Here is a 57,671-nt window from a genome sequence, read left to right as displayed (position 1 = left end):
TCAGCTTCAGGAATAACTTTCTCATTCATAAATGGATCATCTTTCGCGTGGATAATTAAGGTGGGAATGCTAATTGATTTCAAAAACTGGCGACTGGAAGCTTTCGAATAATAATCTGAAGCACCATTAAACCCGTGCAACGGTGCCGTGACCTTATGGTCAAATTCCCAAAATGAATTCAGTTTTTTTATTTCATTCATATCCAGAGAAACAGCACCATTAAAAACCTGCTTTTTCTGCCGAGTTTTCTCTTTTAGTGTTTTAAGCAGTCGTCCTGAGTAAACCTTGGAAAATCCCTGATCAATCGCATTTGCACACTCATTAAGTAACATCGGTACCGAGACCGCCGCTGCAGCCCTCACTGAGTGTTTTTGGTGGTTTTCTCCGAGCCACTTCAGTAGCACATTTCCACCCAACGAGAAGCCAACCAGGTAATCTACCGAAATTTTTCTATCAGTGAGAAGTTCGATGACTAACTGAAGATCATCACTAATACCACTGTGATAGCTACTTAGTAAGCGGTTACTTTCGCCACTACATCCCCGAAAGTGCATAACTGCGACTTGTTTACCCGATTTTGCCAATGTTGACACTATCCCCCTCATGTAATGAGAATCAATCGATCCTTCTAAACCATGGAGTATTAATACTGACTCGGCACCGGCTCTTTCATGGATGTCAACATCAATAAAATCACCATCATTCAGTTCCAACCGCATACGCCGCATTTGCGGTAACCGGGGCAGACTTCTAAACACGGCTCCCCAAATTGTCTGCATATGTCTGTTTTTAATCCACCAGCCGGGTCTAAACGGGGAATCGAACATCATTGTTAACTAAATCAACCTCTTTGAGTAAAAACTACTGACAAAACCTTGAGTTACCATTTATCGCTTTTTGTTGAATTTTGTCGAATTTATCCAACAGATTTCCTGAAAAATGCATACAATTAGTATCGAATAGGAGGCACTTTAGCAAGACAAAAAGTTACGATCACAATTCTAACCCCTATGAAATGAGAACCAGTTACTTGGTTTTTTCTAGAAATTAGACTAACTTTGTTTGAGAACTCCTTGTTTTTAGTATGTTTTTAATCAAATATCATTGTAAAATGAGCTCTGATTAGGTAGGCTCTTTACATCAACATGAATACCAGTTTTTTTCAGTTTAATTTAAAGCTTAGCGCTTCCTGCGTCGTCAGGTAACAGGAGACCCAAGTGATGGATTGGTTACAAATGGCATCCTCACCGCTTAAAAAGTTATATTTATTAGCAACTTTCACCATTTTGGCAACAATTACAGCCTGTGGTGGTGGCGGTGGTTTTAACGAAACAACCGATACTGGAACCGGAACGGGGACAGGAACAACAAACACAACGACGGTTACTTTGTCGATTTCTAACACTAATGTAACTGCTGCAAATCCAGCTACCGTTACAGCAACTGTCACTAATAGTTCCACTGGTGCAGTGCAAGGCACAGTAGTGACTTTCACTTCGACTCTTGGTGCATTTAATCCAGCTTCTGGAACAGCGATAACAGACGCTAGTGGACAGGCCTCGGTTGAAGTATTAGCAGGAACAACTGCTGGTGCATCAGAGATACGCGCTTCAATATCAAGCGGCGAAAGCGGCACCATAGCTTTCGAAACTGCTGGAGATGGTTCAACTGGCGGTGGTAGCGGCTCAAATATTTCCATCGCTCTTAATTTAGTTTCAGCGTCTTCCGGGCAAGATACAACCACAATTACTTCGACTAATCCAGGCAGAATTGTGGCGACATTGACCGGAAACACATCTCCTCAAATCGTAACATTTGCAACCACCATAGGTTCAATTCCAGTTCCAACCGCTATTACCGATGGTAACAATCAGGCAACCGTCGATATTGTTGCAGATACCGACCTTGGTGCCGGTACAATTACGGCAAGCGTATCGAGTGGAGAAACTGCCCAATTTGTATTCGCTGTTGGTGCGACCAACCTGAGAATGGGTAGCGGAACACCATTTGTTGAGAATGTAGCGGAGATCGGCACAGCGCAAATTTCAGCAGGTGGAACCACAACCGTATCAGTTTCTATTGTTGATGAAAATGGCCAGCCTTTTACCGAGCCTGTTGATGTTAATTTCTCGTCACCTTGCACAGGTTCTACACCTGCTACAGCAACATTAAGTTCTCCTATCACAACAGTAAACGGTGTTGCATCAAGTACATACCTGGCTCAAGGTTGTGTTGGTAACGATGCCATTAGTGTGACTGCTAATGCAGGCGGAATAAACTTAACTGCGTCAGGCACAGTGAATGTTCTGGCAGCAGATGTTGGTAGTATCGAATTTGTTTCTGCCACACCTGAAAATATTGCTATCTTAGGCGCAGGTGGACTTGGTGGATCAGAGAGTTCAACCGTTGTATTTAGAGTCAGAGACACTAACGGTAACCCAGTTAACGGGCAACTTGTTAATTTCGCATTAAATACCAACGTTGGCGGGCTCAATATCAATCCAGCTTCTGCGACAACAAATGCTCAAGGCTTAGCGCAGACAGTTATCAACTCAGGTACAGTGGCAACAACTGTGAGAGTTACAGCTTCTATTGATAGTAGCTCGCCACTAATCTCGACTCAATCGAGTAATTTGGTTGTTTCTACAGGCATTCCAGATCAAGATAGCTTCAGCCTTTCAGCTGCAACACTAAATGCGGAAGGATGGGATATTGACGGGACAGAAGTTGATATCACCGCACGATTGTCAGACGCGTTTAATAACCCAGTTCCAGATGGAACCGCAGTCTCTTTCACTACTGAAGGAGGTTCAATCGAATCTTCATGTACAACAACCAATGGTGCGTGCTCTGTGAAGTGGACAAGTCAAAACCCACGCCCAGAGGGACAAACTCTCGCAGCTAATGGAATTACTCCAACACTTGTCAATAATATGGGCCAGAAATTCGGTGGACGTGCGACAATAATCGCGACCGCAATTGGTGAAGAATCATTCCCAGACTTAAACGGAAACGGCCGATTTGACGCTAATGAGATGACAGCCTTCGGCGGAACCAACATTAGCGGCCTTCCATATGATTTGGATGAAGCTTTCGTTGACCATAACGAGGATTCTGTATATAACCCCGCAGGTGGAGGTCAGACTGGTGGTGAATTAGAGACCTTTGTTGATTTTAATAATGATAGTGCTTTTACTCAAAAAGATGGCTTGTATAACGGCGTACTCTGCTCTATTCCAGCTCACGCTGGCTGTTCAAGCGAAAAATCTCTCAATGTCAGAGCATCACTTGTTTTGGTTATGTCTGGCAGCGGCGCTAACTTTACTATTGATAAGACCATCGACTTCCCGGTTGATGACAATGGCGCAACCAATACTAATGACAGCGATGATAGCATCATCAATTTACAAGGAGACAGTTCAGGCTCTGCAACCATAATCGTCGGTGACTTGCACAACCAACCGATGCCGGCTGGAACTACAGTAAAATTTACTGCAACTAAAGGTTCAGTTCAGGGAACTAACACTTTTACCTGGCCTAATGATAACCACAACGGTAGCGCATCGTTTTCAGTGACAGTCAAAGGGGAAACTCAACCTGGTAATGGTACTTTATTAGTTGAAGTCACTACACCTAGCGGACTGATTACAACGAACAATAGCATTAGCATTGTTGTTCAATAAAGTTTAATCCCACAAAATGGAAAACGGCCACTTTGAAAGTGGCCGTTTTTGTTTTAAGAGTTCAATTAATTAGCTTCTAGTCCTTTGAAATCTCCATTACTCAACTCAAAGTTCAATCGTGATATTGTTCACTTAGCTGATGGACAGCATCAACATACGCTTTCACGTTTTCAGGTTCAATTGTCGGATGTATTCCGTGTCCCAAGTTGAAAACATGACCACAGCCATTGCCAAATTTAGCCAAAATATCAGCAACTTCTTCTTTTATTCGTTGTGGATTCGAATAAAGCACACAAGGATCCATATTACCCTGTAGCGCGACTTTATCGCCGACCCTGGCCCTGGCCTGGTCAATATCGACAGTCCAATCTAACCCGAGACAATCTGCTCCACTCTCAACCATCTGCTCAAGCCACCCAGCACCGCCTTTCGTAAACATAGTGACCGGGATCTGGTTTCCATCGTGAGTACGCTTAAGACCACTGATAATTTGCTGCATGTAGTTAAGTGAAAAACCTTGATAGTTCTGAGTTGATAAAACACCGCCCCAGGTATCAAAAATCATGACGGCTTGCGCACCTGATTCTATTTGGGCATTTAGATAGGCTGTAACCGACTGCGCGAGCGTCTCAAGCAACTGATGCATGAGTTGTGGTTGCTCAAACATCATTCCCTTAATCAGTCCAAAGTTCTTAGTCGTTCCACCTTCTACCATATATGTAGCCAGGGTCCACGGGCTGCCCGAAAAACCAATGAGCGGCACCTTTCCATCAAGCTCTTTGCGAATTAAGCTCACAGCATCGGTGACATAACCCAGCTCTTTGAAAATGTCAGGAACAAAAAGGTTCTCCACATCTGACTTTGACCTGACAGGCTTTTGAAATGCAGGACCCTCACCAGTTTTGAAGTACAACCCTAACCCCATTGCATCGGGAATAGTGAGGATGTCGGAAAACAAAATTGCGGCATCCAGTTCATATCTTCTCAATGGTTGTAGCGTCACTTCACAAGCAAGTTCGGGATTTGTACACAAACTCATAAAATCACCCGCTTTCGCCCGAATTTCTCGATACTCAGGTAAATACCTGCCTGCCTGGCGCATCATCCATACGGGAGTTTTATCAACAGGCTGAGACAAAGCCGCTCTTAAATAACGATCATTCTTTAACATTGAGTAATGCCGGATATAGGATTAATGCGCGCAATTTTACCTTAGCGGCCGGAAATTTAAAATGATTGAGGTTAACAGGAGCTGGAATATCTCTATGAAATCGTACTTTTGATTATTGGTATCACCTAAAAAACTTAACCTTTTGCGGCTATTTCCTGCTTAACGGCTTTCAATGATTTAACCCAGGGTTTACCAGAATAGCCTCGCTTGAGGTAAACAGCTTTTGCGTTATCAGCATCGATTCGAGAGTTAAACTGCCCGCTAACAATCAGGTAGAGGATTCCCGTCGATTGATTTCTTCTAAAAATGAGCATGCTTTCTTTAAGCGGGTGTTGTTGTCTGAAATTCTCTGCAGCTTCTAACTTGCTGACGCCAATCCATTGTAAGGTAAATCGAGCATCATCCATCCCCATCAACTTTCGCTCATCATCACTTATGGAAGATGCAGGTAGTGATTTTTTCTTTTCAACCTCGGCAACACCAGCTTGATTTTCAGATTTATTTTGAGAAACTTCAGACTTTGAAGTATCTGTCCCCGACGACTCATCTTTACTACCGATTTTCGTGGTATTAACCACAGATGTCTTTTTCGCAATTTCGCCAGATTCAGTTTCCTTAGCTGGCTCTTGTTTCGGATCAGGGTTTCTCAACAAACCTTCTTCCTCTGTTGGAAGTTTACTTTTTCTATTTTGAGACTTATCTTCAGTACTATCAGCCAAATCCCCTTGTTGTGACTCAGACTTATTAGTTGCTGCTTGCTCTATTCCACCATATTCCTTATCGGACTGAGGCTCCTTTGAATTCGAGTTAAGTGCCTGTTCAGACTTACTCGAAGCTGTTTTTTGATTCGCCGTGTCAGGCGTTATCATCTGATTTATTTCATCCTGGTAAATAAGCGCAAAAACTAGCGTTACCGCCAACACAACATAAACTGCTGAAAGTGAATATTTCTTAATAGACGACAGCTCTTTTTCTGGCTTCGTCTTAACTTCAGTCTGTTCTAACCAGCGGGTAAGTTGATACTTTAAATCCCCGGGAATACCTTTGCTTAATTGCCAGAAATACTGCAATTTCTGCTCATCATATAAAGCCTCTGCGGTGCCAGGATCAATAGACTGAAATTGCGCGATCAAAAACTTGGTTTCCTGCTCTTCAATCGGCTTTAACTCAAATACAACGCAAATATTCGGATCGTACTTTAAACTTGGCGTATCGTTTAGCTTTTCAGCTAAATCAGATTCTCCGGTAAGCACCATATATAGAAGTGTTTGTTTTGCAGCTAATTGGCGAGTTGCAAGCCCCATCAAAAAATCTAAACATGATTGGTCTAACAAATGTGCATTATCAATGGTGAGAAGAACACGTTGCTCAAGACTAGCTGCGATTTTATCGAGCAATGACTCTTCAGATTCTTGCCAGCTCAAACCTAATTGAAGGCTAATGGATTTCTCTAACTGCGCCTGAGTCATCACTGACTCGGCTTCGATTTGGGAAAGAGAAACCTGTCCGGAAACTCTCGAATGAATTTGTTCTAGAAAAAATGATTTGCCAATTCCTTTTTGGCCAATGATGACGCAAGCCAAATCAGCGTAAAGGATCTGGTTTTCCAGGGAGTCTAACAGCTGACTCTTATGTATAGTTACATAACTCAATGTTGCCCACCTGTTGTTATTATTTTAGTTTATTTTTTGCAATCTCCGGCGACTTCTACCATTTTAAATAACAGCACCTTAACTTAAATAGACCTGCTGTAAACACAATACGATTAGCTGCATGGTATCTCTAAATACCGCTAATTATGAGTTCGTTAAGTTCGGAGTTAAACTTACTTTTAAATACAACAAATGCAGTGACGCACTGAATTTAATTAGGCTGCCACTAATTGTTGAGTAATTGCCCGTCCCATCATCTCAATATCATCTTCCTCAACAATAACACATGCGCTATCGGTGGGTAAAACTAATCGATATTTGTCACTAACATTCTTTTTATCGAGCTTCATTGCTTCCAGAAAATCGCCAGTGTTCGCTACAATCTCAGCTTTGTCAGGCAATCCAAGCTTATTAAGCAAGTTTCTATAAAGTTCTGCAGTTTTTGGCGCAATCAATGTTTTTTCAAGTGATAAGTTGATCGCTATGTGTATGCCAATTGCGACCGCTTCGCCGTGTAAATAGCGTTTATAATCTGTCAATCGCTCTAACGCGTGACCGAATGTATGTCCCAAATTTAACAGCGCTCGATTTCCTTTCTCTTCTTCATCTTCTGCAACTACTTGAGCCTTTTTCGCACAACTATAGTAAATCAAATCTGCTAGTTTCGTTTTGTCTCTCGCCAAGACCGCAGCGGTATCTTCCGTTAATAGCTTGTTGACTTCATTAGCACCGAGCATTGCATATTTTGCGACTTCTGCGAGACCCGAAACGAATTCTTTTTCTGGTAATGAGTCGAGTGTATTCGTATCAATGATGACAGCTAGCGGTTGATAAAAAGCCCCTATCATATTTTTACCAAGTGGATGGTTAACTGCCGTTTTTCCTCCAACAGATGAATCAACCTGAGCCAGTAAACTCGTTGGAACCTGAATAAATCCCATACCACGCTGATAACTAGCGGCAACAAATCCGCCCAAATCACCAACGACCCCGCCACCAAGCGCTATCAGTGTATCGTTCCGTCGGAAACCTTGTGTTACCAAGTAATCAAGCACTTCGGAGTAATGAGATAGGTTCTTATAAATTTCACCGTCAGGCAAAATAAATTGATGGATTGTTTTATCTGGTAAGGAAGTTTTGAGTTGCTCAAAATACAGCGGCGCAACCATATCATTGGATAGTATGAGTATGTTTTCACCACGACAAAACTGACTAAAAAGTTGCGAATCAGTCAGCAATCCCTCTTTTATATAGATGCCGTAACTTCGCTCACCTAAATCTAATGCTAACTGACGCATATTCAACTAATTATCCTTCACCGATTTGAGATACGATTTTATTAGCAACCGATTTGATTGAATTTTCGTTAGTCGCTACTACAATATCGGCAATTTCACGGTATAACTTATCCCGCTCCGTATGAAGTTGCACTAGTGTCGCTTCAGGATCTTCCGAACTTTGCAACAATGGGCGACGCTTGTCTCTTCGAGTACGTTCTACCTGCTGCTCGATTGACGTTTCCAAGTAGACGACGATGCCTCGACCAGCCAGAAAAGTGCGGTTCTCAGATTCAATGACCGCACCTCCACCAGTGGCAAGAACAATTCCCTGACGCTGAGTGAGTTCTGAAATAATCGATTTTTCTCGCTTTCTGAATCCGTCTTCACCTTCAATATCAAATATCCAGTCGATAGGTGCGCCGGTGCGGGCTTCGATTTCCTGATCCGAATCTACAAATTCCAGGTGTAAATTCTGGGCTAATTGTTTACCGATTGTGGTCTTTCCGGCACCCATTGGCCCAATTAAGAATATGTTTCTTTTACCTTTCATCATATGCTTTTACTACTAAAATCCCCACATTAGAAACGCAAGAACCCGCCTAGGCGGGTCTTACCACGCTATTAATAGTGTTCAGTTACCTAATAGATTCTTTAACAATTTTCGGCGTAACAAACATTAGCAATTCTTGTTTAGCCGAAGAATCTTTAGTTGAGCGAAATAATGCCCCAATTCCAGGTAAGTCGCCAAGAAATGGAACCTTGGAAACATCCCGATTGGTACGCTGCTGGTAAACACCACCTAATACTACGGTCTCACCATTCTCAACAAGAACCTGAGTACCGACTTCGCGGGTATTGATCGCAGGCCCGATGTTAAGCACATCTTCACCTCGCGTATCTTGATTTACCTGCAAGTCTAGGATTATACGATCATCTGGGGTGATTTGTGGAGTCACCTTTAGACTTAATACTGCTTTTCTCCAGGTAACGGTCGTATTTCCTGCACTACTTGCTGTTAAATAGGGAATTTCTTCACCTGATTCTATGTATGCCTCCTTTTGATTGGCAGTAATAACTCGCGGCGAAGCAATAACTTCACCTCGGTTTTCGGTTTCTAGAGCTGACAATTCAAGGTCAAGAATTGTGCCTTCAGATAATCTCGCCACAGTTAACCCAAAACTTGCCGCGTTTTCAGCACTCGCAGGTAAATCAACAGCGAATGTTCGATCTGAAGGATCATTATCGAAAAATACACCACTTGATCCCGCAGCAGTACCAGAGATAGCACCATCAGATCCTCTGTCCGTAACACCAACCCTGACACCTAGTTCATGGTCAAAACCGTCATCAGCAACCACAACACGTGATTCGATTAATACCTGCCGAACCGGAACATCAAGAGTACGAACCATTAATCGAATTTGTTCTAATTTCTTTGCAGTATCCTGAACTAGCAAATGATTCGTTCTCTCATCGACCGAAACACTACCTCGGTTAGAAAGGTAATTGGCACCCTTAGTTTTAATCAAATCGGACAATGATTCTGCTTTGGCATAGTTAACTTGTATAAATTCTGATCTAAGCGGTGCTAATTGCTCGATTTGTTTTTCGGTTTGAAGCTCTAATGTTTCGCGCGCGGCAATTTCTTCAGCTGGTGCGACGAGCATCACATTGCCATTTTGCCGCTTATCTAATCCTTTGGTTTTCAAAACGATATCAAGCGCTTGATCCCAGGGAACAGTTTGTAGTCTTAAGGTAATGGTTCCTGAGACTGTGTCGCTGGTTACCAGATTAAGACCGGTAAATTCAGCGATAATCGCTAATACTGCCCTAACAGGTATATCCTGGAAATTAAGGGAAAGTCTCTCACCTGTGTAAACTGGCTCATCAAGTTTTTTGCGCTCAATCTCTTCCGGTGTTAAAGGCTTAAGCTCAATAACATAGGTATTGTCAGCCTGATACGCCAAGTATTCAAACTCATCAAGCGTATCGATTGCTATTCTTGTATTTCCACCAACCCGGCTGGTTGATATGAGCTTTGCAGGGGTTGCAAAATCAATAACGTCTAATTTTCGAATCAAATCATTAGAGATTTTAGCGTTAACAAAATCTGCCAGGATAGTACGGCCTTCCTGACGCAAATCGATTCCAAGGTTTGAATTGGCAAGTTCGATGACTACTCTACCCTCACCAAGCTCACCTCTTCTGAAATCAATACTTACAATGTCATCACCACTTGGGGCAGCCGACGTTTGCGCAGTGGTTTGAGAACTATTGAAACCCCCTTTTGCCGCGACCTCTTCTCCATATCCAACGGTCAAAACCAGATCATTGCCATCAACTCTGGAAGTATAAGGAGCCATTTCCACTAAATTAACAACCAGTCGAGTCTTTCCACCAGCTTCAACAGCCGTTACTGAGCGAGTAACACCGATGCCAATACTTTGGGTTTTACGAGAGAGTGCGCTAGAGACACCATCGAGATCCATCCAGATCCGCGCCGGATTAACCGTTGTGATTTCATTAAAACTAGGTGGCGGCGAATCCATTTTCACACGAATCTCCACTCTATCACCAGGCATCACATTAAAACTAATATCCTGGATTTCAGTGGCAAACAAATTCACACTTGAAAAAGCAGCGATGATCATCAAGAGATACTTAAACTGGCCAGTAAACATTGCCCATGCTCCTTGAATAACTTTATTTATTTTGCCCCAATAAAACATAATCACTCCTAATGCTCGCTACTGAGCAAGCGCCATATATACAGTACGTTTTTCCCAACAGCCTTTGCTATCAGGAACTAAAGTCGTAATTTCAATTTGTTGTTCGTCAATATTCAGAATTCGACCGTGATTAATCCCGAGATAATTGCCGACACTAACATGAAAAACATTGCCTTCCGCAGGACCTGCAGTCATGCGAACTAACCCCCAGCTCCGTTCATTGTTATTAACTAATCCCACCATTTCCATTGAATCGAGCGAATAGCGCTCTAGATCCTCTTTGCGTCGAGTGGTATCAGGTCTGACAGACTCATCGCAACCATCGTGTAACGCTTGAAGTTGAGTCTCCAACTCTGGTTCCAATTCAGAAAACGGGCTTTTTAGATGAGCCGAAGCATAATCGTGAGGTTTATATTCCCGAACTTCCGGCATCGGCTCAATTCTACCGGGCGGTCTTGCCTTTATGGTTTCTACCCAGGAACGCAAATCATCAGTATTACCAGAACATGCAGATAGCGTAAGTGCGCCGATAATTATCGCCAGCTTCTTATTGATTGATGCGAACTCAAATCTAAACACAGACTTCATCTTATTATTCCTCCGTGTCCGATCGATAGGTCTTGGCTGTTATCGACATCAACAATAACTTCTCCCCGGGTGAAGAAGGAACATCGCCATCACCAAGTGTTATGTTGAAATTGTGCAAAGTTACAATACGCGGCAACCTGGACACTCTACTAATGAAATCAGCGAGCTGATGATATCCTCCAGATACTTGGATTTGAATCGGCTTTTCAGCATAAAACTCCGAATCAACTTCTGGCAAAAATTTCACATCGATAATTTCACAACCAGCACCTGTCGCAGCATAGGAAAACTCGTCAACCAACCCTGCCATTTCACTTGATTTGGGGAGTTGTTGTAGCAGAGTTTTAAAGCTATCCTGGATAGTTTTCATCTGACGCTTATAATCTTCTAAGTTGACTGCTTTTGCCTGCTTTCTCTCAAACTCTTTTTTAAAGTCAACTTCTTTCCTTTCAATATCAACTAATCGCTGTGTCTGGTCACCAACGAATAAATAGTAACCAACGCCAATAACAACACCGAATACCAATGCGGCCATTATCGCCTTAGCAGGCATCGGCCATGACCCCATATTATTAAAATCGATATCGCTGATATCTAAATTTTTTAAATCATCTAATTCCATTATTGTTTTACCTCTTCATCTTGCGAAGGAGAGCTAATCTTTGTTTTTAAAACAAAATTCTTTCGATTTGCACCAGAATTCTTATCACCACTAATTTCTTCCAGAGGGCCCAACTCAAGCCATTTAGACGTGGAGATATTACGCATAAACTTAGAAATTCGAGGACCGGATTCCGCCACTCCATTTAAAATCAAATCTTTATCTTTACGTTCAATCGAGGCCAGATTAACTCCTTCAGGCATAGTTCCCACAATTTCATCAAATACGTGAACGACCTGAGGGCGACTTTTTTGTAAATCCTGAATTAAATTCATCCTCTCAACCAGTTGTTGTCTTTCTTTTTCCAGAGTTTGAATTTCTTTGATTTTTGAATCGAGTTTGCGAATTTCTGATTGAAGATAGTTATTTCTTTGTCGTTGATTATCGAGCTGGGTGCTGTAATAGGTATATACCGCCCACATAAAAGCCACGCCTAAAATTGCCACAAGTCCCAAGATACTTAGGAATTGTCTCTGCTTTTCCTGACGTAGCTCTTCTCGCCAAGGGAGTAAGTTAATATTTGCCATCAGTCAAAACTCCTCAATGCCAGGCCACAACAAATCACCAGGGATGGTGCGTCTGAGCTTAATGCTTGCGCGTTTACCTTCGACGATAAAGACATATCAGCAAATGGATTGGCAATAGATGCTGTAGTTCCCAACCTTTCTTCTATCATTTCTTCAAGTCCATCGATGATTGAACAACCACCGGCAAGCACAATATGGTCAACTTCACCATACTGACTGGAACCATAGAAAAATTGCAGCGAACGGCTGACTTGCTGAATGATAGCTTCTTTAAAAGGCTCAAGTACCTCTGGCTCATAGTCATCAGGTAGACCGCCTTGCTTTTTCGCCATGCCAGCTTCTTCAAACGATAATCCATAACGACGCTGAATTTCTTCAGTTAATTGAGAACCGCCGAAAGTCTGCTCACGAGTATAGATAGTATTAAAATCTTCCATCACGCTAAGACTGGTATTGGTTGCGCCGATGTCTGCAACTGCAATGATTTGCCCTTCCCCCTGATCAGGTAACTGATTAGCGAGCAGTTTAAAAGAGCGCTCAATGGAATAAGCTTCAACATCGACAACTTTAGCAGTGAGTCCAGCTAATTCCAGCGCATCAACACGGCTATAAACATTTTCTGATCGCGATGCCGCTAACAACACGTCAACTTTATCAGGCACTTTTTCGGATTCGCCCAGCACCTGAAAGTCCAAGGCAACCTCTTCTAAGGGGTAGGGAATATATTGATCAGCTTCAACTTCGATTTGCTGCTCCATTTCATCTTCACTCAATCCCTTATCCATCTGAATAGTTTTGGTGATTACAGAAGAACCAGCAACGGCAACAGCCGCATGCTTTAAACTCGTACCAGAACGGCTTATTACCCGCTTCAGGGCTTCCCCAATCACCTCGGGATCACGGATATCCCTATCGGCCATTGCATCTTGAGGTAGCGGTTCAACAGCATAACTTTCTACACGATAACGAGAGCCGACCTTACCCAATTCAAGCAATTTACAAGCTGTCGAGCTAATATCTATACCGACCAGGGAGGTCTTTTTTGCGCCGAATAAATTAGCCAGCATAATTATAGTTTTCCTATCAGTTTTATCCAGTTACAGGCAGAAACTGCGTATTTACTTTAAATAATAGCGCTAACTATAAGAAAATTCACCTGTTTTTTGTTTTTATGTACTCAATTTGGCGCTATTTCACATTCTTGTCAAGGGTTATCGTTTACGGAAGCGCGATCAACAACAATCTAACCGAAGTCAAAATTGCTCTAATTATCTAATAAATGCGATGTAAAAAGCCGTGACCGATTAACCAAAACTTAATTATAAATCCAGAAGAATGAACTTTCGGGTTAAAGCGGCGAACAAATAGCGATATACTTTGTCGACATCATTATGACCTGAAAATTATTCCATACCCGTATGAAGCGCTTATCTAATCTCGCACCCAAATTTGCCTATATTGCAACGCTGATTGTGCTCATGGCCTCGATGTGTTTTATCGGCTTGTACTTGGCAGTAGGACCCGGGCTTCCAGAAGTCGAATCAATTCGAAAAATACGCCTGCAAACGCCCATGCGAGTCTATTCCAGTGACCATCAACTCATCGCCGAATTTGGTGAAAAAAGACGAATACCTATTACTTTAGACCAAGTTCCCAGAGATTTCATAAATGCTTTATTATCCACTGAAGACCAACGCTTTTACGAGCATTCCGGTGTCGACTTATACGGCGTGCTGCGGGCAATTGTGAACTTGGCTTTAACGGGCAGCAAAAGCCAGGGAGGAAGTACCATTACGATGCAGGTTGCTCGAAACTATTATTTGAGCAGAGAAAGGCGTTTTTCCAGAAAATTTACTGAAATGTTCCTCGCCTGGAAAATCGAGTCAGAACTGTCAAAAAATGAAATTCTAGAACTTTATCTAAATAAAATTCACTTTGGCCATCGCGCCTACGGTTTAGGTGCGGCCGCTCAAGTGTATTATGGCTCGACGCTTGACCAGCTAACACTACCGCAACTTGCAACATTAGCCGGAATTCCCAAAGGCGAATCAAAATATAATCCAGTTTCCAATCCTGATCACGCTCTGACTCGGCGTTCTCACGTATTACGACGAATGCTAACCGAAAATCATATTACAAAAGAACGATTTGATAACGCGATGAACGCGCCTATCGCAGCGGTCAAACATGGCGCAAGAGTGACTGTAGATGCGCCTTATTTAGCTGAAATGGTCAGGCGTTACGCTGTAGAACGGTTTGGGCAGGAAGTCGCTTATAGTGATGGCCTTAAAGTGTACACCAGTTTAGACGCCGAACTTCAAGCTCATGCCCAACAAGCTTTGGTAGACGGACTCGAAGAATATGACCAGAGGCACGGGTACCGAGGCCCTGAACATACTTTTGAGCTAACCGAGCAAACACCGCCGGAAGAAATGCTTCAGTGGCTGGAGGATGTCCCCAAAGTAGGGTCGTTAGAGCCCGCTCTAGTGCTAGAGGTTGATGAAGAGTCTGCAGCAATACTTCTGAAAAATAATGAAGTCGCGAAACTAACCTTGGCAGATGTGAAATGGGCCCGTGCCTACGTTGACGAAAATCATTTGGGAAAGAGAGTTAAAACGGTGGATCAGGTCTTAAATAAAGGCGAGCTTATTCGAGTCAGATGGGTTCCTGAGCAAGCGCCCAAAAAGGAAGAAACACCTGCAGAAGATACGCCAACTAATATTACCACAACAAAGCGCTACCGTTTGTCGCAGATCCCGGATGTGAGCGGTGGCTTTGTTTCGCTAAATCCAGATAACGGTGCAATCGAAGTATTAGTCGGCGGATACGACTACGGATTAAGCAAATTTAACATGGTGACACAAGCGCGCCGCCAACCCGGCAGTAATATAAAGCCTTTCGTATATTCTGCAGCCTTTGAAAAGCGCTTTACGCCCGCGTCTATGATAAACGATATGCCAATTGTCGAAGCTGACATCACCGCAGAAAATTTCTGGCGTCCCAAAAACGATAGCGACAACTACCGCGGTCCAACGAGTTTACGCGTTGGTCTAAGGCATTCGAAGAATACTGTATCAGTCAGGCTGATCAGAGAAATTGGCGCTGTTTTCGCTAAAAAATACCTGACTCAATTAGGTTTTCCGGCAGAGCATATGCCACCTTATCTATCGTTAGCGCTTGGTTCAGCTTCTTTTACACCACTTGAAGTGGCCACAGGCTATGCGACATTGGCAAATGGCGGATACAAAGTCGACTCCTGGTTTATTAAGCGAGTAGAAGACGCGAATGGCCAAATCATATTCGACCATCAACCGATCCAGGTGTGCCAAACATGCGAAACGATTATTGCACAACAAAATGCGCAAGCTCAGGAAATCGCAGAGCAAACTATGCAACAGGAGGCTAATGACAGGACGAATATTGCGAGCTCAAATGCAGCACTACCTGACGGCTCGGCAGAATCAGAAAGAACGACTCCAGAGGTTGATGTCAACGAAAAGCCAGGGGAGAGCTTCTCCAATCTTCCTGTTTTACCTGTACCAGAAGAATTTATTGCCCCCAGAGTCATTGAAGCAAGAAATCATTTTTTAATAAACGATATTTTGAAAGACGTTATTCACCGCGGAACTGCGATGCCGACATTAACGAGGACAAAAAGCCCGCTGCTAAAGCGTAACGATTTAGCAGGAAAAACCGGAACAACGAATGACGCGAAAGATGCCTGGTTTAGCGGCTACAATACCAGACATGTCGCCACTGCGTGGGTAGGTTTTAAAGATCACTCGAAAAAGCTCGGCGTCAGAGAGTTTGGTGGTAAAGCAGCTTTGCCTGTTTGGCAAAAATTTATGGAAAAAGCACTGCATGGCATTTCAGAAACTAATCATTCACGGCCAGAAGGCATCGTTACGGTGAGAATAGACCCTAAAACAGGTCTACTTGCCAGTAACTTAACCGAAAATCCGGTGTTCGAAATGTTTCGAGCTGAAAATGCGCCAACAGAGTACGCAGATAAACCCATTGAAAATATCTTTAATCAGGAAGAAAACAAGGTAGAAGATGAAAGTATCTTCTAGTCCTATTGGAAGTTAGCCCTGTTAAAACCAGGCCGTAGCTAAATTAATATAATTATTCACATAAGACCTTGAGGTACTCATCAAAAAGCAGGCTAACATTCAGGGGCTTAATTCTAGATAGGACAAAGACAAAAAAGGCTGAAAACTCAGCCTTTTTATTTAAATCTAATTTGCAACGAAGTATTTAGTCAGTTTAGCGGGTTCCGTAAATCACCATCGTCTTGCCTTTTACAGATATATGTTCCTGCTCTTCCAGTACTTTTAAAACTCGCCCAACCATTTCTCGAGAACATCCAACAATTCTACCTAACTCTTGCCTGGTCACTTTAATCTGCATTCCGTCAGGGTGGGTCATTGCATCTGGCTCTTTTGCCAAATCGAGTAAGGCGCGCGCAACACGGCCAGTGACATCCATAAATGCCAAATCGCCAACCTTGCGGCTAGTTTTCCTCAATCGCAATGCCATTTGCTCTGCAAGCCGAAACATAATTTCTGGTTGTTCTTTGACTAATGCCTGAAACCTGGCATAACTGATTTCAGCTACATCGGTTTCAGTTTTCGCTCTAACCCAGGCACTTCGATCGCTCAGACTATCAAACAGCCCCATTTCACCAAAAAAATCGCCTGAGTTTAAGTAAGCTAGAACCAGCTCTCTACCATCATCGTCTTCGATTAGAACACTGACGGAACCTTTAATGAGAAAATATAAGGTTTCTGGCTTATCTCCTGCAAATATTATGGTAGTTTTGGGTGCGTAACGTCGTTTGTGACATTGAGAAACAAACCACTCTAACGTGGGATCACTTTTAATATTATGAGGTAAAACCAATGGTTCTTTTATTAACGCCATGCCAGAATCCGCCATCTGTTGCCGATTTATGATCTTCTTTTAACTTCTTTTTAACTGATACCGATTCACTTTTGACTCAACATAAAAGCTAATAATCAAGCACAGAGTCCACGTAACAGTCTTTAGGTATAGTCACTAATAAGTTTTAATTTTAGCACGTTTTCGTAAACGTCCATTACATTAAATTATTGTTATTTAACCGGGAAAAACGAGTCGAACCTCAAATATACCTGCAACGTGAGAATCTGACAGGGGCAATGAAAAACACACAATCACTATTATTGGTAGTAAGTCTATTTCTTCGATAGCCGCATGAGACATGACGTTGCGCTATATTTTTCTTCACTGATTTTACTTGGTTTTAACATCATTAACGCGTAAGCAATAATAACTGCCCACTCGACAGCATTCAACTGAGTTGTCTGAGCAGCATGACGTGCGTCAAAAAAATAACATTTAAGTCTGGACCTGTCAGTAATTAACCCAAAGTTTGATTAAGGAAATTCACAAAGCCACTATTTCGTTAACTAATTTTAGATAATTGATTTTAACTGATTGAAATAACAGTCAATTTAAATGGTCAGTTGAATTCCTTATACCCGAATTTAATATTAGCCGTGGAAAAACAATTATTCTTTGTGACATTCAACAACTATTTTTGATAAATTCCCAATCCTAAGCAATTAGCCTTAACGCAGAACAACGCATCGACCATCTCAATTGGAGAAAAAAATGAAAGTAGTCACCCAATGGCAACAGGGTTTAACCTTTAAAGGTACTAACGAAGCAAACCAGACAATAACAATGGACGGAGAAGGTGAAGCTCCCTCTCCTATGCATATGATTTTGATGGCTGTTGGCGGTTGTTCCTCTATTGATGTGGTGATGATTTTACAAAAATCTCGTCAGGAAATTGATGATTGTATTTGTGAGTTAACCGCTGAAAGAGCCGAAACAGACCCAAAAGTATTCACTAAAATTCACGCCCACTACAAAGTGCAAGGTAAAAACCTGAAACAACCTCAAGTTGAACGGGCCTGTAACCTTTCAATGGAAAAATATTGCTCTGTATCGCTAATGTTGCAAAAATCGGTCGAGATTAGCCATAGCTTTGAGATCATAGAGACCACAAGTTAGCAGCAACAATTGCCGCTAACTCCGAGCCAACTCTACGAATTACGTTAAAGTGTTGGCGCTCTATTCAGTGATAGTTTGCTTAATTTCTTCAATGCTGGTGTGTCTGACATCTTTGCCTTTCACCAGATAAACAATGTATTCACAGATGTTTTTGGTATGATCGCCGATTCTTTCTAGAGCTCTGGCACACCAGGAAATACGCAGTGCACTTTTAATTTCCCGTGGATCTTCCATCATTTTTGTAATCAATAAACGAGAAATATTATCAAACTCTTCATCAATGAATCGGTCATTTTGTATGATCTCCAATGCCTCATTGACATCCAGGCGAGCATAAGCGGTCAGCGCTTTGTTCAAAGTCGCACTAACATGTTCCCCTAAATGGCGGAGTTCGATAAATTGCCGTGCGATTTTACCGTCGTCATGCAATTTTAATGCGTTTTTTCCGAGCTTTGCGGCTTCGTCGCCAATTCTTTCTAAATCTGTAATCGTTTTAATAATGCTAATCATCAACCGCAAATCACTTGCTGCCGGTTGACGTCTTGCCAGTATTTTCGTGCAGTTTTCGTCAATTTCTACTTCCAATGTATTGACTTCAATATCTGTATCCACAACTCTCTGCGCTAAGCCCTGATCAGCATCCAGCAGTGACTTAAGGCCCTCACGAACTTGCTGCTCAACCACCCCACCCATTTTTAGTACTTGATTACGAACTTCTTCCAGCTCTTCGTTAAAACGCTTGGAAATGTGGTGAGATAAATTTAGATCATTTTCCATTTCGCCCTCCCTAACCAAACCGGCCAGTAATATAGTTTTCGGTTAATTCGTGAACAGGGTTAGTAAAAATCTGTTCCGTTTTTCCCATTTCAACCAGTTTTCCCATATGGAAATAGGCTGTAGTTTGCGATACGCGTGCAGCCTGTTGCATGGAATGGGTCACAATGGCAATAGTGTACTTTTCTCGCAACTCGTCAATTAACTCTTCAATAACAGCTGTTGCAATGGGGTCTAATGCAGATGCAGGCTCATCCATTAAAATAACTTCTGGACTGACAGCAATCGTTCGCGCAATGCATAAGCGCTGTTGTTGTCCTCCTGAAAGCCCAGTTCCTGGTGCGTCAAGCCGATCTTTAACTTCATTAAATAGACCAGCCCTCTGCAAACTTGAAACAACAATTTCATCCAACTCTGCTTTGTTAGTCGCTAATCCATGTATTTTGGGTCCATACGCGACGTTGTCGTAAATTGATTTGGGAAAAGGGTTTGGTTTTTGAAAAACCATGCCTACACGAGCCCGAAGCAAAACTGGATCGAGTTTTTTTGCATAAATATCTTCGTCTTCAAGACGCAAATCGCCTTCAACCCGACAAATTGGAATTGTATCGTTCATACGATTAAGACAACGTAAAAATGTCGACTTTCCGCAACCGGATGGCCCAATTAATGCCGTCACCTGATTACGTGCCAAGTCTAAACTAACATTATCTATTGCTTGTTTTTCATCATAAAAAACATTGACATTACGCATCGACATTTTTGCGTCGTCAGCATAAATTTCACCAACGGTTTTGGAGAGATCGATATCGTCCGAAACAAGACTTTCTGATGAGGATAAATCAATCATTATTGTTACCTACTTACTTAGTTTTTTTCAAACTTCTTGCGCAAAATTGCCGCAACAGAATTCATAATTAATAAAAAGCTTAATAGCACAAGTATTGCCGCAGAAGTTTTGGCCAAAAAAGCCCGCTCAGGACTATCAGCCCATAAATAAATTTGCACCGGCAAAACTGTCGCTGCATCGGTTACACCTGCAGGAACGTCGACAATAAAAGCGACCATACCAATCATTAGTAATGGTGCGGTTTCTCCAAGCGCCTGCGCCATACCAATAATTGTACCGGTTAATATTCCCGGCATTGCCATTGGTAAAACATGACCAAAAGCAGTTTGCATTTTCGAAGCTCCTAAACCTAAAGCAGCTTCTCTAATCGAAGGCGGTACAGCTTTAATCGAAGCTCGGCTTGCGATAATAATAGTTGGTAGTGTCATCAATGTCAGTACAATCCCCCCGACGAGAGGGGCAGATCTCGGCAACCCGAAAATATTGATGATGACAGCTAATCCGAGTAGTCCGAATATAATAGAAGGTACTGCAGCTAAGTTATTAATATTAACTTCAATAATATCTGTCCATCGATTTTTTGGTGCAAACTCCTCCAGGTAAATCGCCGCGGCGACACCTAAAGGAAACGACAAAAGTAAAGTCACTAACATCGTCAGCAAGGTACCGGTTAACGCTCCTCTAACACCAGCAAGCTCGGGCTCACGAGAATCTCCGCTAGTAAAAAATTCACTATTCCAACGCTTATCAACAATCTCTTTATTTAAAAATTGTTGTAGCCATTGTGCTTGTTGCTTGCTTACTCTTGGACCAGCTTCTCCGGGGGTGTAATCATCTTTCAGATAACTGTCAATATCATCATCAAATCTGACCCAAACTTCTGCTGTTTTGCCTAACTTCGTCGGTGTATCTAGCAAATACTGTTTAATTGTAAACTCAGCATTAGTACTTATCATCTTAAACAGGCTACGCTTGTCCCGACGTCCTTTGACATCAGGGAACATTCCATATAATGACCGTCTTAGCACTGAGCGATAATTGGCTTTCTTCAACTCAGCAAGATCCGACGACGTTACTCCCAACCAGTCTTGTCGAAACTCAACTTCCAATTTCACCCAATGTTGGTGAAACGCCGGGCGCGCCTTTAGCACAATATCAGAAATTAATATCACAACCAGCAAAAAACCTAATCCAACAGCCATTAGTCCAGCCCACTGGAAGCGTTTTTCCTTTCGGTGACGTTTGCGTAAACTTAGAGCAACTTTTTCGGTCGTTGAAAGTTGCTCAGCTAAATTTGAATCAGCGGGATTTTTATCAGTCATATTGCTCTCGATACTTTCTTACAACTTTCAGGGCAAATACATTAAGGGCTAAAGTTGTTACGAACAACATCAGACCTAAAGCAAACGCAGCCAAAGTTTTAGGACTATCAAATTCCTGATCACCAGTTAACAAGGTGACAATTTGTACGGTAACTGTCGTCACTGACTCCAGTGGGTTCGCCGTCAAATTAGCAGCCATTCCTGCCGCCATTACAACAATCATGGTTTCGCCGATAGCCCTCGAAACAGCGAGTAATATCGCGCCGACAATTCCAGGGATTGCAGCAGGCAATAACACTAGTTTGATCGTTTCCGACAAAGTTGCCCCCATTCCTAATGAGCCTTCCTTCAATGCTTTAGGGACCGCGTTGATAGCATCATCAGAAAGCGAGGAAACAAAAGGAATAATCATAATGCCCATCACTATCCCAGCCGCTAAAGCACTTTCTGAAGCGACACTAAGTCCCATCAAATCGCCAGTATCACGAATGAACGGGGCCACAGTTAATGCGGCGAAGAATCCGTAAACAACGGTTGGTACGCCAGCCAATATTTCTAACATTGGTTTAGCAATTGAACGTAATCTAGGAGAAGCGTACTGAGAAAGATAAATCGCAGTCATTAATCCAACCGGCACCGAAAAAACCATGGCAATGGCAGTAATTAACAGCGTCCCGGCGAACAACGGAATAGCGCCAAAAGCGCCTGAACCGGCCACTTGATCAGTTCGCATTGCCGTTTGTGGACTCCACTCAGTTCCGAACAGAAATTCCCATGGGGGAACCGCGCTAAAGAACTGAATAGACTCGAATAGTACCGAAAGAATTATTCCCAGAGTAGTTAAAACCGCTATTCCAGAACATGCCATCAGTACCACTCGAACAATATTTTCGAGCTTAACTCTAGCCCCAAACTCAGTGCTAAACCGGCTAATAATAAAACCAACGCTAGTCAAGGCAACCACAACAATAAGAGCGCTTTTTAGCCAAGCGGCATTGGCGGTAATATTTTGAAGATAATTCGCAGCCTGATACTTTTCCAATGCTTCGTTTTGAGAAGACAGGTCGAGAATAGGTTCAGCTGCAATAATTTTGATGTCATTGAGGTAAAGGCCCAACTCTGCGCTCGGCAGGGCCTGTATTTCAGCTGGTAATACTCCAATTAACAGAGACTCTAATACGCTGGATTCAAAGGCAGACCATATAAATAAAACAATGAGTGCAGGCAAACCACACCAAAGCGCCGTCAACAAACCATATTGTCGCGGAAGTGAAGCCAGGTATTTTACTTTGGTAATCCCTCCAGCCATTTTGACTGATCGCTGAATACCAAACCAATAGCTAAATAATGCTAAAAAAAGAATAACAAAAATGAGCGTTGAGGAGTTCATCTACGCATCCCTAAAAAAAGGAGGCAGCATTTCAATGCTGCCTCTCAAAACTACAATAATCTCAAAGTATAATCTAAAGCTTTAGAGATTTTAAAGATAATACGTCCTTGCGAATAGAATTTAACTTTTCTTCTCCAAGTGGAATCAAACCTTTATCAGTTAAATAGCCTTCGTCTCCCATTGATGCTTCACTAGTATACTCCTTCAAGAACTCTTTAATACCAGGTACTTTACCAACATGAGCGTTTTTAACGTAGAAGTATAATGGGCGCGATACAGGGTAAGAACCATCAGCAATCGCCTCAAAGCTAGGCTCTTTACCATCAACCATCGATCCTTGAAGCTTGTCAGAGTTCTGATCAAGGAAACTAAAACCGAAAATTCCAAGTGCATCAGGATTGTTCGTTAATTTTTGAACAATCAAGTTGTCGTTTTCACCAGCTTCAATATAGACGTGATCTTCACGAACAGCGTGACAAATAGTTTTGTACTTCTTTTTGTTCTTCTTTTTCATGGCTTTAATCCATGGGAATTTCTTACAACCACCTTCAAGAACTAATTCAGCAAACGCATCACGTGTACCAGATGTTGGCGGAGGCCCTAAAACTTCAATTTTGGTCGCAGGAAGGTCAGGATTAATTTCGTTCCATTTTTTGTACGGGTTTGCGATCAAAGTTTCGCTGCCATCCTTTGCTGGAATTTCCTTAGCCAAAGCAAGGAAAAGCTCCTTGCGTGAAATAGAAAATTGCTTTGATGCTTTTGAATTAGAGATAACAATTCCATCATAACCGACTAAAACTTCGGTGATACTTTTAACACCATTTTTCTGACACATCTCAAGTTCGCTTTTTTTCATACGACGCGACGCGTTTGACATATCAGGCGTATCAACACCAGTCCCAGCGCAGAATAGCTTCATGCCGCCGCCAGTACCAGTTGACTCAATTTTAGGTGTTTTGAAGTCAGTGTTCTTGCCAAAACGCTCAGCAACAACAGTTGAAAAAGGATAAACAGTTGATGACCCTACAACATTGATGGTGTCACGACCTGCAGCCATTAGATTGCTAGACGCAGCAACCATAGACAAAATGATAAGTGATTTTTTCATTACTTTCCCCATATTGGTTGAAAGATGTCATTTAACTCAAGCAAATACACGATAAATGCATCATAAATTTTCAATGTGGGCAGTATATGAACCTTTTGTGACGAAAATATTACAAATACAGCAAAATAACTGAGATTATTACACTATCACCCATTAAGCAGTCTTTCTTCCATGACCATGATGGGCATTAATATTCATATATATCAACTTATTAACATTACCTGTATATCTCAAAACAGATAACATTCTATTTTACGCTTTTTTGACAGGACCTGTTGAATCCCTAACAACTAGCTCAGGACTGAAGCTCCTGATCATGTGTTTCTCTTCAATCTGCTGTTTCGATTGTCCCTGAACTTTAGAAATGAGTAAATTTGCCGCTTGTTGCGCAATAAACTGGTTTGGCTGATGAGCCGTCGTGAGCTTAGGCCAGGTTTGGCGGGAAAAAGGGCTGTCTTCAAATCCAACAATCGAAAGTTCTTCTGGAATAGAAACCCCCATTAATCTTGCAGCAAATAATGCTCCGGCTGCCATTTCATCATTGCTGGCAAATATCGCGGTCGGCCGATTTTTTCGATTCAGTAGCTTTTTAGCCCCTTTTACACCGGAATTAAATGAATATTCTCCTTCAATCACCATTTGCTTACTGGGTCGAATACTATTATCTCTTAACGCTTTTTGATATCCATCGAGCCTTTCAGTACTCGAGTGATGCTCTTTTCCTCCGCAGAGAAAACCAATTTTCTTGTGCCCTAGCTCCAACAAATGTTGCGTAATCGAATATGCCGCTTCATGGTCATTAATAAAAATACATGACGCAGCCTGCTTTCCTTTTCCTGAACCAGAAATAATTCGTACAAACGGTAGCTGCATATTATCGAGTATTTTGGCGACATTTGGCATTTCTGAGAACGGCGGTGTCAGAACGACACCTGCGATTCTTGAGTGGTTAATCAGATTAATTAGCTCTTCTTCCAAGTCAGAAGACTGGTGGTTGCATGGGTGAATCAACAACTCATAGTTGCGATTGCGACACTCAGACAAAATACCGTTTTGCATGTCGATGACATAATAAGCGTTCGGATTATCATAGATAAAGCCAATTGTATAAGAGCGCGTACCAGCCAGGCTTCTCGCCGAGTTGTTCGGGCGATAGTTCAACGCTTTCACTGAAGCCATGACTTTATCGTGCGTTGCCTGCCTTACTGATGTCTCGTTGTTAATCACACGAGACACAGTTTTCATAGAAACGCCCGCATGCTTGGCGACATCATTAATAGTTACGCTCATAAATGCAACTTTCCTTTAATAATCAATAACTGATCGAGTAAAGCAAGGGGATTTGTCCGCAAAGTCATATAGTTTTATTAATCGAAAGCTATAACTATTAGAAATACACCCCATTAAACTGCGAAACTATATCATCAAAATATATTACGCACCAATTGACAGCGCTGTCATTTTTAAGGTAACTTAGTCACTAGATAAGGTTGGGTAGAGTTTGTTTACCAAATGACACCAATATCCCCTGATGGGGAATCGATATTCACTAATTCCAAAGGTTAAATGTATGGCGAGTCGAACTTCACTAAATAGCTGGAAAGAGCTGGAAACCCACGCTAAACAGATAAAAGACCGCCATATGCGCGATTTGTTTGCCGAAGATAAACAACGATTTGAACATTTTTCTGTCAAGCTCAACCGCTTTTTAATCGACTACTCAAAAAATCTTATCACTCAGGAAACCATGGATAAGTTACTGGCACTAGCGCAGGAAACCGAAGTAGAGTCTTGGCGTGATGCTATGTTCAGTGGTGACAGGATTAATAAAACTGAAAATAGAGCGGTATTACATGCCTCGCTGAGAAATCGCTCTAAAACCCCGGTCTACCTGGACGGAGAAAATGTAACAGAACAGGTTGAACAAGAACTTACCAGAATGGAAGCTTTTGTCAGTCAGGTTAGACGCGGCGACTGGCGAGGTTATACAGGAAAACCGATAAGAGATATTGTCAACCTCGGTGTCGGTGGTTCAAACCTGGGTCCACAAATGGTCACTGAAGCACTTAAAAACTTAAGTGATCATAGCGTGCGCACGCACTATGTTTCTAATGTTGACGGCACACAAATAGCAGAAGTACTAAGGCCGCTCAATCCAGAAACGGTTCTTTTCATCGTTTCTTCAAAATCCTTTTCAACCACAGAAACACTGACTAATGCACAAACTGCCATGCGCTGGTTAGTTTCTGCGGCTTTCGATGACAAAGCGATTAGTAAACATTTTGTCGCAGTAACGGCAAAACCAGACAAAGCTCAGGAATATGGATTTCATCCCGATAATATTTTCAGAATGTGGAACTGGGTAGGCGGTAGGTTTTCATTATGGTCAGCAATCGGTTTGCCGATCGCATTAGAATTTGGCTTTGAAAAATTTATTGAGCTCCTGGAGGGGGCTCATGAAATGGATAAGCATTTTCAGTCAGCACCATTAGATAAAAACGCGCCAGTCTTGATGGCACTAATCGCCGTATGGAATACAACTTTTCTTGGCTGTCAGTCACACGCTATTTTGCCCTATGATCAAACACTCCATATGCTCGCGGCATACCTCCAACAAGCTGAAATGGAAAGTAATGGAAAGTCGGTTACCTGGAATGGTGAAGCTGTCACCTACCCGACCGTCGCTTCGATTTGGGGCGGTTTAGGTATCAACGGGCAACACGCTTTTTATCAATACCTTCATCAAAGTAAAAATATTGTTCCTGCTGACTTTATTGGTTCAATTGAAAGTGCTACCCCAGTAAAAGGTCACCACGAAACGCTGATGGCAAACTTCTTCGCACAAACGCAGGCGTTAATGTGTGGTGTTAATGAAGAACAAGTAAGAGCTGACCTAACTGTAAAAGGAAGGCAACCGGGATTTATCGATCAACTTGCTCCTCATAAAGTTCATTCAGGAAATCGTCCCACAAATACCATCTTATTAAAAAAGCTCGACTCCTGGACTCTCGGCGCACTAATCGCAATGTACGAGCATAAAATTTTTGTTCAAGGCATTTTATTACAAATATGTTCTTTTGATCAGTGGGGCGTTGAACTTGGAAAAGGACTTGCCGAAAAGATTCAGGTTGAATTGACCGAAGGGCAAGCGAACGTAGAGCATGATTCTTCAACGCTGCATTTAATGGAATACTACAAGAGAAACAAACAAGATTAAAAATGCCAGACAAAATAACTCGAGATTATCAGAGAAAAAATATTGACTGATTTAAACATTGAAAAAATAACTCAACGCATCGTTGATCGCAGCAAAAAAAGCAGAAGTGCCTATTTGCAAAAAATAGAGCAACAGCGTCAAAGTCGATCCTATCGACGCAATCTAAGTTGCGGAAATTTGGCCCACGGATTTGCCGCATGCGACTCAAGCGATAAAGACAAGTTAGCAAACTCAAATGCTCCTAACATAGGTATTGTCAGCGCTTATAATGATATGTTATCGGCTCATCAGCCCTACCAAAGTTATCCAGAAATTATTAAACAAATTGCAAACTCAAACGGCGCAAGCGCGCAATTTGCCGGTGGTGTTCCTGCGATGTGTGATGGTGTGACTCAAGGACTACCCGGAATGGAACTCTCGCTGTTTAGCCGTGACAACATTGCCATGTCAACAGCCATTGCACTCTCTCATCAAATGTTTGATGGCGCAATTTATCTAGGTATTTGCGATAAAATTGTTCCCGGCCTTTTAATCGGGGCTCTGTCTTTTGGTTTCCTGCCTGGAATATTTATTCCGGCGGGCCCAATGAAATCAGGTATCTCTAACAAAGAGAAAGCCAAAGTTCGTCAACAATTCGCCAATGGTGAAGTCGATGAGCAGACACTGTTAGAAACAGAAAGCGCCTCTTACCACAGTCCCGGCACTTGCACTTTTTATGGAACCGCAAACAGCAATCAAATGTTGATGGAAATCATGGGGCTGCAACTTCCGGGAAGTTCTTTTGAGAATCCTGAGAGCGAACTTAGAACGCCTCTTACTCAACACGCAGTTCTTCAACTCCTGAATAATATCGAGCAAACTCGCAATAATTCCATTTTCGATCTCAGTGAAATTGTTACGGAAAAAAGTATCGTTAACGGAACAGTTGGATTACTCGCAACCGGCGGGTCAACCAATCATACCATTCACCTGATTGCTATCGCTCGTGCTGCAGGTATTCAATTGACCTGGGAAGACATGTCCGATCTGTCAAAAATCGTGCCGCTGCTCTGTCGAGTTTACCCTAATGGCCAGGCGGATGTTAATCATTTCCATCAGGCCGGTGGAATGCCCTACTTAATTTCTGAACTGCTCGATGCTGGGTTATTAAATGACGATGTAAAAACGATAATGGGCGAAACAGGACTCTCTGCATATTGTAAAAACCCTCAACTCGCAACATCATCAGTTATCGCTCAAACAGCAGATACCTCTGGTGCGAATCCTGCCACTAAACCAACCGAAAAGCTTCAATGGAAAACAGCTTCTCGGTTGTCCAAAAATTTCGATATTTTACGATCAGTCAACGCCCCCTTTTTGCCAAATGGTGGCTTAACATTGCTCGAAGGTAATATCGGACAATCGGTGATAAAGACTTCAGCAATTGAGGAAAAACATCAATTTGTTCAAGCACCAGCTAAAGTGTTTGAGTCTCAGGAAGCCATGATAGAAGCTTTTAATGCGGGTGAACTCGAGCAAGATTTTGTCGCAGTCATTATATTTCAGGGACCAAAAGCCAATGGTATGCCCGAGTTGCACAAACTCACGCCTATATTAGGTTCACTGCAAGACAGAGGATTTAAAGTCGCTCTGGTCACAGACGGGAGAATGTCAGGTGCTTCGGGTAAGGTTCCTGCCGCAATCCATCTAACACCCGAAGCAGTTGATGGCGGGCCAATTGGCCAAATCAGAGATGATGATCAGATTACACTCGACTGCCAATCACAGAAACTTTCCGTCGCATTAACTGATGTAGAACTTCAATCAAGGGGCGCAGTGAAAAAAAGTCATACGAATGATCAATATGGCATTGGGCGAGAATTATTTGATGTTTTTCGAAAAAACGTCAATTCAGCAGATAAGGGTGCATGTGTTTTTAACTACCACGATGAACAAAATAGAGAAAATTTAAATGAGTGAAGCAACAGATTTAGTCATTTTTGGCGGAACCGGAGACCTGGCGCTACGTAAGTTGCTACCGGCATTGTACCGTGCATTCGTGGAAAAGAATTTAGCAGATAACACGCGAATTTTTCCGAGCTGTCGCAGTGAGAAACAACTCAATGATTATATGGCAACTTGCGAGGGCGCGCTAAAAAAACACCTCAATGAAGGTGAATATAGTGAGGAAAACTGGGCGAGCTTTAGACAACTCATTAATCCGACATTACTCGATATCAGCGATGCCAACTCTGGATGGAGTGATTTACGAAATACTTTAAGCGATGCACAACGGATCTTTTACATGGCTATCGCGCCAGCTTTTTTTGCCAAGTGTTGCGAGCAATTATCCCACCACGAAATCATCAATGAAAACAGTCGAGTCGTACTGGAAAAACCGATCGGTTATGACCGAGACTCTGCAGAAAAAATTAATTCGCAGGTCGCTAACTATTTTGAAGAGTCGCAAGTATTTCGAATCGATCATTACCTCGGAAAAGAAACAGTCCAAAACTTGATGGTATTAAGATTCTCAAACTTGTTATTTGAAAACATGTGGGATAGAAAATCCATTGATCACATTCAAATTTCAATCAGCGAAACCGTTGGACTAGAAGGTCGAGCTGGCTTCTATGACGATGCAGGCGCATTACGAGATATGGTTCAAAATCACTTATTGCAGTTATTATGCCTCGTTGCAATGGAACCACCGAATGAATTAGGTAGCCAAAGCATCCGAACAGAAAAGGTTAAGGTGCTAAAAGCACTTCAGAAGATAGACAAAGATAATGTGCGTGAACACACCATTCGAGGTCAGTATGTCACCGGAGAGTCTCAACAACAACTGGTGCCGGGCTATCTTGAAGAATTAGGTAAAGCGGAGAGTTTCTGCGAAACATTTGTTGCTATCAGAACGTTTGTCGATAACTGGCGCTGGTCAGGTGTGCCTTTCTACTTACGAACAGGTAAAAGACTCAAACAAAGAAGTGCAGAAATTGTTGTTCAATTTAAACCTGTTTCTCACCCTATTTATAAAAATCAGTCGAGCCTTGTTGAGCCTAACAAGCTAACAATTAAGTTACAACCAGATGAGAAAATTCAACTTGAGCTAGCGTCAAAGCAGCTAGGCCAAACCGAAACAAAACTACAGCCCGCAGTATTAGATTTAAATCTGACCCAAGATTGTGAAAACTTTTATAGCGACGCCTACAAAAGACTTTTGTTAGATGTTATTGCAAACGACGCGAGCTTATTCATCCATCGCGACGAAATTGATAATGCGTGGGCATGGATCGATCCGATCATTCAAGGTTGGGCGGAAACTGATTATCAACCTGAACTTTATCGTTCAGGAAGTTGGGGGCCTCACACAGCTGATCAACTTTTACAAAAAGACGGGCGACACTGGCACAACCCTTCCCAAGGAGATGTTAATGACTAAGTTAATTGAGCGCTTCTTTGACGATCAACAAACGATGCAAAAATCGTTGCTCGCTAATACAGAATACCAACTAGAAAAAGCGATTCAACAAAGAAGCGAAGCAACACTAATGGTCTCCGGCGGCTCAACCCCGAAACCATTATACCAATCGCTATCCAACACCAATGTCGCCTGGAATAAAGTGACAGTTGCAATGGTTGATGAGCGATGGGTCGCAGAAGATAGTGAGGCAAGCAATGAACGCTTCATCCGATTAAATTTATTACGTAACCGAGCTCGAAATTCTCGCCTGGTAAAAATGAAACTACCGAAAGAACAGGCGACTCTCGCAGAAGAAGTTGTCAATCGTCAGTACCAAGCAATAAAAGCTCCCTATGACGTGACCATTCTCGGTATGGGCAATGATGGTCACACCGCCTCGCTTTTTCCTGATGCTCAAGGTATAGAAGAAGCCCTTACCAGTAAAGAGCGACTATGTAGTGCAATTAACGCCAAAGCGAGTGACGTTACTGGCGAGTTCACGGAAAGAATGACTTTAACACTCAATGCGATCAGCAACAGTCGTTTAATCAAATTACTGATTACCGGCCAGGATAAGTTGAACACTTACAAAAAGGCGATAGCAGGCCAGGATATTTTCGAGATGCCAATCAGAGCTGTTCTACAGCAGTCGCAAACTCCCGTCATTGTTTATTGGGCGCCCTAATCACTCGGTGTAGCAAATATGAATTTAGATGAATTAGAAAATTACTTGTCATTATCAGCGGTTATTCCTGTCATCGTTATTGAAGATGCCGAAAACGCGGTGCCGCTTGCTGCGGCTTTAATTGAAGGTGGGATATCAATTATTGAAATAACCTTGCGTAGTGACTGTGCACTCAACGCGATTGAGCAAATTAGAAAGAATATTCCCAATATGTGTGTCGGAGCCGGTACCGTCAACAATGTCGATGCAATAGAAAAATCTGTAGCTGCAGGTGCACAATTTTTAGTGTGCCCAGGTGTCACCAAACCGTTACTGGACGCAGCTAAATATCACTCCATTCCACTATTACCTGGCGCAGCAACACCTACCGAGGCAATGCAACTTCAGTTACAAGGATACAACTTGATTAAGTTTTTCCCCGCCGAAGCCGCTGGTGGTGTGGATATGCTAAAAAGTCTCGCAGGTCCATTACCCGATATAAAATTTTGCCCGACCGGTGGAATCAACAACTCGAATTTTAATCAATACCTAACAATAAAAAACGTCATCTGCGTGGGTAGTTCATGGGTGGCAGATAAAGACCTGATCAATACAAAAAATTGGCCAGAAGTTACACGAAGAGCACGGGAAGTATCAAACCTAACCACTCACCGAGGACCAAAAAATGAAACTTAGAATAGCGATTAACGGGTTTGGCCGAATTGGCCGAAACATTCTTAGAGCTTTATACGAAAACGAATTTAATGGTCAGATTGAAATTGTTGCAATCAATGATTTAAGCAAAATTGAATCCGCGGCTCACCTATTGAAATATGACTCTATTCACGGTCGATTTTCAGTCCCTGTCACGACAGATCAAAACAACCTGGTGGTAGCAACCGATAACATTAGCTATCACAGTCAGCCGGATCCTAAGCTCCTTCCTTGGGCCGATCTCAAAGTCGATTACGTTTTTGAATGTACGGGCCGATTCACAACTAAACAAGCCGCAGCTCAACATATCGAAGCAGGGGCGAGAAAAGTAATTGTATCAGCACCAACTAAGGAAGCCGACGCCACTATTGTTCACGGTGTCAACCATCAAGTGCTATCAGCCGATATGCAGGTAATCTCAAATGCATCTTGTACAACCAACTGTTTAGCGCCGGTTGCTAAAGTCCTTAACGATGCGATAGGTATTGAACAAGGCTCGATGACGACTATTCATGCAGTGACTAATGATCAAAATCTTCTTGATTTTGATCATAAAGATATTTACCGAGCGAGAAGCAGCACTCAATCAATGATCCCAACCAAAACTGGGGCGGCAGGTGCAGTTGGACTAGTGCTACCAGAATTATCAGGAAAGCTTGATGGTATGTCCGTCCGGGTTCCGACATTAAATGTATCTTTGGTCGACTTTAACTTTCTAGCGAGTAAAGAAACAACTGAAGAGGAAGTTAATTCAGCAATTGAAAATGCTTGTCAGGATTATATTGGGAAAGTCCTTCAATACAATACAGAACCACTAGTTTCAATTGACTTCAATCATCAGCCAGCATCATCAATTTTTGATGCAACCCAAACGCGTGTTAGCGGACGCTGGGTAAAAGTAATGGCCTGGTATGATAACGAGTGGGGATTCTCGAACAGGATGCTCGATAATGCACTGGCGCTATATGCAACCGAAAAAGCAGATGTGGAGTTTGCTGCATAGCCTGATAAAATCAAAAATACCTGAATCGGCAGTTCCAGTTAAAACCTCGGTGAATTTGAGCTGGAACTGCCACATTTTTCTTGAATATGTCATACATTATTTTTAGTTGTGAGCAAACCTAAAAATTAATCAATTGAAGCGTTGCTTACTTTTCCAAGCTTCCTGCAGAAATAATGACTGATAGATAACAACCTTGAATGTTATTGTTTTATCACCTATGTCAAACCTAAAATAAATCTCAAAAAAGAATAGCTAAACGCCATATATTTCGACGCACATGACAATTTAATTATATCTATCCCTTATTCCAATATTATTTTTGACAACGCTGTCAAATATCAATTATCGTAACCCTGCTACAAGGATAAAGAAGTACCAGTAGTTTTACATAAAACACTTTTCTATCAGGAAGGAAATATAAAATGAAAAAAACATTAATCTCGATGGTATTTACAGTAACAGCAGCTTTCGCAGCTTCTTCATTTTCATTTCAGGCTCAAGCGGCAGGTTCTCCAGTCACCCATTGTTACTACAGTTTACTGGGTGGGGCACCTTGGGCACCAAAACAAAAATTGATAGTTCATAATGGCCATGTTCAATGCGCGGCGACAGCGCATGACGCAATTGGTGGTTATGCTCTCTCAAGCCAAATTCACACTTATCGATAAAAGAAAAAACCGATCTTCGGATCGGTTTTTTTCAATGCAAAATGGCTGTTATTTTATCAAATAGCAGGAAAGCCATACTGATAAACTTTTTCTACTAACTCACGTTGTTTTGGCAACTCCCTCGACAAAAACTGCGTAAGCTTTGTAACTTCTTCAAATCGTTTTCGCGCCTCCGCGTGACGATCATAAACTGCTTTGATGCTTTTAATATCTGTTTCGAAATTCATTCCATAAAGTACGAAAAGATAGCTATCTAATACAAACGGCTCGAATGCATTGTCAAATTCATACTTCCCAGGTGGATGCTTTTTCCAAAAAGATAGTTTTTCTTTTAAACTATCGGGGATCGTTTCTTCTCTACAATTATCTACCCAGAACTCAGTATCTCTTCGGTTAGTGATACAATAATGTAATTTTATGAAATCTAGAGTTTTATTCCATCGTAAAGAAAAAGTTTTATTGTATTGCTTTTCTACGAATGCGATTTCATTTTTCGTTCGTGGAAATTGCGCCGCCAACATCGTTGCCCCAGCATCAATCAAAAAAATAGCAGACGCCTCTAGTGGCTCAATGAAAGCAGCAGACATTCCCAAAGCCAGGCAATTACTTTTCCAAAATTGAGTTCGATAACCCAAATTAAGTTTAATTTTTCTAGCTTCGAGCTGGTCGGCACTTTCTCCAACATAACGACGCAAAGTCTCTTCAGCTTTCTCGTCAGTGGTATGCTGGCTGGAATAAACATAGCCGACTCCACGACGATTACTTAATCCAATATCCCAAGTCCAACCGGCGTCATGTGCTGTCGCTATTGTATGGGTTGCAATTGGAGCATCTGAAGTTTGGTAGGGAACCTGCATCGCTAATGCTGTGTCGTTAAAAATTACATCGTCAATTTTTTTCCAGGGAACCCCTAAGGCACCGCCTAGTAAAATTGAACGTCCTCCAGTGCAATCAACAAAAAAATCTGCGCTAATACTTTCGATAGTATGATTATCTGTATTTACTGCCCGGATAAACCCTGCTTCATCTAGCTCAACATCCGTTACATTAGCGACCAAATGTTCAACACCTAACTTTTCAACACAATGACGCGTTAAAAAAGCGGCAAACTTATTCGCATTTAAGTGATAAGAATAATTCTGAATTGCTTCATACGCAGGCGTTGTTATCTTTTTCGGTGCAAGACCCATTTTGCAAATCGCAGTCTGACTGGCAACAGCAATATCATAAGGTAAATCGTTTGCACTACCAGATAACCAGTAAGGGGCCAGGCTAAAATCATAAGCAGAGTGAAAAACAGCACTTAAAGGATGAAAATATCGGTGAGTAGTATAATCATCAGTCGCCATCCAATTAACAAATTCAGATCCCTGTTTAAAAGTGGCGTCGCACTCTTTCATAAACTCACTTTCATCAACTCCAATTTTCTTTAATGTCGCTCGAATCGTCGGCCAGGTACCCTCTCCAACACCTAAAATAGGAATATCAGGTGACTCAACCAAGGTCACTTTTACTGCGCCGGGCAAATGGCTGTTGAATGAACGAGCCAATATAGCGGCGCTTAGCCAACCGGCAGTTCCGCCGCCGACAACTAACACTCGATCAATAGATTCAGTCATTACTTTCACCCATTTTTTAAATCTGACTAGCTTTCATAGAAATTTAAAGAAAAACAACTAATTTAATTTGATTGAGATGACAAGTTAATTAACTTATCAATCCGTGACATTGACAGTAAAACTGCGTAAATTAGTGGCAAATACCCTTTGTTTTTCAGATCGAGAAACTTTTCGTCAGAGAGTTCATTGAGCTTTTCTTCGTCGATAACATAGAGACCCGAAAGGTTATAACCACCTTCCTGCGGCAATTCTAATTCCAATGTACGCGCGACCAAAAGAGAATTGTCTAACAAACACTGAATGACGTTTTGAGTTATCTGTAACTTAGAATTATAAGCCGCTAAAAAGTCGCCAGTGTCGTTTGTATATTTCGTTTGAGAAGCATCTTCGTTAAATAATGCTGTGCCAGTATCGACTCCCACTAAATCAGAATCTTCGTCCATACAAAGAATGCCCTGATCCGGATTATTTTCGTCAGGACTTAGTAAAAACGGATAAGCTCTTAGCGATTCAGGGACATAGCGACTTCGCCACCCTTGCTCATGATAAAAAAGATTTTGCTTCGGTTTTAAACCCAATAATACAATCGAGCGAAATTGCCCAGTATCCGAATCTTTAGCGAATAAAATTGGGTACTCATGACAGGCCACAATATATTCATGAACATTCAAAGGACAAACGTGGCTGTTTTTCGCGTGAGTAAAACTTAAATCCTGCTTTACTCTAATATTCTTATGAGTATCTTTGTTGATAGGAACAAACTTTGTCATAGAAAATCACTCTTTTATATTTAATATAATCGCTAAGCAGTATCCCTCGTACAAATTAGGTGCATAGCTGCTAATCACAGAGTTTGAAAACCATACTGATAGGCTTTTTTCAGTAGTTCCCTGTGTTGTGGTAAATCTTTGTTAATGAGTTCTGTCGCCTGTCGAACTCGCTTAAAATACTCCATGGCTTTGTTTTGATCCGATAAGTGCTGTCGTGAAAACCGACCATTTTCGTGAATACCCATGCCATAAATAACATATTGGTAACTTTCATGAGGGAAAGGCTCAAACACATTATCAAATTCATATTTACTGACCGGATGCGTTCTCCAATGTGCGACTCTTTCTCGCAAAACCTCAGGTACAGTTTCGTCAGCTTTGTTGTCTTGCCAAAATTTAGATTCTCTTTGTGATAGATAGTAATGGAGCTTTATAAACTCGATTGTTTTTTCCCATCGATATAGAAAAGACTGGTTATACCTTTGGGCCGCATAGTCCATTGCATCGCGCGTTTTCGGAAACATATCAACTAACATATTGCCCGCAGCTTCAATAAGGAAAATCGCTGAAGCTTCAAGAGGTTCTACAAAGGCAGCAGATAAACCAACGGCAACACAGTTTTTCTCCCAAAACTTTTCTCGATAACCAATATTCATTTTGATGGTCCGAGATTCTAACTCTTTAGCAACGGGACCAATGTGTTTTCTTAAAACAGATTCAGCTTCATCAGGGTGCATATGATTAGATGAGAAAACATGACCAGTCCCCCTACGATTAAATAGTGAGATATCCCAAATCCAACCAGATTCTTGTGCAATCGAATTGGTTTGGCAGGGAATAGGTGCATCTTCTGATTCGTAAGGAACTTGAATGGCAATCGCAGTATCAGTTAGTAAGGTGTCTGCAACACTTTTAAACGAGACATTCAATGATTCCCCCAATAAAAGGCTACGAAAACCAGTACAATCAACAAAAAGATCGGCTTCTAAAACCATGTTCTCAGAAGACTCTCTTTCCCCTTGTTCGTTTCGGTCAACTGAGATCCCTTTAATGTCACCGTTTTCGGTTAAGTGGACCTGCGTAGCATTCGCTTTAATTAACTTAACACCTAACTTCTCCGTGGCAAATTGCGTTAAAAACTCCGCAAACTTTCCCGCATCGAGGTGATAGGCATAGCTAAGCACACCGTCAAAAGGACGATCAGTAATTTTCTTGGGAGCACATCCCAAATCGCAAGTATTCCCCTGGGCACTGACCGCAGTGGCAAATGTTGTATTTTCTCCGGCTATTCCAGCTAACCAGTATGGCGCTAAATTGAAATCGGACGGATCGAAAATAGAACTGAACATATGATAATAAGTGTGAGCCGCCTTATCTCCAGGTTCTTTTTTCCAATTGACAAACTTTGTCCCCTGTTTGAAAGTAGCCTGGCAATAAGCCATAAACTCACCTTCATTAATACCAAGTTCAAGTAGCGTCTTACGCATCGTCGGCCAGGTGCCTTCGCCGACGCCAATGGTTGGAATATCTGGAGATTCGACTAAAGTAACCTCTACGCCATCGGAAGAATCAGCTTGCAAGTTTTTTGCTAACTTTGCAGCCGTTATCCATCCCGCCGTTCCGCCGCCAACAATAAGTACTTTATTAACTTTTTTCATCAAGTGTCATTCATGTTTATTATTGTTAATAATATTAGTCTTTTCTGAGCTCACCCAATTTAAATATTGATCACACCGTTAAGTTATTAATGAGTAGCCAGACGTGTCAATTTATTAATTTATTCTAATTATCAAGAAACATTTAAACTTAATAGCGTCCGTTGATTAAGGTATCAAGAGCTTCGAATACAATCAAATTCATTTACAATATGGAGAATCATTTTGCAGGTTATTGTTTCGAGAACTAACGACTTTTACAACAAATAAAGGGCGGCAAAAAATAACCCAATATTGATAGCAGGTAATATTTGAAGAGTTAAAAAAGGCCAGAATTTTCCGGCCTTAATAAGCAGGTTAAAAGCGTATTGCTGCTTTTATATAGTAACGAGCGCCATTTTCGGTTGTCACCCGATTAGTTCCAAGCGTTCCTGTTCCATGTCTCTGAATTGTGGTTTCTTCGAGTAAATTAATACCTTCCAAACTCAAGTCAAGATAGTCATTAACATGCCAGGTTACGCCGCCATCGAGATATCCTTGCTCTTCGAATACATCCAAAGAACCCGATATTGCTGTACCTTCAGCCAGATATTCATCACGGAAAGTATAAGTCAGCCGTGCTTCGAAGTCGTCTACCTGGTAAAACCCAGTTAAGTTATAGGAAAGTTCAGAATTACCCGGTAAATCAAATTTACTACCGTCATCTGTTTCACCTTCACTATCAGAAATGGTCACATTCCCAATAAAGCCAAAGTTGCCAAACAACTGTTGATAATTTAACTCGATTCCCTGTACATGTCCGCCCTTTCCTTGAATTGGAACTGTTAACGTATAAAGCTCTAGATCATTAGGTGCGCCTTGATCACCATTCGGCTCAAAAACTAAATCTTGAATCGTTCCGCTGGTCACAAATGACTCTATATCTTTATAAAATATCGCGGCGCCAATAAAATTGTTATCGCCGAAATACCACTCAATTCCCGCGTCAAATTGATTGGCACGGAATGGGTCAATTGCAACGTTTCCTGACGAGGCAACATTACTGGTGGGGTTGATACCACCTAGAGCGGGATTGAGCGTTCCATACGCTGGACGGCTCATCACTTCCGCGGCAGAAAATCTTAAAATAGTGTCTTCAGCTAAATCATAGGCCAAGTTAAAACTTGGCAATACATCGGAATAATTCGATGTACGGCTGAATCGAGAAGTTGGATCATTTCCATCAGCGAAAGTCGATCCCGTCACGTCTGTTTCTACATAGCGAATGCCAAAGTTTCCGCGGTAATAGTCACCGGCAAAATCGGCCTGAACATAAAATGCACTGATCTCCTCTTCAACATCACCGAAGGCAGCATAAAGCGGAGTTGCCCCTGTTATATTCGACCTGACAGCAGAATCAAACCCTGAACCAACACCGGCAATAACCATATCGGAACCACTGGCCATTACGCCAGAAACGTTAATCCCGCCACTGTAAAAACCGGAACTACCTAGCGTCGAGTTAGCCCCCAAAATAGCGTTCGTATCAACAGTAAAATTGGTCTGAGACTTACCAAACTTGTGGTCACGAGCTTTCATCCCAACCTTAATTGTTTCAACGACCTCCCACTCCATATCAAATTCAAGGTCTACCTGTAGCCAGTCTTCTTCATCATATAAGGTAGTTTCGGAGAGTGACGCAGCAAGGTTTCCCTGCCAATTTGGGTCGTTGAGATCTAAGCCATTCACATTAACAAACATCCCTGATGCTAAAGTCATATCAAAGTCGACACTGACATTTCCCCCATTACCTAACCAACGTGTGTCAGTCCCGGTAATGCCCCAAAGGGAATTAACATTTCCACCATTACCACCTGACGCTGTTGTTGAGCCGACAGACCCATGAAATTTATATGAGTCTCCTTCATAATCAACAGTGAAATCTACCAAATCACTTTTCAGCTCTGGACGTCGACTATTAACATCTTGCGCTAGCACCCAATTGCTACCACCGCCAATCAGTGTACCCGCCATTGGTATTCCAGTCGTCGGAGAAACCGTAGAGCTAGAGCCAGCAGCGAAAGTTGATAACCCACCAGTAGGACTACAACAGCCGCCAAAAAGCAAAAAGTTTTGATTGGTGTTATCGGCTTCTAAGGTGCTCTCAAAATAGTGTAAATCAAAACTCAAACGCTCATTAACTGCATACTGCACATTAATATCAAAGGTGTCTCGAACTCGTTCCTGGCGAAATTGAGAAATCCCGGAAGCCGACCAGGCTTCTTCCCAGTAGTTCTCTGCCTTATTTCCAAAACCAATTGTTTCGGCTCGCGAGTATGCTGCCAAAATACCAAAATTATCTTGTTCATTCTTCCAGCTGTACATACCATTCACTGTTGGCGCGGTATCGCTTTCAAATGAGTTTTTCATTACTTCTGCTGAAGCAAAAAACTTATTGGCTTCTATCTCTAAAGGCTTGCGAGTTTTTAAAATAACTGTACCGCCCACACCACCTTCATCAAGTGAAGCGGTTGGGGATTTATGTACTTCAATGCCAGAAACTATTTCCGATGGCATTAAATCCATGTTAAAACTTCGCCGGTTGAAAGCGAGGGAAAACCAGCTAGTTGACGCAACAAACTGTCCATTAACCAGCGTTTGGGTAAGCTGAGGGTCAACACCACGAATGGTAACTTCGTTACCTTCACCTGCAAAACCACGGTTAATAGTAACCCCAGGAACACGCTGTAACGACTCGGCCAAGTTTTTATCAGGAAACTTTCCGATGTCTTCTGCTGTTATGGCTTCTATGACAGAATTCGCATGTCTTTTTTGAGATAAATTTGCTTTTAAACTGTCGCGAATTCCGGTGATAACAATGACGGTTTCTTCTTCCGAATCATCCGAGTCTTGTTGAGATTGCTCTGCTTCAGCAGCAAGTAAAGATGTGGCGAAGCTACCGCTCAAAGCCATCGCAATGCTACTTACCAATAGCCTTTTCTTAAATTGACAAGATGACATCCTATTTCCCCTTCAAAATGTTTTTCTATATTGAGGCTTATAACATCAGCTCTTAATTAGGAACAAGCATAGACACAACTGCTACAAATTCAAACACAAAGTTCCCAAAAAACTATGTTTCGAGTTCGTCTCAATTCAAATTATCTCAATTCGATAATTTTTATTTTTCTAGACTCAATTGACAACGCTGTCAATCATTTGAATATAAACCATACACTGATTTTAATTTGATTGCTAGTGAAAAATTTCGTCGAAAAAAGGTTCGCTATTTGAATGTAATTTTTTTTAATCACTTCACATTTTTTAATTTTGAATAATGAGATTTGTTCGGATAAAAACTTAATTTTCATGAAGTTACATAAGATATTTAATGTGAGCTCAGCAATAATTACTCCATTAAATTATCACTAAATTAAAGTCACTTATTGCGTATTACTTTTTTGAGATTTTTTAACACGCGTAAAACTATTATAAATAGTCCAATTTTCTTATTGTAAGTAACAAAATTTTCTAGTGAGCGCCGATTTTTATAACTTTTTCTAGATATTTTTAGATACTAAAACTAAGAAGGTTAGCTGAAATTTCCAAATAGATTAAGTGTTAAGAAGTACGAAAAGAATTGTGCTCAAATAGCTTAATATTAACTTCGGATAATTTTTTTACGTAGCAAAAAATAAATGATATGCAATCACTATTTTGTTTATTAACAAGTTTGCAATCCATACTTTTTGATTCGACCGAGCAATTTTCGATTAGGTTCCAATTGCGTTTTTAACTCGTCAAATTGTTGGCTAAATCGCCGGTAAAACTCTTGGCTTTTTTCAGCTTGAGTATAGCGCCCGGCAATTCCGCTCATATTAGTTTGAAATTCCATACCGTAAAGTACATACAGATAATTATCTAAGTTAAATGCCTCAAACCGTGAGAAAAAATCATATTCACTTGGAGGTCGATTATGCCATAAATCCAACGCCTCAAGTAATGACTGCGGTGCAGAACTTGCTTTACGATTATCGATCCAAAATTCTGAGTCATCTCTCTGAGATAAATAATAGTGCATCTTGATAAAATCAATAACTCGTTTCCAGGTGTAAGTGGATCTTTGATTAAATAACCTGGACGTTTTAGCCATATCTTGTTTGTGACCTGGTAGCAACTCAGCCAACATTTTTGCTGCGGCGTCAAATAATAATAGTCCGGTTGCTTCAAGCGGTTCTACAAAGCCTTGTGACAATCCGATGCTCACGCAATTATTCACCCAGAATTTTTCGCGATAACCTATTTTCATGGATATTTTACGGCATTGTAATTCGGAAGCAGCACCACCGACATAATTTCTCAAGGTCTCTTCAGCACTCGTATCATCGGTATATTGACTAGAGTATACGTAACCAACACCACGCCGACTCGATAGACCAATATCCCAAATCCACCCAGATTGTTTCGCCGTCGCAATAGTGTGAGAGGCAATAGGATCATCAGGATTTTGATAGGGAACTTGCATTGCTAAAGCCGTGTCGACAAATAAATGTTGGCTTTGATCAATAAATTTAACCTTATATTTCTTGTCAATCAAGAGTGCATTAAAGCCGCTACAATCAACAAAAAGATCTCCCTTCAAATCACCAGCTCTGTCTGTTTTAACAAACTGAATGTCACCGCTTTCATCGATATCAACGTCAGTTAAATTCGCTTTAACATGTTTTACACCAAGCTTGTTAACTGCGTTGTTTGCCAGCAATTGTGAAAACTTACCTGCATCCAGGTGATAGGCATACTCTGTAACCCCTTGAAACTCAGGATGAGTAATCATCTTGGGCGCTAACCCTGCGTCGCAAACTTTACCTTGTAATGAAACCGCATCAGCAAACTTCAAATTATTGGGCTCAAGAAGCCAATATGGAACCGTATTTAATGGGTAAATAGCCGGATAATCAAATACGTGGTGATAAAAATTATTCACGCTAGCACCAGGATTATGTACCCAATCAACGAACTTAATGCTTTGTTTGAATGTTGCATCACACTCGCGCAAAAAGTCAGTTTCTCGTATACCAAAATGGGCTAGCGTGTTGCGCATTGCCGGAACTGTGCCTTCTCCCACCCCAACCGTTGGAATATCGGGAGACTCTAAAAGTGTAATTTGCACCGAAGATTTTCCAGCACCACCTAACGCGACCGCCAAGTGATTTGCCGTTATCCAACCTGCAGTTCCACCGCCAACAATAACAATGCTTTTAATCATAATGCTTTGCTTAAGCTGCTCCTTGCCTTTCACTCAATCTATTTAGCAACGACTTGAAATTATGGAGAGAAGAAAAGTGGTGATAAATTGCTCCTAAAACTCCTTTCTTCTGAAGAAGAAGTATCTTCTCGTCTGGCAATTTGTTGAGTTTTTCTTCTGAGATTAAGTACATTCCACCGAGGTTTTTCTTATCCCCGCCAATTTCAAATGAAAACTCTTTTGATTCCAATAAATCCAGCTCTACAATTAATTGTATAAGTTCTTTGGTTACTTTTGCGTGGTGTTGATAAGTAAGCATCGCTTGAATGCGTTTTTTCAAAAATTCAGTTTCATCGCCATTCTCATTGAATAGTGCTTCACCTTCATCTTTGCTCACCAAATGGCTTAAAGTATCAATTACAACCAACAATTTATCGTTGTCTTCTGGTAGTGTGGTCATGCCTAATGGCACGTGAGTCATAATCGCGGGGATCTCTTTTCCGGTCCACTTTTCGTTTTCAACAAATAAGTTTTGCTTAGACTCAAGTCCGAATAATGCAACCCAGTTAAACTCACCGGTATTGCTATTCTTAATAAATATCAGTGGGAACTGAGTCGAAAGCTGAGGGATTTCATGAACTATAACCGGCGACATATTACCTGAACCCGCCCGTTTTAAATCTAAACTGTTTTTGAGCTTAATATCAGAATGCTCGACTTTATCTAACTGAACAATATTTTCTTGCATGAATTCTCCAATGGAAATTTGACTAAAGACTAGGCTTTTTATACTAACGAATGCTTGAGTTCAATGTTTCTATTAACTCTCTGTGGTCGGGCAAATCCTTTAAAGCAACGCTCCCTTGCTCATGTATCTTAGAAAATACCATTTCAGCCACTTCCTTTCTAGTGCCCGAGAGATAGGCGCTTTGTAACTCGGTTTTAAACTCCATACCATATAGAATATATTGGTAACTAGCTAGCGTAAACATTTCAAAACGACTTGCAAAGTCATTTTCAACCGGTGGAAAATAACGCCAGAGGTTTATTTTTTCTAATAAAGCCTTCGGTATGCTCGTTGATTTTACATTGTCGATCCAGAATTGGCTATCAGTCCGCTGGCTTAGGCAATAGTGTAACTTTATGAATTCAACTATTTTTTCCCAGCGTAACTTGAATATCTGGTTATACTTAGTAGCAATCGCGGGAATGGCATTTTCGTCTTCAGGAAACTGATCCGCTAACAGGGTTGCCCCAGTTTCCACCATTGAGATCGCAGTTGCTTCTAACGGCTCAACGAACCCGCCGGAAAAACCAATCGCCACACAATTGTTACGCCAACATTCTTCCCTGTAGCCGACACGCATCGATATTTTTTTTACATCCAGGTTATCTGCCTGGCTACCAACATAGTTTCTTAATACCTGTTCAGCACGTTCACCCGAGGTATAATTGCTCGCATACACATATCCGATACCCCGCCTGTTTTTAAGACCTATATCCCAACTCCAGCCGGCCTCATGAGCGGTAGAAATTGTGTGGCTGGCAATTGCTTGCTTTTCATCAAGGTAAGGTACTTGCATAGCGATTGCTTTATCAACAAACAACACATCACTTTTGTCCACAAAGGGAGAATCTAGGGTTTTGCCAATTAGCAACGAGGCAAACCCTGTACAGTCCACAAAAAAATCAGCTTCCCGACGAATTCCCTGTTCACAAACAACCGCAGAAATATTTCCGGTCTCTGGCTCTTGTTCAACCTGACCAACAGTGGCAATGACGTGTTTTACATTAAGATTTTCTGTTGCAAACCGTTTTAACAGCTCAACAAACTTGCCGGCGTCCAAATGGTAAGCGTATTTAGTTTTCCAGCGGTAATCTCCCGTATCAACTCGCTTAGGCGCTAAATTTTGATCACAAATATAAGCTTGTGGGGATACAGCATAAGAATAACCTGGTTTATCTTTTTCATACGCTAGCCATTCTCGAGTAACGTCGACGCCATTAGCAAGCACTGGTGGGTTAAATAGGTGGTAATAGTGAGAATGCTGATCGCCAGATGGCGGCTTTAGCCAATCAACAAACTTGATGCCCTGTTTAAAAGTCGCCTGGCAACTCTTTAAAAATTCCGACTCTTCAATACCTATGTATTGCAATGTATTAAGCATCGTCGGAAAAGTGCCTTCTCCAACGCCAATTGTCGGGATATCAGAAGACTCCAACAAAGTCACCTGGATATTTCTATTGGGATTCTGGTGAAATTTCCTGGCTAAGATAGCAGCAGTCAACCAACCGGAAGTACCCCCGCCGACAACCATGATATTTTCGATATGTGCCATGATACTCCTCTAAATACGACTCAAGCTCAGAGTACAAAAAGATCACATTAAATAGAAGAATTAATTTCTTTGGTTTGTTTTTATTGTCTTAAAAATTGAACTGAGCAAAAACAAATAGGCCCAACATTAAAAATGCTGGGCCTAATTAAGCAATACCTTTACATATCAATTAAAAGCTATAGTTGATACCCAAGGATATTAGCGTGTCTCTTTGGTAAGACGATACTGGATAGCCATTAGTAAATCTTGGCGCTCCACTATTTCCATTCAATGCTGGGTTATCGTTACCTGTCTCAATGTCATCTTCACCTGTTGCATTAACAACTGCGAACACTGCTTTTAGATTATCATTGATTTGATAGTCAAAGTTCAAATCTAAAGTCCCGATTGAGTCATGAAGACGGTTAGCATAGAAACCAGTTTCTCTAACCATGAACTCACTACGCCAATTATAAGCCGCTCTGGCGCTGAAGTTTTCGCCTTCATAAAACGCGACTAAATTAACATAATTTTCTGAACTATCACTAAATGCAGGATTTCTATCTGCATAGTTACCAGGATCAGTTTCTGCATCGCTATAAGTGTAGTTGATCACAGTTCCCCAACCATTACCGAAGTCATGGATAAGTTGAAGCTCAACCCCAGAAATACTGCCGCCTTTTCCGTTGCCATAACGTTCAATATCCCAACAGTCAGTTGACGAACAACCAAGCGCAGCTAATTCTGCTGCAGTCAACCCAACTAAGTCAGGAGCAACAATACCAATTGACTGGTTTAATTCAACAACAGGGCGAACAAAATCGCTAACTTCTTTGTGGAAAAGTGTCACGCCGAGCAAAGAAGAATCATCGAAGTAGTACTCGTACGAAATGTCATACTGGTCGGCAGAATATGGTAATAACGAAACATTTCCTTTATTCAATGCTTCATTACCTGGAACATTATCATCAGGTCTACCACTAACTTCCAAATTAGCAAACAAATCATCGTAATTCGGACGCGAAACTACCGTTGCAGCAGTGAATCTTAAATTTGAATCATCTGACAATTGATAAACGAGGTTCATGCTAGGAAGTACATCATCATAGCTTGCTTTATCAGTTTGAGTGCTACTACTGAAAACAACATTTCCACCAGTAAATGTTTGTCCATAATATTCACTGCTAATTTCAGTATCGATAAAACGGAAACCAAAATTACCACGCCAGTAATCACCTTCAAATGAAGCCATTGCGTAAGCGGAGAAGTTCTCTTCATTGACAGTTGCGAAACCAGATAAATCCTCATCTAGACTAGTCATATTGGCACGAGTATGAGCTAGCATTGCAGCAACATTTGGCGCGGGGATATATCTACCATCATAGCCAGCTTCCAATGTTCCACTTGCCCAGGTTGAAGCATCAGGGAAGGTCACACCGTTAGCAAACTGGCCTCGGAATGTTCTAATTTCAACATCATGTTCAGTTGAGCGAATACCAAACTCCAATTTATTAATCGCCCCAAAATCAACATCTAGATCGAGATCAACTTGCATATATTGTTCTTCGTCTAGATTGGGTTGGCTAACTACCTGACTAGTCTGTAACCCTTCCCAAGTTGCATAGTCTCCAGCACCAGGTAAATCACTTGGGCCATAGCCAGGAACGTCCATGATTACTCTGTCGCCACGTGCATCAATTGTGCCTGCTGCAAATTGTGGATCAATACTTAAAATACCATAGTTGGTTTCAAAGTTGGTTCCACCTTTCGCTTCAGTTTTTCCGATTTGCCCTGAAAGTTCATAGGTATCGCCAGCATAGGTTGCTTTAAAATCGATAGTCTCTGATGTCATTGTTGCGTTACGTGGGCGCACATCCCAGAAAGGCTGTTGCCCATCTGCAGCTGTAGTAGTACGTAAAACACAAACTGGTGCACCGTCATTACCAGGGATAGTCGCTTGACAACCATCAGTATCTGCTCTTCCACCAATTTGAGGTACCCAGTTCGCCGTATTAACACTATCCGCACCTAATTCTAAATCAAGGTAATGCAAGGCCATATCAAACCTGTCATTTGGTGCAAACTGCAACGTTAAATCATAGGCAGATCGTTCACGCGCCTGCTGGAAATTAACATCAGCAACACGCCCGCCCCAAGAAATAAGTGCTTCAGTACCCTTTCTCTCAAGGTTATATTCTTGACTAGCTGCAGCAAATAAAAATCCGAAAGTTTCTTCGTCATTTTTCCAGCTGTATAATCCCGATATTTGCGGATCGGTTTCACCTGAGCCATCAGAGTATTGAGCTTTAACAGAACCAAAAACGGTATTCGCTTTCAGATTTAACGGCTTGTGAGTTTTAACTTCAACAGTTCCACCAACGCCACCTTCAACGATATTAGCTTGAGAACTCTTATATACGTCGATTCCTGCAATTAGCTCAGATGGTAACAATGAGAAATTGAATGAACGGTCAATCGCTTGTTGTGAATACCAACCGGTTGAGGCGATATTTTGACCATTAAGATTGGTCAAGGTAAATTGGTTACTTGCGCCACGAATAGAAACCGTTGCGCCTTCACCGAACTGCTTTGAAACAGCAATACCCGGAATACGGCTTAAAGTGTCAGCAATATTCGCGTCAGGTAATTTACCGATATCTTCAAGAGTAACCGAGTCCATAACAACATTAGATGCTCGCTTATTGTTAATGCTCGTTTTCAAGCTTCCTCGAATACCGGTAATTAAGATGACGTTTTCTGTCTCTTCGTTTTCTTCGGTTTTATTTGCTTCCTCTGCTGCAAGCACCGATGCTGAAAGGCTAGTGCCTAACACCACCGCGATGCTACTCGCAAGCAAGCGCTTTCTAAATTGATAAGATGACATCTTCTCCCCCTTCTTTAGTACCTTAATTAAATGATTTAAAAAAAAGCTAACTTTCACATTGAAGCCAACAAAAATTAGCCTTAACTTAAATCATTTCAGTTTGATTAAAATCTTTATTTTATTGATCTTTTTGACAACGCTGTCATTTTTAGTCTCTTAGACAATACATGGATTTTAATTTCAAAGCTAGTGAAAAATGTAACTTTTTTGTACAGTTTAAGAATAAGGACAGATAACTTAGCGTTTAAATTTTACGTCACTATTAACTTTCTGCGTAAATGCGTTCAACTACACACGCATAAAGATCTTTTTTTCATAAAGCCATTTTGCCAATAACCATTGCGTTAAAACCAAGGCAACAATGGCTAATAAAGGACCAACAGAATTGTCAAATCGCGACACTAGTCCTCCCAATAAACTATTTATAAAATATTGCCAATTAAACAGGCTTGATAACAGGTATAACAAAATGGCGTTTGCACCAATAACAGCGAAAAACATTCCAACTCTCCGCCAGTTAAGTACATCAATCAAAAAGTAAAAAATAATTAGCAGTACGCAACTCCAACCAATAGAGACCAACGTGAAAGAGCTTGTCCATAAAGTTTTGTTTAAAGGCAAGAGCAAACTCCACAGGTAACCCAACAACAAGCAGGTAGCACTGAACCCAGTTAGAAAAAGTAATTTTTGTTTTGTATGCAATGCTGATTGAACAATAATTTTTCCGGCAAAAGCACCACCTAATGCATTCACAATTGCCGGAATATGAGAAAGAATTCCTTCGGGATCGGGAGACATGTTTTGATAGGTAATACCTGGGAGAAAATGCTGATCAAACCACGAGTTCCATGACTCGCCGGCAACAAGTTCTCCTGAAAAACCTGACGGTGCAGCCACGAAAACCTGAAAAAACCAATAAGTTAAAAGTATGCCGATGGCAATAGAAATTTGAGCGATTAGATTACAATGCCAAACGATTAATGCCGCAAAAAACCAGGCTACACCGATGCGCATAAGGACACTCGCATATCTAACTTTCTCAGCATCGACCGGCGCGCCTTGCCCCCAACCATGATTATACAAAACCCCAAAAAAACATAATAATAGTAGCCTTAAAAGCGCTTTCTTATATACTTTTAAACGCTGTTCAGTTGATACGCCTAATAGAGATTTTCCGGCAATCCCAAGAGTCACTCCAGAAAGAAAAATAAATAGCGGAAATATTAAATCGTAGAATGTAATTCCGTGCCACTGGCTATGTTTAAATTGCTCAGCAAATACTCGCCATAACTCCCACCCAGTCAAAGTAAACAGCGCTGCGAATATTCCTTCCGCTCCTAAAATCCATATCATGTCGAAACCGCGAAGTGCGTCCAGCGAAAGAAGTCGATTATTTGTACTGCTTGTCTTCATAAATAAAGTTTTATCAATAATTTTTTTGGAAGTTTCTATTGCTTAACATACGAGTTAGCTATGCACTAAGATATTTCAAAGTTGTTTAAGAACAGTTACTTTTGTCAAAAAGCAACTGTAAAATGCTGCTTACCTTTTGGCCAGTTTAAATAAATTACAGGCGCCTTACGGCGCCAATAATCCGGTTTCTTAAGTCGGCGACTACTTTAGAAACCTATTCAAAAACTTTTACCTGATTTGCCAGGAATTTAACAGCAAAAAGTGACATTAAAAACACACCAAGATAGACAAACATTTCACTCCAGTTTTTAAAAATAAGACTACCTGTCGCGAAAAGAATGCTATACGCCATAACGACTGCCGAAATCCAAAGCAAACCGAGCTTAGCCAGATTCCCATTTTTCTTCACCTGGAATGGCGCCCAATTACCGGCTGGTTGAATACGTTCATAAAACGCTTTTAATACTTGTTGGTCAGTCGGGCTGGTAACGAAAGTCGCCACTAGCCAACTGATAATGGTGAATACAATGGTAAATAAAAAACCCTTAGGATTTTGAATGATGGGTAGGCCCCAAGAAGGATCGTCGTATTTGGCGAGGCCAAAAGTCACGATCGCATAACCGATAAACGGCGCAATAGTCCCAACGATCTCTGTCCACGCATTGATTCTCCACCAGTACCAACGCAAAATGAGTACTAAACCTAATCCTGCTCCAGTTTGTAGCAGAAAATTCCACACCGCAGCAATGGAATTAATTTGCGAGGTTACCCCGAACGCAACCAGTATCATAATCAATACAGAAATCCTGGATGTATTGACCAGTTGTTTTTCGGAAGCATCATTTTTAATGAATGGACGGTAAAAATCATTAACGATGTAACTTGCGCCCCAGTTTAGTTGTGAGGCGGTAGTACTCATATACGCCGCGAAAAAAGCAGCAAGAAGCAACCCTTTTAACCCTACAGGGAGAAAGTCTTTCATTGCCATCACATAGCCGAGCCGAGCCTCAGTTTCCTCAAGCTGTGGATACAGAATTAAACAGCTCAATGCGACCAATATCCATGGCCATGGACGAATACAATAATGTGCGATCTGGAAATAAAGATTGGCGTAAACGGCATTTTTTTCATCTTTTGCGCTCATCATTCTCTGCACAACGTAGCCGCCACCGCCAGGTTCCGCCCCCGGATACCACGAGTTCCACCAGGGCAAGATCAGAAACGCAAGAAAACTGCCGACACCGACCGACAAAACACCGGCGGTCGAGATAGCATCATTATCAAAAGATGGGAAAAAACTCAGCGCTTCTGCAGGTAGCGCATTTTTTAAACCGTCGATACCACCGACTTTTTCAGAAGTGACGACCATAACCGCCAAAACAATGCTTCCAGTCATCGCGATTATGAACTGCACAAAATCCGTATAAACGACGCCCAACAACCCAGATAAACCAGAATAAATAAATACGATAATCATTGCGCCCAGTGTCCAGAAAAGCGCTTCTTGTGCCGAAATTCCAAAGAAAACCTGTAGTAGAGACATTAACGCGAGATTAACCCAACCGATAATCAACGCATTAACAAAAACTCCCATATAAATGGCTTTAAACCCGCGCAAAAATCGAGCTTCGGCTCCAGAGTAGCGAATGCTGATTAACTCAACATCAGTCATTATCCCAGCGCGGCGCCAATATTTGGCAAAGAAAAATGTTGTTAACATACCGCCTGCTAGCAAATTCCACCACATCCAGTTGCCAGCAATCCCACCTTTTTTAACTAACTCGGTTACAGCAAGTGGTGTGTCTGCCGCAAATGTTGTCGCGACCATTGAGGTGCCAGCTAATACCCAGGGTAAACTCCTTCCTCCGAGGAAAAAATCATTAGTACTCTTAGCTCGTTTGGTGAAATACAGTCCGATGCCGATTATGAGCCCAATAAACCCAAAAATAATCACATAATCGAATGTATCGAGGGCAATTGTATCTTGTGTCATAAAGTTTCCCCCTTATCGATGGCTCGTTAAACGACCTGAACACCATCAATCCAGCTGGCAACCACTTCGCATTGATTATTCAACAGTACCATACTGGCTTTTTTACCAACGCCAAGAGAACCATATTCTTTATCGATCCCTAAAAATCTTGCTGGATTAATTGTTGCGAGGTTAATCGCCTGAGACAAGCTGAGACCCATTAACTGATTTGCATTTTTAACCGCATTGGCCATATCTAACGCAGAACCGGCTAAATTTCCTTCGCTGTTGGTTAACGTGTTGCCTTGACGTAAAACTTGCTGTCCGGCCAGTTCAAAATGTTCATCGTCGCAGCCGACTGGCGGCATTGCATCAGTAACTAACATCAAGTTGGGCTTCGCATTAAATGCCACTTTTGCGGCGGCCGGGTGCACATGAACACCATCCATAATTAATCCGCAAAAACTTTCCTTATCTTCCAAAGCCGCGCCAACAACTCCTGGTTCACGTGAAGTCAACGGTGACATTGCATTAAATAAATGAGTAAACCCGGTTGCGCCCGCTGATAATGCTTCGGAAGTTTGCTCATAGGTTGCACTAGAATGACCAATGCAGACAATTACACCTTTTTCCGTAAGCTGTTTAATTGCTTCCTTTGGCACCGTTTCCGGGGCAAGGGTAACAACAACTTTCCCGAGATCAGTGCGCGTGAACAATTCCAGCTCAGCTTCACTAAGTTCTCGAATAAATTGTTGTGCATGGGCTCCCCTCTTTGCAACAGAAAGACGAGGCCCTTCGAAATGAACACCCAACACGCCAGGCACATTAGCCAGTCTAGCCTTGGCAATGGCGTCTGCCGCTCGCTGCATTTGAACCAATGAGTCAGTAATAAGAGTTGGTAACCAACCCGTTGTACCAAACCGTTGATGTGCTTTGCCAATTTGCTTGATAGTATCAAGGTCGGGGTTTTGATTAAAAAGATAACCGCCGCCGCCATTCACTTGAACATCGATATACCCCGCCACCAAGGTTCCCGCTAAACTACCATTTCCTCCAGCGGGTTGAGCCCCTGATGCTGTATCTTCAATTGAAACAATACGACCTTCGTTGACAATAACTGTTTGCTGTTCATGGAAGTGATTTCCATCAAACAGTTTTTCTACCGTTAATACCAACTCGCTCATTAAAGTGTCTCAGTTATTTTCTTTAAACCACCGGGTTGATCAGGGTTTAATCCTCGCTCAACCGCTATTTTTTCAATATCGAGATAAAATCGTTGTAATACGGCCAATGGTGCAATTCGAGGATGTAAACCTTGCGTCACCTGATGAAGGTGAGCTAAATTTCCACCTCGATTTTTAATCTCAGCAATCTGTTCATCGTGCACCGCGCTTGATTCGTCTTCTACTTTAACATCAATCACTTTTAACGAATCTTCTACCAATGTTACCGGCCCATGTAGAAATTCAGCACTACTGAAAGCCTCAGCGTGAATAGCACAAACTTCTTTAAGCTTTAACGCAATTTCTTTACTCACGGCATAACCTAGCCCCCGTCCAAGTACCACCAGGTTCTTAACTTGATCAAGATACTCAAACGTCAACTGAGCCTCACCTTCTACCGCTTTTTGTAATGCGTCTGGAATTCCATTGACTGCAGAAATCAACTCATCATTTTTTTGCCAATATGCGACCAACTGCAATATTGCTGATAAAGTTGCCAGGTAACTTTTAGTTGCGGCAACAGATTTTTCCTTACCAACCGAAAGCGGAATTACAAAATCAACGATATCGGCCAGGGGCGCAGTTTCGTCATTAAGTAGCGCGATACAATAAGCACCAGAAGCTTTTGTTTGTCTGGCTTGTTCTAGAATATCTGGACTACGACCAGACTGTGAAATAACAATCGCCAAAGTGCCTTGTAAATTAAGCGAACGATTATAAATGGTTGTTACCGAAGGCGCTGCTGCGTAGGTTGGAATACCAGCCTCAATTTCAATTAGATACTTCGCAAACACGCCAGCGTGATCCGAAGAGCCTCGCCCGACAATCATCACGGAATGGGGATTTTGTACACTAATTTGCTCTGCTAGTTTTTCTATTAATGTTCTGTTTTTTTCTAGTTGCTCGGCAATTCTTGAACTCGCTTCACGAGCTTCTTTAGCCATTAAACTCTGCTGAGGAGAACTAAGGTTTATTTCTTGTGATTGCATGACTAAATCCTGGATATTAAAACTCATCTTGCTACTTTGAACATATTGCTAATTTAAAAATCGTGCTCAAGCGCTTTGTTTATGTACTGACTTCCAACACTGCTCAGCGTAATGCAAAGCGCCAATTTCAGGCTGCTCGATTGGCTTAACAAAATGTGCTGCTAGCTCAGGAGACAGTCTTGGAAGAATGAAATCAGTTAATCCACCAATCATACAAAGTCGTTGTGGGTTATCTCTTAATAAACGATTAGCCATTTTGGTAATATAGTCAATTCCTTGATTAACGATTGCTAGTGCACTTGGATCGTTTTCATCAGCGCAATCAAATACAATCTTGGCTAATTTTGCGTACTGGCGAGACGAACGACCGGCCATTTTTTCAGACAGTGCTAGCGCATTATCCACTGCGAAATATTCGCTTACTTTCGTCGCTAAAGATGATTGCTCACTAAAACCATCTAATGCCAATAAAGTGTGTTTAATTGCCTCCAACCCCATCCATGCACCACTCGCTTTATCGCCGATTGGAAAGCCGTGACCACCAAATATCGATTTATGCCCACTTGAATTAACAAAACCACACGACCCCGTACCGACAATGATCACCGCACCTTCTGAACCGTCATGAGCGCCGATATTGGCGATATCGAGATCTGTGGTTAGATACATTTTGGCGAACGGATGCTGCCATTCTGTCATTTGCTTATACAACCCGGGCAAATTGACTCCAGCAAGACCAACCCCAGCAATCAGCTTAGAGTAGATAGCGGAGGTTAAAGAAGCATCTTCTAAAGCTTTTAGAGATGCGTCTAAAATGGAATCCAGAGTTTTCTGAAACCCATGTAGCGGATTCGCAGGTCCGCCAACACCGCGCCCTACAATCTCACCTTCAAGCGATGCGATTACTGCGCGACACTTGCTACCGCCGCCATCAATACCTAAATACAGCATGTTTTCCATTTCTCCGAGAGACGTCACGAAATATCCTCAAATCTGAATATTGATAACTAAATTCAACCGATTTAGTTACTTTGAATTTAGATAGTTTTTTTCTAAATATCTAATTTATAAATCTCTAACCCTGCAATATTCGGAGTTTGAGTGACCTGACTGGTTACTTACTCCGTTTAGACTACCTCATAATGACAGCGCTGTCATTATTTTTTTAGCAATTATTTTGGCATATAAAACCATGCGTTTATTTTTCTTATTCCACCTTCATAGTCAAGGTTCTACCATATCGTTTACCGTTAGGGCTTTTAGCTCGCACTTTAATCTCACGTGCATTGGATAAAGGGACCCCCTTACTATGAATATCGTATTCTCGCCAGGCATTATTATCCACGCTAAATTGTAGGGATAAACCAGGAAATGCGCTGTTAAGTTTCAATAGTTTACCGTCATATTCGGCACCAACCGTTGGAATTCGGAACAACCAACCGAGACTTTCTAATTTTGCCATTTCTTTTTGCGCAATCGTGTTCGCAAACATACGCCAGTCATGTTTGCGCTTATAGCGATGCTGTTCAGTAAAATATTGACTTTGTTGCGAGTAAACAGCGCCTTGATAATTGTACACTGGCTCCCATTCTGCTTTATGCCAAGCTCTTTCCGCTAAAGCCAATAGTCTGGGAAATAATAAATACTCTGCAATGTCATCAGAGCGAACCATTTCACTCCATAAGTGACCCTGAATACCGAGATAAGCTTTATCTTGTAGTAAGGGTTTATAATCGGACTGTGGATTTTGCTTCGCACCGAATCGGTCATCCAAAACCATAGGGTTATTTTCTCTGTCAGTCCAGATTTCCGCATGTATGGGCAAATTATCCGGCATTAGTTCGAACACCTGACGTGTATTGGTACTGCGAGAGCCCCAATAATAACCCCGCTCTTTAGGATCTGCTTCATAAGCAAAATCGAAATAGAGTGCATCTGGAATAGAAACCACCACATCCCAGTTTTGATTAGCCATCGAATGAGCAACTTTATGGCCATCCCAGAAAAGTGGTCGCCAAGCATTGACTTGCACAGAAGATGGCATTTCGCCTGCTTTAACCTCTGCCATTCCATCACTCCAACCTGCAACTCTGATGTTTCTAGAATCTAAAAACTGGCTGATTGTTTTAATGAAGTGACTGCCAAGTTCTTCGGGTTGTATATCATGCTCTTGCATAAACTGATGACACATCGGCGATTCTTTCCACGCGCCAGGGGTTTCGTCAGCGCCAATATGATAAGTGGTTAACGGAACACCAACTCGATTATGGATTTTTACCACTTCGTCAATCACTTTCTCAACAAAACGATAAGTCGACTTTCGACAAATGTTGAGCGTATTGTCGCTATAATATTGGATTGAACTATATTTGCTTTGATCATTTAAATCAGTTAACAAATATTCTTCAGCAAGCTCTAGCTTACCCTGCAATTGAAAATTACGGTATCTCGCCTGCATGGAAACAACCGCTGCACGCGAATGTCCTGGCATATCGAACGAAGGGATTACTTCAATATTACGTTCTTGCGCTGCTTTAAGAATGGCCTGGTATTCATCGATGGAGTAGAACCCATTGGCACCATTCGAAGTAGCAGGTCCACTTCCCAATTGGGGCAACAAACAACCTGACTCGGATAAGTCATGGCATCTCGTTGCTCCAACCTGAGTCAACTCCGGCAACCCTGGTATTTCCATTCGCCACCCTTCATCATCGCCGAGATGGAAATGTAGCTTGTTGAGTTTGTAGGCTGACATTTGATCAAGTAGTTTGATAACAAACTCTTTACTTCGAAAGTTTCTGGCGACATCTAAAAGTAATCCGCGAAAAGCATACCTGGGTTCATCCACAACTTTGATTAATGGTAAGTTAAGATCTCCTGGCTTATACAATGCCGCTAACGACTGTAATCCATAAAAGGCGCCAATTTCATTATCCGCAGATATTTCAATTCCTGCCTGCGTCGTTTTTAGCTGATAACCTTCCTTTCCAAACTTACTTTTGCTTTTCACAAACTTAAGTATTTTTCCTTCTGTATTACTAAGAGGAATACCCAAACGACGAAGCCTTTCAACGGCAACACTATTTTTGTCAATGTTGAATTCATTAGGAGTTAGCTGAATGCCTTGAGAAATGTTTAAAGTATCTTGCTTTGAAAGCAGTTGAACAGATTTAGGCTTGGGAATAATTCGAGCTGAGACATCCAGTGGTTTTTGCTCTATCGATTTATTAACCTCAAATAATTGAGATGCTGTTGCCCAAACCGAACTGTCTTTTGATGTTCTTTTAAACTGACTATCTTGTTCTGTAAATGGAGTAACATGGGGCAAGGTTTCCAGCAAAGTCTCAGGATCAATTACTGAACGAGTTGAATCAATAATCGCAGGTTTAAGACCATCTACAACAACATAAAAATTTGGCGGCGAATCATACTCGGAAATATGCCAAACGCCAGCAATGAACTCGATTTTTTCTGCTTTTCCAATCGACCAGGTGGTAAATTTTTTTGTTGGTTCTATGTAATGTAAATCTCCATTAACATGAACAATATTAAAAGCTTCACTATAATCTTTCTGAATTGGAGACATATGAGAAAAAAAGATGCGCCAATCAGTTAAAGTCACCAAGTGTTCAAGCTGTAAAGAAATAGCAGCTCGAAAACACAAACCATCAAATACCGATTTATCACAATCCTTCGACGGACGATTAGTGATAACTTGGTAGTTTAATTTTAGATGCTTAGCAAATTGCTGTAGTTGTAATTCTTTCTCAGAATCTTTTGCCACAACGTTATTTGCTTTTGGTGTTAAGCGACTGTGTGCTAATAACTCTTTAGATTTGTTGACTGGTTCGTGATTTTTTTGCTCAATACCGGGTGACTTGGCGTTATTGTTTTTATCTGTCTGACTAGATTCATCAGCTCCACATCCAGCAATAAAAAAAACAATCAGAAATGTAACTTTTCGTATACTTCGAAAATATGTGACAGTGTGTATTTTTTTTAGCTGATCACGCTTTATTAATAATTTTTTGAATAATTTCAATGCTGTATTTACAGATACTTTAGGCACATTCACCCCAATGATTACTTTTAATTATTTTT

At 41.5% G+C, this 57,671-nt stretch carries 41 protein-coding genes (1 of these 41 cut by a window edge); 10 read left to right on the top strand and 31 right to left on the bottom strand.

Going from position 1 to position 57,671, the window contains the following annotated elements:
• A protein-coding gene (locus FLL46_RS05315) for a hydrolase (protein ID WP_210418598.1) crosses the window boundary here: on the bottom strand, positions 1 to 830 show its 5' portion. Its footprint begins 142 nt before the window's first position; 830 of the gene's 972 nt are visible here — the first part of the coding sequence; the start codon lies at positions 828 to 830; its stop codon lies beyond the left edge, outside the window.
• A 390-nt stretch (positions 831 to 1,220) separates the two neighbouring features.
• On the opposite strand from FLL46_RS05315, the gene FLL46_RS05310 reads away from it, so the two are divergent.
• Positions 1,221 to 3,683, top strand: a complete 2,463-nt coding sequence (locus FLL46_RS05310) for a beta strand repeat-containing protein (RefSeq protein ID WP_210418597.1) — start codon at positions 1,221 to 1,223, stop codon at positions 3,681 to 3,683.
• A 112-nt stretch (positions 3,684 to 3,795) separates the two neighbouring features.
• Here the strand turns inward: FLL46_RS05310 and hemE are convergent, their stop codons facing one another.
• From hemE to FLL46_RS05265, 9 genes are all read right to left on the bottom strand, one after another.
• Positions 3,796 to 4,854, bottom strand: coding sequence for a uroporphyrinogen decarboxylase (gene hemE, locus FLL46_RS05305; RefSeq protein ID WP_142892437.1), 1,059 nt, complete (start codon positions 4,852 to 4,854; stop codon positions 3,796 to 3,798).
• Positions 4,855 to 4,988: 134 nt separating this feature from the next.
• Positions 4,989 to 6,506 carry an AAA family ATPase gene (locus FLL46_RS05300; RefSeq protein WP_142892436.1) on the bottom strand — a complete coding sequence of 506 codons (1,518 nt, stop codon included), beginning with the start codon at positions 6,504 to 6,506 and terminating at the stop codon, positions 4,989 to 4,991.
• A 215-nt stretch (positions 6,507 to 6,721) separates the two neighbouring features.
• Complete coding sequence (aroB, locus tag FLL46_RS05295; protein ID WP_142892435.1) at positions 6,722 to 7,804, bottom strand: 3-dehydroquinate synthase; 1,083 nt, start codon at positions 7,802 to 7,804, stop codon at positions 6,722 to 6,724.
• Between the two features lie 10 nt (positions 7,805 to 7,814).
• A complete protein-coding gene (gene aroK, locus FLL46_RS05290; protein ID WP_425456716.1) occupies positions 7,815 to 8,339 on the bottom strand; it encodes a shikimate kinase AroK in 525 nt (174 codons plus the stop codon).
• Positions 8,340 to 8,421: 82 nt separating this feature from the next.
• Positions 8,422 to 10,515 carry a type IV pilus secretin PilQ gene (locus FLL46_RS05285; RefSeq protein ID WP_210418596.1) on the bottom strand — a complete coding sequence of 698 codons (2,094 nt, stop codon included), beginning with the start codon at positions 10,513 to 10,515 and terminating at the stop codon, positions 8,422 to 8,424.
• An 18-nt stretch (positions 10,516 to 10,533) separates the two neighbouring features.
• Positions 10,534 to 11,103 carry a pilus assembly protein PilP gene (locus FLL46_RS05280; RefSeq protein WP_142892434.1) on the bottom strand — a complete coding sequence of 190 codons (570 nt, stop codon included), beginning with the start codon at positions 11,101 to 11,103 and terminating at the stop codon, positions 10,534 to 10,536.
• Between the two features lie 4 nt (positions 11,104 to 11,107).
• The gene (locus tag FLL46_RS05275; RefSeq protein WP_142892433.1) at positions 11,108 to 11,725 is read right to left on the bottom strand and encodes a type IV pilus inner membrane component PilO; all 618 of its coding nucleotides are present in this window, start codon (positions 11,723 to 11,725) and stop codon (positions 11,108 to 11,110) included.
• The gene (locus FLL46_RS05270) at positions 11,725 to 12,291 is read right to left on the bottom strand and encodes a PilN domain-containing protein (protein WP_142892432.1); all 567 of its coding nucleotides are present in this window, start codon (positions 12,289 to 12,291) and stop codon (positions 11,725 to 11,727) included. Before FLL46_RS05270 ends, FLL46_RS05275 begins: the two co-directional genes overlap by 1 nt.
• Complete coding sequence (locus tag FLL46_RS05265) at positions 12,291 to 13,358, bottom strand: pilus assembly protein PilM (RefSeq protein WP_142892431.1); 1,068 nt, start codon at positions 13,356 to 13,358, stop codon at positions 12,291 to 12,293. Before FLL46_RS05265 ends, FLL46_RS05270 begins: the two co-directional genes overlap by 1 nt.
• Positions 13,359 to 13,709: 351 nt before the next feature.
• Here FLL46_RS05265 and FLL46_RS05260 point away from each other — a divergent pair, with 351 nt between their 5' ends.
• Positions 13,710 to 16,364, top strand: coding sequence for a penicillin-binding protein 1A (locus tag FLL46_RS05260; protein WP_142892430.1), 2,655 nt, complete (start codon positions 13,710 to 13,712; stop codon positions 16,362 to 16,364).
• Positions 16,365 to 16,557: 193 nt separating this feature from the next.
• Here FLL46_RS05260 and crp read toward each other — a convergent pair whose 3' ends face one another.
• Entirely contained in the window at positions 16,558 to 17,214 is a 657-nt protein-coding gene (gene crp, locus FLL46_RS05255; protein WP_142892429.1) for a cAMP-activated global transcriptional regulator CRP, read from the bottom strand.
• Positions 17,215 to 17,946: 732 nt separating this feature from the next.
• Here crp and FLL46_RS05250 point away from each other — a divergent pair.
• A complete protein-coding gene (locus tag FLL46_RS05250) occupies positions 17,947 to 18,351 on the top strand; it encodes an OsmC family protein (protein WP_142892428.1) in 405 nt (134 codons plus the stop codon).
• A gap of 60 nt (positions 18,352 to 18,411) precedes the next feature.
• On the opposite strand, the gene phoU is transcribed toward FLL46_RS05250, so the two are convergent.
• The 6 genes from phoU to FLL46_RS05220 form a co-directional block, all read right to left on the bottom strand.
• Entirely contained in the window at positions 18,412 to 19,128 is a 717-nt protein-coding gene (gene phoU / locus FLL46_RS05245; RefSeq protein ID WP_142892427.1) for a phosphate signaling complex protein PhoU, read from the bottom strand.
• A gap of 10 nt (positions 19,129 to 19,138) precedes the next feature.
• Entirely contained in the window at positions 19,139 to 19,975 is an 837-nt protein-coding gene (gene pstB, locus FLL46_RS05240) for a phosphate ABC transporter ATP-binding protein PstB (RefSeq protein ID WP_142892426.1), read from the bottom strand.
• Between the two features lie 17 nt (positions 19,976 to 19,992).
• Positions 19,993 to 21,297, bottom strand: a complete 1,305-nt coding sequence (gene pstA, locus FLL46_RS05235; protein WP_142892425.1) for a phosphate ABC transporter permease PstA — start codon at positions 21,295 to 21,297, stop codon at positions 19,993 to 19,995.
• Positions 21,290 to 22,687 carry a phosphate ABC transporter permease subunit PstC gene (pstC, locus tag FLL46_RS05230; protein WP_142892424.1) on the bottom strand — a complete coding sequence of 466 codons (1,398 nt, stop codon included), beginning with the start codon at positions 22,685 to 22,687 and terminating at the stop codon, positions 21,290 to 21,292. Before pstC ends, pstA begins: the two co-directional genes overlap by 8 nt.
• Positions 22,688 to 22,760: 73 nt before the next feature.
• Positions 22,761 to 23,795 (bottom strand): PstS family phosphate ABC transporter substrate-binding protein, encoded by a 1,035-nt coding sequence (locus tag FLL46_RS05225; protein WP_142892423.1) that lies wholly within the window; start codon positions 23,793 to 23,795, stop codon positions 22,761 to 22,763.
• Between the two features lie 252 nt (positions 23,796 to 24,047).
• The gene (locus FLL46_RS05220) at positions 24,048 to 25,085 is read right to left on the bottom strand and encodes a LacI family DNA-binding transcriptional regulator (RefSeq protein ID WP_142892422.1); all 1,038 of its coding nucleotides are present in this window, start codon (positions 25,083 to 25,085) and stop codon (positions 24,048 to 24,050) included.
• A 280-nt stretch (positions 25,086 to 25,365) separates the two neighbouring features.
• Between FLL46_RS05220 and pgi the strand changes: the two genes are divergently transcribed.
• The 7 genes from pgi to FLL46_RS05185 all read left to right on the top strand — a co-directional run bounded on the left by pgi (position 25,366) and on the right by FLL46_RS05185 (position 33,503).
• Positions 25,366 to 27,012 carry a glucose-6-phosphate isomerase gene (pgi, locus tag FLL46_RS05215; protein WP_142892421.1) on the top strand — a complete coding sequence of 549 codons (1,647 nt, stop codon included), beginning with the start codon at positions 25,366 to 25,368 and terminating at the stop codon, positions 27,010 to 27,012.
• Positions 27,013 to 27,054: 42 nt separating this feature from the next.
• Positions 27,055 to 28,971: a phosphogluconate dehydratase gene (edd, locus tag FLL46_RS05210; RefSeq protein WP_142892420.1), complete on the top strand. Its 1,917-nt coding sequence runs from the start codon at positions 27,055 to 27,057 to the stop codon at positions 28,969 to 28,971.
• A complete protein-coding gene (gene zwf, locus FLL46_RS05205; RefSeq protein WP_142892419.1) occupies positions 28,964 to 30,433 on the top strand; it encodes a glucose-6-phosphate dehydrogenase in 1,470 nt (489 codons plus the stop codon). Before edd ends, zwf begins: the two co-directional genes overlap by 8 nt.
• Positions 30,426 to 31,139, top strand: coding sequence for a 6-phosphogluconolactonase (pgl, locus tag FLL46_RS05200; protein WP_142892418.1), 714 nt, complete (start codon positions 30,426 to 30,428; stop codon positions 31,137 to 31,139). The genes zwf and pgl overlap by 8 nt, the downstream gene beginning before the upstream one ends.
• Positions 31,140 to 31,157: 18 nt before the next feature.
• On the top strand, positions 31,158 to 31,814 hold the full coding sequence (gene eda / locus FLL46_RS05195; RefSeq protein WP_142892417.1) for a bifunctional 4-hydroxy-2-oxoglutarate aldolase/2-dehydro-3-deoxy-phosphogluconate aldolase: 657 nt from the start codon (positions 31,158 to 31,160) through the stop codon (positions 31,812 to 31,814).
• Complete coding sequence (gene gap / locus FLL46_RS05190) at positions 31,804 to 32,835, top strand: type I glyceraldehyde-3-phosphate dehydrogenase (protein WP_142892416.1); 1,032 nt, start codon at positions 31,804 to 31,806, stop codon at positions 32,833 to 32,835. The genes eda and gap overlap by 11 nt, the downstream gene beginning before the upstream one ends.
• 422 nt (positions 32,836 to 33,257) lie before the next feature.
• Entirely contained in the window at positions 33,258 to 33,503 is a 246-nt protein-coding gene (locus FLL46_RS05185; RefSeq protein WP_142892415.1) for a hypothetical protein, read from the top strand.
• A 56-nt stretch (positions 33,504 to 33,559) separates the two neighbouring features.
• Here FLL46_RS05185 and FLL46_RS05180 read toward each other — a convergent pair whose 3' ends face one another.
• The 14 genes from FLL46_RS05180 to FLL46_RS05115 all read right to left on the bottom strand — a co-directional run bounded on the left by FLL46_RS05180 (position 33,560) and on the right by FLL46_RS05115 (position 57,639).
• A complete protein-coding gene (locus FLL46_RS05180) occupies positions 33,560 to 35,122 on the bottom strand; it encodes a tryptophan halogenase family protein (RefSeq protein ID WP_142892414.1) in 1,563 nt (520 codons plus the stop codon).
• Between the two features lie 62 nt (positions 35,123 to 35,184).
• Positions 35,185 to 35,892, bottom strand: a complete 708-nt coding sequence (locus FLL46_RS05175) for a SapC family protein (RefSeq protein WP_142892413.1) — start codon at positions 35,890 to 35,892, stop codon at positions 35,185 to 35,187.
• 74 nt (positions 35,893 to 35,966) lie between these two features.
• Positions 35,967 to 37,550, bottom strand: coding sequence for a tryptophan halogenase family protein (locus FLL46_RS05170; RefSeq protein WP_210418594.1), 1,584 nt, complete (start codon positions 37,548 to 37,550; stop codon positions 35,967 to 35,969).
• Between the two features lie 354 nt (positions 37,551 to 37,904).
• Positions 37,905 to 40,547 (bottom strand): TonB-dependent receptor, encoded by a 2,643-nt coding sequence (locus tag FLL46_RS05165; RefSeq protein ID WP_142892411.1) that lies wholly within the window; start codon positions 40,545 to 40,547, stop codon positions 37,905 to 37,907.
• Between the two features lie 703 nt (positions 40,548 to 41,250).
• Complete coding sequence (locus FLL46_RS05160) at positions 41,251 to 42,792, bottom strand: tryptophan halogenase family protein (RefSeq protein WP_142892410.1); 1,542 nt, start codon at positions 42,790 to 42,792, stop codon at positions 41,251 to 41,253.
• Between the two features lie 10 nt (positions 42,793 to 42,802).
• On the bottom strand, positions 42,803 to 43,519 hold the full coding sequence (locus FLL46_RS05155) for a SapC family protein (protein ID WP_142892409.1): 717 nt from the start codon (positions 43,517 to 43,519) through the stop codon (positions 42,803 to 42,805).
• A 43-nt stretch (positions 43,520 to 43,562) separates the two neighbouring features.
• Complete coding sequence (locus FLL46_RS05150; protein WP_142892408.1) at positions 43,563 to 45,110, bottom strand: tryptophan halogenase family protein; 1,548 nt, start codon at positions 45,108 to 45,110, stop codon at positions 43,563 to 43,565.
• Between the two features lie 169 nt (positions 45,111 to 45,279).
• Positions 45,280 to 47,973, bottom strand: a complete 2,694-nt coding sequence (locus FLL46_RS05145; RefSeq protein WP_142892407.1) for a TonB-dependent receptor — start codon at positions 47,971 to 47,973, stop codon at positions 45,280 to 45,282.
• A gap of 288 nt (positions 47,974 to 48,261) precedes the next feature.
• Positions 48,262 to 49,386 carry a transmembrane glucosamine N-acetyltransferase NagX gene (gene nagX / locus FLL46_RS05140; RefSeq protein ID WP_142892406.1) on the bottom strand — a complete coding sequence of 375 codons (1,125 nt, stop codon included), beginning with the start codon at positions 49,384 to 49,386 and terminating at the stop codon, positions 48,262 to 48,264.
• Between the two features lie 214 nt (positions 49,387 to 49,600).
• A complete protein-coding gene (locus FLL46_RS05135; protein WP_142892405.1) occupies positions 49,601 to 51,379 on the bottom strand; it encodes a sodium:solute symporter family protein in 1,779 nt (592 codons plus the stop codon).
• 26 nt (positions 51,380 to 51,405) lie between these two features.
• Positions 51,406 to 52,542, bottom strand: a complete 1,137-nt coding sequence (gene nagA, locus FLL46_RS05130; RefSeq protein ID WP_142892404.1) for an N-acetylglucosamine-6-phosphate deacetylase — start codon at positions 52,540 to 52,542, stop codon at positions 51,406 to 51,408.
• Positions 52,542 to 53,597, bottom strand: coding sequence for a glucosamine-6-phosphate deaminase NagB-II (gene nagB-II, locus FLL46_RS05125; protein ID WP_210418592.1), 1,056 nt, complete (start codon positions 53,595 to 53,597; stop codon positions 52,542 to 52,544). Before nagB-II ends, nagA begins: the two co-directional genes overlap by 1 nt.
• Positions 53,598 to 53,636: 39 nt before the next feature.
• Positions 53,637 to 54,548, bottom strand: a complete 912-nt coding sequence (nagK, locus tag FLL46_RS05120) for an N-acetylglucosamine kinase (protein ID WP_210418591.1) — start codon at positions 54,546 to 54,548, stop codon at positions 53,637 to 53,639.
• 229 nt (positions 54,549 to 54,777) lie between these two features.
• Positions 54,778 to 57,639, bottom strand: coding sequence for a family 20 glycosylhydrolase (locus tag FLL46_RS05115; RefSeq protein WP_142892403.1), 2,862 nt, complete (start codon positions 57,637 to 57,639; stop codon positions 54,778 to 54,780).
• Positions 57,640 to 57,671: the final 32 nt, after the last annotated feature.

This window comes from Aliikangiella coralliicola (genome assembly GCF_007004725.1).
Taxonomy (GTDB): Bacteria; Pseudomonadota; Gammaproteobacteria; order Enterobacterales; family Kangiellaceae; genus Aliikangiella; species Aliikangiella coralliicola.
Note: the sequence above shows the minus strand (reverse complement) of the source record. Positions and strands in the feature narration are given on the sequence as shown.

What these genes read in the sequence shown, in the direction of transcription:
- nagA (WP_142892404.1), bottom strand. Translation starts at nt 52,542, where the DNA reads ATGAGCGAGTTGGTATTAACGGTAGAAAAACTGTTTGATGGAAATCAC.
- eda (WP_142892417.1), top strand. Translation starts at nt 31,158, where the DNA reads ATGAATTTAGATGAATTAGAAAATTACTTGTCATTATCAGCGGTTATT.
- nagX (WP_142892406.1), bottom strand. Translation starts at nt 49,386, where the DNA reads ATGAAGACAAGCAGTACAAATAATCGACTTCTTTCGCTGGACGCACTT.
- FLL46_RS05155 (WP_142892409.1), bottom strand. Translation starts at nt 43,519, where the DNA reads ATGCAAGAAAATATTGTTCAGTTAGATAAAGTCGAGCATTCTGATATT.
- FLL46_RS05310 (WP_210418597.1), top strand. Translation starts at nt 1,221, where the DNA reads ATGGATTGGTTACAAATGGCATCCTCACCGCTTAAAAAGTTATATTTA.
- phoU (WP_142892427.1), bottom strand. Translation starts at nt 19,128, where the DNA reads ATGGAAAATGATCTAAATTTATCTCACCACATTTCCAAGCGTTTTAAC.
- pstB (WP_142892426.1), bottom strand. Translation starts at nt 19,975, where the DNA reads ATGATTGATTTATCCTCATCAGAAAGTCTTGTTTCGGACGATATCGAT.
- pgi (WP_142892421.1), top strand. Translation starts at nt 25,366, where the DNA reads ATGGCGAGTCGAACTTCACTAAATAGCTGGAAAGAGCTGGAAACCCAC.
- FLL46_RS05145 (WP_142892407.1), bottom strand. Translation starts at nt 47,973, where the DNA reads ATGTCATCTTATCAATTTAGAAAGCGCTTGCTTGCGAGTAGCATCGCG.
- pstA (WP_142892425.1), bottom strand. Translation starts at nt 21,297, where the DNA reads ATGACTGATAAAAATCCCGCTGATTCAAATTTAGCTGAGCAACTTTCA.
- FLL46_RS05280 (WP_142892434.1), bottom strand. Translation starts at nt 11,103, where the DNA reads ATGAAGTCTGTGTTTAGATTTGAGTTCGCATCAATCAATAAGAAGCTG.
- pgl (WP_142892418.1), top strand. Translation starts at nt 30,426, where the DNA reads ATGACTAAGTTAATTGAGCGCTTCTTTGACGATCAACAAACGATGCAA.
- FLL46_RS05225 (WP_142892423.1), bottom strand. Translation starts at nt 23,795, where the DNA reads ATGAAAAAATCACTTATCATTTTGTCTATGGTTGCTGCGTCTAGCAAT.
- aroK (WP_425456716.1), bottom strand. Translation starts at nt 8,339, where the DNA reads ATGATGAAAGGTAAAAGAAACATATTCTTAATTGGGCCAATGGGTGCC.
- FLL46_RS05180 (WP_142892414.1), bottom strand. Translation starts at nt 35,122, where the DNA reads ATGACTGAATCTATTGATCGAGTGTTAGTTGTCGGCGGCGGAACTGCC.
- FLL46_RS05250 (WP_142892428.1), top strand. Translation starts at nt 17,947, where the DNA reads ATGAAAGTAGTCACCCAATGGCAACAGGGTTTAACCTTTAAAGGTACT.
- FLL46_RS05170 (WP_210418594.1), bottom strand. Translation starts at nt 37,550, where the DNA reads ATGAAAAAAGTTAATAAAGTACTTATTGTTGGCGGCGGAACGGCGGGA.
- aroB (WP_142892435.1), bottom strand. Translation starts at nt 7,804, where the DNA reads ATGCGTCAGTTAGCATTAGATTTAGGTGAGCGAAGTTACGGCATCTAT.
- zwf (WP_142892419.1), top strand. Translation starts at nt 28,964, where the DNA reads ATGAGTGAAGCAACAGATTTAGTCATTTTTGGCGGAACCGGAGACCTG.
- gap (WP_142892416.1), top strand. Translation starts at nt 31,804, where the DNA reads ATGAAACTTAGAATAGCGATTAACGGGTTTGGCCGAATTGGCCGAAAC.
- FLL46_RS05285 (WP_210418596.1), bottom strand. Translation starts at nt 10,515, where the DNA reads ATGTTTTATTGGGGCAAAATAAATAAAGTTATTCAAGGAGCATGGGCA.
- FLL46_RS05150 (WP_142892408.1), bottom strand. Translation starts at nt 45,110, where the DNA reads ATGGCACATATCGAAAATATCATGGTTGTCGGCGGGGGTACTTCCGGT.
- hemE (WP_142892437.1), bottom strand. Translation starts at nt 4,854, where the DNA reads ATGTTAAAGAATGATCGTTATTTAAGAGCGGCTTTGTCTCAGCCTGTT.
- FLL46_RS05160 (WP_142892410.1), bottom strand. Translation starts at nt 42,792, where the DNA reads ATGATTAAAAGCATTGTTATTGTTGGCGGTGGAACTGCAGGTTGGATA.
- FLL46_RS05175 (WP_142892413.1), bottom strand. Translation starts at nt 35,892, where the DNA reads ATGACAAAGTTTGTTCCTATCAACAAAGATACTCATAAGAATATTAGA.
- nagB-II (WP_210418592.1), bottom strand. Translation starts at nt 53,597, where the DNA reads ATGAGTTTTAATATCCAGGATTTAGTCATGCAATCACAAGAAATAAAC.
- FLL46_RS05135 (WP_142892405.1), bottom strand. Translation starts at nt 51,379, where the DNA reads ATGACACAAGATACAATTGCCCTCGATACATTCGATTATGTGATTATT.
- FLL46_RS05165 (WP_142892411.1), bottom strand. Translation starts at nt 40,547, where the DNA reads ATGTCATCTTGTCAATTTAAGAAAAGGCTATTGGTAAGTAGCATTGCG.
- FLL46_RS05220 (WP_142892422.1), bottom strand. Translation starts at nt 25,085, where the DNA reads ATGAGCGTAACTATTAATGATGTCGCCAAGCATGCGGGCGTTTCTATG.
- FLL46_RS05275 (WP_142892433.1), bottom strand. Translation starts at nt 11,725, where the DNA reads ATGGAATTAGATGATTTAAAAAATTTAGATATCAGCGATATCGATTTT.
- FLL46_RS05265 (WP_142892431.1), bottom strand. Translation starts at nt 13,358, where the DNA reads ATGCTGGCTAATTTATTCGGCGCAAAAAAGACCTCCCTGGTCGGTATA.
- FLL46_RS05270 (WP_142892432.1), bottom strand. Translation starts at nt 12,291, where the DNA reads ATGGCAAATATTAACTTACTCCCTTGGCGAGAAGAGCTACGTCAGGAA.
- crp (WP_142892429.1), bottom strand. Translation starts at nt 17,214, where the DNA reads ATGGCGTTAATAAAAGAACCATTGGTTTTACCTCATAATATTAAAAGT.
- FLL46_RS05260 (WP_142892430.1), top strand. Translation starts at nt 13,710, where the DNA reads ATGAAGCGCTTATCTAATCTCGCACCCAAATTTGCCTATATTGCAACG.
- FLL46_RS05185 (WP_142892415.1), top strand. Translation starts at nt 33,258, where the DNA reads ATGAAAAAAACATTAATCTCGATGGTATTTACAGTAACAGCAGCTTTC.
- pstC (WP_142892424.1), bottom strand. Translation starts at nt 22,687, where the DNA reads ATGAACTCCTCAACGCTCATTTTTGTTATTCTTTTTTTAGCATTATTT.